Source organism: Streptomyces yokosukanensis, assembly GCF_001514035.1.
Lineage (GTDB): Bacteria > Actinomycetota > Actinomycetes > Streptomycetales > Streptomycetaceae > Streptomyces > Streptomyces yokosukanensis.
Genome location: NZ_KQ948207.1, coordinates 569,416 through 625,437 on the forward strand (window position 1 = coordinate 569,416; position 56,022 = coordinate 625,437).

At 70.2% G+C, this 56,022-nt stretch carries 53 protein-coding genes and 3 pseudogenes (2 of these 56 cut by a window edge); 31 read left to right on the forward strand and 25 right to left on the reverse strand.

Annotation, left to right across the window (positions count from 1 at the left end):
• The 3 genes from AQI95_RS05685 to AQI95_RS05695 all read right to left on the reverse strand — a co-directional run.
• Nucleotides 1–176: the start of a DedA family protein gene (locus AQI95_RS05685; RefSeq protein WP_067118228.1), read on the reverse strand. 490 nt of this gene lie to the left of the window's left edge; the window shows 176 of its 666 coding nt (coding positions 1–176); it begins with the start codon at nt 174–176; its stop codon lies beyond the left edge, outside the window.
• Nucleotides 177–266: 90 nt separating this feature from the next.
• Nucleotides 267–1,052, reverse strand: coding sequence for a polysaccharide deacetylase family protein (locus AQI95_RS05690; protein ID WP_067118231.1), 786 nt, complete (start codon nt 1,050–1,052; stop codon nt 267–269).
• Nucleotides 1,049–2,431 carry a glycosyltransferase gene (locus AQI95_RS05695; protein ID WP_079071064.1) on the reverse strand — a complete coding sequence of 461 codons (1,383 nt, stop codon included), beginning with the start codon at nt 2,429–2,431 and terminating at the stop codon, nt 1,049–1,051. Before AQI95_RS05695 ends, AQI95_RS05690 begins: the two co-directional genes overlap by 4 nt.
• A 141-nt stretch (nt 2,432–2,572) precedes the next feature.
• Here AQI95_RS05695 and AQI95_RS05700 point away from each other — a divergent pair, with 141 nt between their 5' ends.
• The 9 genes and pseudogenes from AQI95_RS05700 (at nt 2,573) to AQI95_RS05725 (ending at nt 8,076) form a co-directional block, all read left to right on the forward strand.
• Complete coding sequence (locus AQI95_RS05700; RefSeq protein WP_244188638.1) at nt 2,573–2,998, forward strand: BlaI/MecI/CopY family transcriptional regulator; 426 nt, start codon at nt 2,573–2,575, stop codon at nt 2,996–2,998.
• A 5-nt stretch (nt 2,999–3,003) separates the two neighbouring features.
• Nucleotides 3,004–4,014, forward strand: coding sequence for a M56 family metallopeptidase (locus AQI95_RS05705; protein WP_067118234.1), 1,011 nt, complete (start codon nt 3,004–3,006; stop codon nt 4,012–4,014).
• A gap of 210 nt (nt 4,015–4,224) precedes the next feature.
• Complete coding sequence (locus AQI95_RS05710; RefSeq protein ID WP_079071065.1) at nt 4,225–5,001, forward strand: SAM-dependent methyltransferase; 777 nt, start codon at nt 4,225–4,227, stop codon at nt 4,999–5,001.
• A gap of 145 nt (nt 5,002–5,146) precedes the next feature.
• Entirely contained in the window at nt 5,147–6,076 is a 930-nt protein-coding gene (locus AQI95_RS05715) for an NmrA family NAD(P)-binding protein (protein WP_067118237.1), read from the forward strand.
• A gap of 15 nt (nt 6,077–6,091) precedes the next feature.
• A complete protein-coding gene (locus AQI95_RS48740) occupies nt 6,092–6,322 on the forward strand; it encodes a hypothetical protein (protein WP_244188639.1) in 231 nt (76 codons plus the stop codon).
• Nucleotides 6,323–6,362: 40 nt separating this feature from the next.
• On the forward strand, nt 6,363–6,599 hold the full coding sequence (locus AQI95_RS50075; protein ID WP_341849455.1) for a MarR family transcriptional regulator: 237 nt from the start codon (nt 6,363–6,365) through the stop codon (nt 6,597–6,599).
• A 198-nt stretch (nt 6,600–6,797) separates the two neighbouring features.
• Nucleotides 6,798–7,067 (forward strand): annotated as a pseudogene (locus tag AQI95_RS50080) (ROK family protein); the annotation flags it as partial.
• 130 nt (nt 7,068–7,197) lie between these two features.
• Nucleotides 7,198–7,482, forward strand: a complete 285-nt coding sequence (locus tag AQI95_RS50085; protein ID WP_341849460.1) for a hypothetical protein — start codon at nt 7,198–7,200, stop codon at nt 7,480–7,482.
• 105 nt (nt 7,483–7,587) lie between these two features.
• Complete coding sequence (locus AQI95_RS05725; protein ID WP_067118240.1) at nt 7,588–8,076, forward strand: carboxymuconolactone decarboxylase family protein; 489 nt, start codon at nt 7,588–7,590, stop codon at nt 8,074–8,076.
• Nucleotides 8,077–8,150: 74 nt separating this feature from the next.
• Here the strand turns inward: AQI95_RS05725 and AQI95_RS05730 are convergent, their stop codons facing one another.
• From AQI95_RS05730 to AQI95_RS05740, 3 genes are all read right to left on the reverse strand, one after another.
• Entirely contained in the window at nt 8,151–9,191 is a 1,041-nt protein-coding gene (locus tag AQI95_RS05730) for a vWA domain-containing protein (RefSeq protein ID WP_067118242.1), read from the reverse strand.
• Between the two features lie 152 nt (nt 9,192–9,343).
• A complete protein-coding gene (locus AQI95_RS05735; protein ID WP_067118245.1) occupies nt 9,344–10,237 on the reverse strand; it encodes an LLM class F420-dependent oxidoreductase in 894 nt (297 codons plus the stop codon).
• Nucleotides 10,238–10,499: 262 nt separating this feature from the next.
• Nucleotides 10,500–13,337, reverse strand: a complete 2,838-nt coding sequence (locus AQI95_RS05740; protein ID WP_244188640.1) for a lectin — start codon at nt 13,335–13,337, stop codon at nt 10,500–10,502.
• 383 nt (nt 13,338–13,720) lie between these two features.
• On the opposite strand from AQI95_RS05740, the gene AQI95_RS05745 reads away from it, so the two are divergent.
• From AQI95_RS05745 to AQI95_RS05760, 4 genes and pseudogenes are all read left to right on the forward strand, one after another.
• On the forward strand, nt 13,721–14,317 hold the full coding sequence (locus tag AQI95_RS05745) for a Type-2Aa cytolytic delta-endotoxin (RefSeq protein WP_279616995.1): 597 nt from the start codon (nt 13,721–13,723) through the stop codon (nt 14,315–14,317).
• A gap of 304 nt (nt 14,318–14,621) precedes the next feature.
• Complete coding sequence (locus AQI95_RS05750) at nt 14,622–15,905, forward strand: ATP-binding protein (RefSeq protein ID WP_208614075.1); 1,284 nt, start codon at nt 14,622–14,624, stop codon at nt 15,903–15,905.
• Between the two features lie 16 nt (nt 15,906–15,921).
• A pseudogene (locus AQI95_RS05755) lies at nt 15,922–16,364 on the forward strand (Chromate resistance protein ChrB).
• 337 nt (nt 16,365–16,701) lie between these two features.
• A complete protein-coding gene (locus AQI95_RS05760; protein ID WP_244188643.1) occupies nt 16,702–17,427 on the forward strand; it encodes an MFS transporter in 726 nt (241 codons plus the stop codon).
• A gap of 36 nt (nt 17,428–17,463) precedes the next feature.
• On the opposite strand, the gene AQI95_RS05765 is transcribed toward AQI95_RS05760, so the two are convergent.
• The 3 genes from AQI95_RS05765 to AQI95_RS05775 all read right to left on the reverse strand — a co-directional run bounded on the left by AQI95_RS05765 (nt 17,464) and on the right by AQI95_RS05775 (nt 20,331).
• Nucleotides 17,464–18,258 (reverse strand): SAM-dependent methyltransferase, encoded by a 795-nt coding sequence (locus AQI95_RS05765; protein ID WP_067118251.1) that lies wholly within the window; start codon nt 18,256–18,258, stop codon nt 17,464–17,466.
• 134 nt (nt 18,259–18,392) lie between these two features.
• Nucleotides 18,393–19,199, reverse strand: a complete 807-nt coding sequence (locus tag AQI95_RS05770) for a DUF817 domain-containing protein (protein ID WP_208614076.1) — start codon at nt 19,197–19,199, stop codon at nt 18,393–18,395.
• Nucleotides 19,200–19,413: 214 nt separating this feature from the next.
• Nucleotides 19,414–20,331 carry a hypothetical protein gene (locus AQI95_RS05775; protein ID WP_067118254.1) on the reverse strand — a complete coding sequence of 306 codons (918 nt, stop codon included), beginning with the start codon at nt 20,329–20,331 and terminating at the stop codon, nt 19,414–19,416.
• Between the two features lie 125 nt (nt 20,332–20,456).
• On the opposite strand from AQI95_RS05775, the gene AQI95_RS05780 reads away from it, so the two are divergent.
• Together AQI95_RS05780 and AQI95_RS05785 are read left to right on the forward strand one after the other, a co-directional pair.
• Nucleotides 20,457–20,921, forward strand: coding sequence for a hypothetical protein (locus tag AQI95_RS05780; RefSeq protein WP_208614077.1), 465 nt, complete (start codon nt 20,457–20,459; stop codon nt 20,919–20,921).
• A gap of 198 nt (nt 20,922–21,119) precedes the next feature.
• Entirely contained in the window at nt 21,120–21,581 is a 462-nt protein-coding gene (locus AQI95_RS05785; protein WP_067118260.1) for a hypothetical protein, read from the forward strand.
• A 163-nt stretch (nt 21,582–21,744) separates the two neighbouring features.
• On the opposite strand, the gene AQI95_RS05790 is transcribed toward AQI95_RS05785, so the two are convergent.
• Nucleotides 21,745–22,683 (reverse strand): RNA polymerase sigma-70 factor, encoded by a 939-nt coding sequence (locus AQI95_RS05790; protein WP_067118263.1) that lies wholly within the window; start codon nt 22,681–22,683, stop codon nt 21,745–21,747.
• A gap of 164 nt (nt 22,684–22,847) precedes the next feature.
• Here AQI95_RS05790 and AQI95_RS05795 point away from each other — a divergent pair, with 164 nt between their 5' ends.
• On the forward strand, nt 22,848–23,333 hold the full coding sequence (locus AQI95_RS05795; RefSeq protein ID WP_067118266.1) for a carboxymuconolactone decarboxylase family protein: 486 nt from the start codon (nt 22,848–22,850) through the stop codon (nt 23,331–23,333).
• Nucleotides 23,334–23,575: 242 nt separating this feature from the next.
• Here the strand turns inward: AQI95_RS05795 and AQI95_RS05800 are convergent, their stop codons facing one another.
• A complete protein-coding gene (locus AQI95_RS05800; RefSeq protein WP_244188644.1) occupies nt 23,576–25,981 on the reverse strand; it encodes a ricin-type beta-trefoil lectin domain protein in 2,406 nt (801 codons plus the stop codon).
• 14 nt (nt 25,982–25,995) lie between these two features.
• Nucleotides 25,996–27,738 (reverse strand): alpha-L-fucosidase, encoded by a 1,743-nt coding sequence (locus AQI95_RS05805; protein WP_067118273.1) that lies wholly within the window; start codon nt 27,736–27,738, stop codon nt 25,996–25,998.
• Nucleotides 27,739–28,035: 297 nt separating this feature from the next.
• Between AQI95_RS05805 and AQI95_RS05810 the strand changes: the two genes are divergently transcribed.
• A complete protein-coding gene (locus tag AQI95_RS05810; RefSeq protein ID WP_067118276.1) occupies nt 28,036–28,842 on the forward strand; it encodes a YqjF family protein in 807 nt (268 codons plus the stop codon).
• Nucleotides 28,843–28,868: 26 nt separating this feature from the next.
• Here the strand turns inward: AQI95_RS05810 and AQI95_RS05815 are convergent, their stop codons facing one another.
• Entirely contained in the window at nt 28,869–29,447 is a 579-nt protein-coding gene (locus AQI95_RS05815) for a TetR/AcrR family transcriptional regulator (protein WP_067118279.1), read from the reverse strand.
• Between the two features lie 162 nt (nt 29,448–29,609).
• On the opposite strand from AQI95_RS05815, the gene AQI95_RS05820 reads away from it, so the two are divergent.
• From AQI95_RS05820 to AQI95_RS05830, 3 genes are all read left to right on the forward strand, one after another.
• Nucleotides 29,610–30,572: a zinc-binding dehydrogenase gene (locus tag AQI95_RS05820; protein WP_067118283.1), complete on the forward strand. Its 963-nt coding sequence runs from the start codon at nt 29,610–29,612 to the stop codon at nt 30,570–30,572.
• A gap of 158 nt (nt 30,573–30,730) precedes the next feature.
• Nucleotides 30,731–31,930 (forward strand): serine hydrolase domain-containing protein, encoded by a 1,200-nt coding sequence (locus AQI95_RS05825; RefSeq protein WP_067118287.1) that lies wholly within the window; start codon nt 30,731–30,733, stop codon nt 31,928–31,930.
• A 128-nt stretch (nt 31,931–32,058) separates the two neighbouring features.
• Nucleotides 32,059–32,886, forward strand: coding sequence for a maleylpyruvate isomerase family mycothiol-dependent enzyme (locus AQI95_RS05830; RefSeq protein WP_067118290.1), 828 nt, complete (start codon nt 32,059–32,061; stop codon nt 32,884–32,886).
• A 47-nt stretch (nt 32,887–32,933) separates the two neighbouring features.
• Here the strand turns inward: AQI95_RS05830 and AQI95_RS05835 are convergent, their stop codons facing one another.
• Nucleotides 32,934–33,908 carry an AMP-binding protein gene (locus tag AQI95_RS05835; RefSeq protein WP_067118294.1) on the reverse strand — a complete coding sequence of 325 codons (975 nt, stop codon included), beginning with the start codon at nt 33,906–33,908 and terminating at the stop codon, nt 32,934–32,936.
• A 179-nt stretch (nt 33,909–34,087) separates the two neighbouring features.
• On the reverse strand, nt 34,088–35,551 hold the full coding sequence (locus AQI95_RS05840; protein WP_244188645.1) for a membrane-associated oxidoreductase: 1,464 nt from the start codon (nt 35,549–35,551) through the stop codon (nt 34,088–34,090).
• Nucleotides 35,552–35,745: 194 nt separating this feature from the next.
• Here AQI95_RS05840 and AQI95_RS05845 point away from each other — a divergent pair, with 194 nt between their 5' ends.
• Nucleotides 35,746–37,197: an amidase gene (locus AQI95_RS05845; protein ID WP_067118301.1), complete on the forward strand. Its 1,452-nt coding sequence runs from the start codon at nt 35,746–35,748 to the stop codon at nt 37,195–37,197.
• Nucleotides 37,198–37,342: 145 nt separating this feature from the next.
• On the opposite strand, the gene AQI95_RS44485 is transcribed toward AQI95_RS05845, so the two are convergent.
• Nucleotides 37,343–37,804, reverse strand: coding sequence for a GNAT family N-acetyltransferase (locus AQI95_RS44485; RefSeq protein ID WP_079071068.1), 462 nt, complete (start codon nt 37,802–37,804; stop codon nt 37,343–37,345).
• A 648-nt stretch (nt 37,805–38,452) separates the two neighbouring features.
• Here AQI95_RS44485 and AQI95_RS47180 point away from each other — a divergent pair.
• On the forward strand, nt 38,453–38,959 hold the full coding sequence (locus tag AQI95_RS47180; RefSeq protein ID WP_067118308.1) for a hypothetical protein: 507 nt from the start codon (nt 38,453–38,455) through the stop codon (nt 38,957–38,959).
• Between the two features lie 29 nt (nt 38,960–38,988).
• On the opposite strand, the pseudogene AQI95_RS48745 reads toward AQI95_RS47180, so the two are convergent.
• Nucleotides 38,989–39,135: pseudogene (locus AQI95_RS48745) on the reverse strand (IS5/IS1182 family transposase); the annotation flags it as partial.
• Nucleotides 39,136–40,827: 1,692 nt separating this feature from the next.
• Between AQI95_RS48745 and atpF the strand changes: the two are divergent.
• Nucleotides 40,828–41,349: a F0F1 ATP synthase subunit B gene (gene atpF / locus AQI95_RS05860; protein WP_067118311.1), complete on the forward strand. Its 522-nt coding sequence runs from the start codon at nt 40,828–40,830 to the stop codon at nt 41,347–41,349.
• Between the two features lie 162 nt (nt 41,350–41,511).
• On the opposite strand, the gene AQI95_RS05865 is transcribed toward atpF, so the two are convergent.
• Nucleotides 41,512–42,348: a MerR family transcriptional regulator gene (locus AQI95_RS05865; RefSeq protein ID WP_067118314.1), complete on the reverse strand. Its 837-nt coding sequence runs from the start codon at nt 42,346–42,348 to the stop codon at nt 41,512–41,514.
• A gap of 140 nt (nt 42,349–42,488) precedes the next feature.
• On the opposite strand from AQI95_RS05865, the gene AQI95_RS05870 reads away from it, so the two are divergent.
• Nucleotides 42,489–42,893, forward strand: a complete 405-nt coding sequence (locus AQI95_RS05870) for a nuclear transport factor 2 family protein (protein ID WP_067118319.1) — start codon at nt 42,489–42,491, stop codon at nt 42,891–42,893.
• A gap of 123 nt (nt 42,894–43,016) precedes the next feature.
• On the opposite strand, the gene AQI95_RS47185 is transcribed toward AQI95_RS05870, so the two are convergent.
• Nucleotides 43,017–43,652, reverse strand: coding sequence for a hypothetical protein (locus tag AQI95_RS47185; RefSeq protein ID WP_159056460.1), 636 nt, complete (start codon nt 43,650–43,652; stop codon nt 43,017–43,019).
• Nucleotides 43,653–44,152: 500 nt separating this feature from the next.
• Nucleotides 44,153–44,596, reverse strand: coding sequence for a MarR family winged helix-turn-helix transcriptional regulator (locus AQI95_RS05880; RefSeq protein ID WP_067118325.1), 444 nt, complete (start codon nt 44,594–44,596; stop codon nt 44,153–44,155).
• Between the two features lie 116 nt (nt 44,597–44,712).
• Between AQI95_RS05880 and AQI95_RS05885 the strand changes: the two genes are divergently transcribed.
• The 6 genes from AQI95_RS05885 (at nt 44,713) to AQI95_RS05910 (ending at nt 50,780) form a co-directional block, all read left to right on the forward strand.
• Nucleotides 44,713–45,117, forward strand: a complete 405-nt coding sequence (locus AQI95_RS05885; RefSeq protein WP_067118328.1) for a nuclear transport factor 2 family protein — start codon at nt 44,713–44,715, stop codon at nt 45,115–45,117.
• A gap of 242 nt (nt 45,118–45,359) precedes the next feature.
• Nucleotides 45,360–45,584, forward strand: coding sequence for a hypothetical protein (locus AQI95_RS05890; RefSeq protein ID WP_067118331.1), 225 nt, complete (start codon nt 45,360–45,362; stop codon nt 45,582–45,584).
• A 444-nt stretch (nt 45,585–46,028) separates the two neighbouring features.
• Nucleotides 46,029–47,525, forward strand: a complete 1,497-nt coding sequence (locus tag AQI95_RS05895; protein WP_079071070.1) for an MFS transporter — start codon at nt 46,029–46,031, stop codon at nt 47,523–47,525.
• A 54-nt stretch (nt 47,526–47,579) separates the two neighbouring features.
• Complete coding sequence (locus tag AQI95_RS05900; RefSeq protein ID WP_067118339.1) at nt 47,580–48,020, forward strand: SRPBCC family protein; 441 nt, start codon at nt 47,580–47,582, stop codon at nt 48,018–48,020.
• An 82-nt stretch (nt 48,021–48,102) separates the two neighbouring features.
• Entirely contained in the window at nt 48,103–49,467 is a 1,365-nt protein-coding gene (locus AQI95_RS05905; RefSeq protein ID WP_067118342.1) for a carotenoid oxygenase family protein, read from the forward strand.
• Between the two features lie 83 nt (nt 49,468–49,550).
• Nucleotides 49,551–50,780, forward strand: coding sequence for an alpha/beta hydrolase family protein (locus AQI95_RS05910; protein WP_067118345.1), 1,230 nt, complete (start codon nt 49,551–49,553; stop codon nt 50,778–50,780).
• A 110-nt stretch (nt 50,781–50,890) separates the two neighbouring features.
• Here the strand turns inward: AQI95_RS05910 and AQI95_RS05915 are convergent, their stop codons facing one another.
• From AQI95_RS05915 to AQI95_RS05935, 5 genes are all read right to left on the reverse strand, one after another.
• Nucleotides 50,891–51,160, reverse strand: a complete 270-nt coding sequence (locus tag AQI95_RS05915; RefSeq protein ID WP_067118348.1) for a GMC oxidoreductase — start codon at nt 51,158–51,160, stop codon at nt 50,891–50,893.
• 126 nt (nt 51,161–51,286) lie between these two features.
• Complete coding sequence (locus AQI95_RS05920) at nt 51,287–52,021, reverse strand: S1 family peptidase (protein WP_067118351.1); 735 nt, start codon at nt 52,019–52,021, stop codon at nt 51,287–51,289.
• Between the two features lie 184 nt (nt 52,022–52,205).
• The gene (locus AQI95_RS05925) at nt 52,206–53,096 is read right to left on the reverse strand and encodes an SIR2 family NAD-dependent protein deacylase (RefSeq protein WP_067118354.1); all 891 of its coding nucleotides are present in this window, start codon (nt 53,094–53,096) and stop codon (nt 52,206–52,208) included.
• Entirely contained in the window at nt 53,093–54,028 is a 936-nt protein-coding gene (locus AQI95_RS05930; protein ID WP_067118357.1) for a protein-ADP-ribose hydrolase, read from the reverse strand. The genes AQI95_RS05925 and AQI95_RS05930 overlap by 4 nt, the downstream gene beginning before the upstream one ends.
• Nucleotides 54,029–54,205: 177 nt before the next feature.
• Nucleotides 54,206–54,967: a nuclear transport factor 2 family protein gene (locus tag AQI95_RS05935; protein WP_067118360.1), complete on the reverse strand. Its 762-nt coding sequence runs from the start codon at nt 54,965–54,967 to the stop codon at nt 54,206–54,208.
• Nucleotides 54,968–55,315: 348 nt separating this feature from the next.
• On the opposite strand from AQI95_RS05935, the gene AQI95_RS05940 reads away from it, so the two are divergent.
• Nucleotides 55,316–56,022, forward strand: partial view of a helix-turn-helix transcriptional regulator gene (locus AQI95_RS05940; protein ID WP_067118363.1) — the 5' portion only. 190 nt of this gene lie beyond the right edge of the window; the window shows 707 of its 897 coding nt (coding positions 1–707); it begins with the start codon at nt 55,316–55,318; its stop codon lies off the right edge, out of view.

Sequence of the window (56,022 nt, forward strand, 5' to 3'; positions counted from 1 at the left end):
GTGCACAGGAGGCCGGCCGTGAACAGCAGGGAATCGCCTGGCAGGAAGAACCCGATCAGCAGTCCCGTCTCGGCGAACAGCACCACGCCGACGCCCAGCACGCCGAAGGCGGCCAGCAGCGACTGGGCGTCGAGCACGTTCACGGCGAGTTGGGACGTGAAGTGCAGTGGAGGCATACGAGCCAGGCCCTTCTCGAGGACGATCTCTGCGGACGATGTGGCGTCGGGAAGCGGACGGGAATGATCGACTACAGCGAAGCCCACCGTCTACCGAACTGTAGACGATGATGCTGTGAGGGACTCTTCCCTCGGGTCCGATTCCGGCTGGAGCCATCCGTGGTCGCGTAGCCGACCGACCGAGTGGCCCCGCTCCTCGCACGTGTCGAGAATCCGGGGGAGGGCGCCGAGGGCCGAGCGCCAGGCCCCGGGGGCGGAGGTGCAGTCGGAGTCGTGGAGGAGGATCGTGCCGCCACCGGCCAGATCGGCGGTGACGGTGCGGTGCACGGACTCCGGGGTGGCGCGTGCGGTCCAGTCCTCGCCCCAGCAGGTCCACAGCACAGGAGTGAGGCCGAGGCGACGGGCCGCCAGATGGGCGGCGGTGGACATGACGCCGTACGGGGGCCGGAAGAGCCTGGGCCGCCGCCCGGTGAGGTCGGCGACGAGATCGCGGGCTCGGGCGAAGTCGTCCATGGTGGCGCGCGGGCCGCGCAGGAGGAGGGGCCGGTGCGCCCAGCCGTGGATGCCGATCTCGTGGCCGGCCGCGGCGATCTCGCCCACCAGGCCGGGGGAGCGGCGCGCCTCGCTGCCGAGCAGGAAGAACGTGGCGTGCACCCGGCGCTCGGCGAGCAGCCGCAAGAAGTGCGGGGTGGAGAGGGGATCGGGCCCGTCGTCGAAGGTCAGGGCCACGTGGTCGGGGCGGCCCTGGCCCGACAGACGGGGCATGAGACGGTTGCGCAGCGGCCCGAACGTGGAGATCACGGGGGCCGCGTGGGCGGCGGCGAGAGCGGGCAGCGCCACGAGGGCGGCCGAGCGCAGGGTCCGGGCCGTGCTCACGAGTGGTGACCCCCCTGCGGGCGGTGTCCGATGAAGCTGTCCAGGTCGAGGCCGTGTCCGATGGAGTGCATGAGCCGCGGGCCGTCGTACGTCGTCGCCATCCCCGTGCCGACGGCGCAGGCCCACACGGCGGAGGCGATCGCGGCGGTGGCGGCGAGCCGGCGCACGGCGCGCCGCCGTGGCGGTGGGGGCTTCCGATTCCCGTCCTGGGCGCCCGCCCGGTGAACGCGTGCTATCTCGGCGGCCGGGCCGTCGTCCGGGGTCCGGGCGAACAGGGCGAGTCCGGCCTCGCGCTGTCGCGCCCCGAGCGGACCGTCGATCAGGTCGCACAGCACCGCTTCGAGATCGGCCGGGTCACGAATCCATACGGCTGCGCCGGCCTCGTCCAGGGCGGCCGCGTTGGTCAGCCCGTGCCCCGGTATGCAGCGGTAGCTGGCCACGGGCAGGCCCGACGCCAACGCCTCCAGGGAGGTGAGTCCGCCGGCGTTCTGCACGAGGACGTCCGCGGCGTGCATCAGGCCGGGCATGTCGTCGACCCAGCCGTGCACGTGCTCGATGCCGTCCGCGCGCAGCTGCTCGGCGAGGGCCTCGTTCCGTCCGCACACGACGACCGGGACGACGGCGCCGCAGTCGCGCAGTTCCCGGGCCACCTCGCGAACCGGTCCGACGCCCCAGGAACCGGCGACCAGCAGAGCGAGCGGAGCCCGCCCCGGCAGGCCGAACGCCGTCCGGGCGAGGGCCCGTTGCTCCGCGTCGCAGGGGCGGAACCGAGGGTCGGCGACCGGGCCGCACACCCTTACGTCACGTGCTCCCGCGGCCCGCGCCTGCGCGGCGGGTATGGCGTGGGCAGCCAGGTGGACGTCGACGCCGTCCGCCACCCACAGCGGATGCACCGAGAAGTCCGTCAGATAGGTCAGCACGGGAACGGCCAGGCGCCCCTTCAGGCGCAGATTGCCCAGGACTCGGCTGGCGCCCGGGTAGGTGGAGACGACCGCTCCGGTGCCCGGAGGAAGGGCGCGCAGTACCCGGTCCTCGGCGGTGCGCAGCAGCGCCCGTGCGATCGGGCCGCCGCCCCCGGCGCGCTCGGTGCTGGAGTAGATCCGCTGGTAGGCCCATGGGGCGCGGACGAGCATCCGGTGATAGCCCTCCTGCACGGCGCGGCCCAGGTGAGCCGGCAGCAGATCCAGCAGATCGAACCGGTCCACCGCGAAGCCATCGGCTGTAAGACGGCGGGTGAGTTCGGCGGCCGCGCCGTCGTGACCGGCTCCGACGCTCGCGGAGACGACCACGATCCGGCCCGCGCGGTGCGGCGTGGCGCGCTGCTGCGGAATCAAGCCCGCAAGGGCGAGTCCGGGCGCCGTGCTTCCGGCGTGGGGCATGGGCTTTCCTCCGCAGATGAAGGGAGCAACAGAACTCTACGAGATGTAGTAGTCCGAGGTTTGAAGTCCGGAGCATACCTCCTACATGTAGTAGTTGAACGCCGGGTAGCCTGTAGGGACGCTAAGGAAGGAAGACGCACGGTGGAGGACGAACGGCACGGGACCCGAGGGGTGGCCGGCAGGCGGGCGCGCGGGGAGCTGGAGAGCGATGTGCTCGCCGCGCTCTGGGCCGCCGACGGACCTCTGGCCGCCCGTCAGGTCCGCGAGCAGCTGCCGGGCGACCTGGCCTACACGACCGTGTTGACCATCCTGACCCGACTGCACGAGAAGGGCATGCTCGTACGGCACCGCGAGGGCCGCGGATACGCCTACGAGCCGGCCCGCGACGAGGCGTCCCACACCGCCCATCGCATGCACTCGCTGCTCGAAGGGGGCTCCGACCGCGAGGCGGTGCTGGCCCGCTTCGTGTCGGAGCTGTCGGCCCACGACGAGCACCTGCTGCACCAACTGCTGTCCGGGCACGACGAGACACCCGCCGAGGGTGAGCGCTCCCGCGGGATGCGGTGAGCCCGATGCTGGTCAGCGTCTACGTCCCGTTCGCCGTCACGGCCGTGCTCGCCGTGCTCGGACCACGGCTGGCCCGCAGGCTGCCCCCGCGCCCCGCCGCCTGGGCTCTGGCCTGTGCCGCGCTCGTGACAGCCGTGGGCTGGGCGGGGGCGCTCGCGCTGCTGGCCTTCACCGGACTGGCTCAGGTTCCGCTGGTCGCCGCCGAGGGCCGGTGGTCGGTGGCCGCGCTGCGCGCCGAGGATCCCGTCTACCGCATCGTCGCGGCGGCGAGCGCCCTGGTGCTGGTCGTCGGTGCCGTCTCGCTGGTCGTGGCCGCCGTACGGCAGGTCCGCCACCTCGTGCGGGCGCGCCAGGAGTGCGCACGGCTTCCCGGAGACACGGAACTGGCGGTCGTGGACGACGACGCCCCACTCGCCTTCGCGCTGCCGGGTGCGCCGGGCCGCATCGTGGTCTCCCGGGGGATGCTGCGCTGTCTCGGCGACGGTGAGCGCGAGGCCCTGCTCGCGCACGAGCGGGCGCATCTGCGTGGCCGGCACCACCTCTTCCAGAGCGTGTGGCGGCTCACGGCGGCATTGAACCCGCTGCTGCGACCGCTGGCCGTCGCGGGCGGTTTCGTCCTGGAACGCTGGGCCGACGAGGAGGCCGCCGAGCACGTCGGCGACCGCAAGGTCGTCGCTCACGCCGTCGGGCGCGCGGCTCTGGCGGCGGCCAGGGCGCCGCGCCCCCTCGCCTTGGCGGTGACCGGCGGTGCGGTACCGCAGCGGGTGCGGGCCCTGCTGGACCCGCCTCCCGCACGCCGGAGCCTGCCCTTCGTGGCGGGCGGGCTGCTGATGGCTGTGTGCTGTGCCAGCCTGGCCAACGCCGCATCCGACAGCGATCACATGGTGGACAGCGCGCAGTGGGCACAGTGCGCGGTGCACGCCGGTACGGCCGGCGCACCGTCGAAGCATCGGCACACGCCCGGCTCCTGCTGTGCCGGCCATGAGCGTCACGCGAACAGGGAGCACCGACCGTGACCCCGCCCCGGACGTACGACGGCGCCGCGGGCGTGCCGCACTGCGGCCCTCGCGCAGAGGTACGGCCGTAGCACCGCCTGCACCGTCCACAGACACCGTGGCGGGACCTTCCTCGGCGGGGGGCGACACAGCCGTCGGCCACCCGACCTGGCGACACGCACCGGAAAACCGGTGTCGCCGACGGCCGGGCCGTGTCTACCGTTCGCTTTCATGGACGACACCACCGCCCCGCCACGGCTGACCCGACTCACCTTCCACGGCCCTCTCTCCGATGACCGGGCCGCAAGGATGATCCGCCGGCTCACTGCGCACGTCACCCCGACCGCTCCGACGTCCGTGCTGGACATCGGGTGCGGTTGGGGAGAACTCATGCTCCGCATCCTCGAGGTGACGCCTGGCGCGACCGGTGTCGGCATCGACCTCAATGAGGACGATCTCGCACGCGGGCGCGCCAACGCCGAGGAGCGAGGCCTGGCGGACCGCGTCCGCTTCGTCCAGGAGTCCGCCGTCGGCACCGCCCGGGGCCCCGCCGACGTCGTGCTCTGCCTGAGCGCCGGCCACGCCCTCAGCGACGCCCAGCCACCCGAGCACATCACAGCGGCCCTGCACGCCCTGCGCCGCCTGGTCACCCCGGGCGGCCGTGTCGTTCTCGGCGAGGGATTCTGGCAACGCACACCCACGCCGGGGGAGTTGTCGGCGATGTGGCCGGACGCCTCCCCCTCCGAGTTCCACGACCTCGCCGGCCTCGTCGACATCGCCGTTGCCGCCGGCTTCCGGCCCCTCTGGATCGAGACCGCGAACGGCGACGAATGGGAGGACTTCGAGTCCGCCTACCAGTCCGACGTCGAGGAATGGCTCGCCGCACACCCCGATCACCCTCTGGCGAAGGAGACCCGCGACCGCGTCGACCGCCACCGCGGCATGTGGCTCCGGGGCTATCGCGACGTCATGGGCCTGGCCTACCTGACCCTCGTTCCCGTGAACTGAGGAGCGAGCAGTTCCAGGGCGAGGCCGACGAACAGAAGCGGTCCTCCGGCCCTCGTACGGCGGGCGGAACGCGGGCGCTCCTCGTCACCGGAAAACCGGCAACGCCCCGGTTGCGCGGCGGCGCAGCGCACCGCAGGCTGCTCCCATGGACCGCACCTCGGGAAACGGCCTGCAGCCCATTCTGGTGACGGGCGCGGCGGGCAGCGTCGGCGCCATCGGACGGTCAGTGGTCGAGGGCCTGCGTCAACGGGGCCTGCCCGTACGGGCCATGGTGCGGCGTGACGACGAGCGGGCACAGGCGCTGCGCGCGACCGGCGCCGAGGTGGTCGTCGGCGATCTGACGCGCACGAACGATGTCGTCGACGCGGTGGCCGGCTGCGGGCGCATGTACTTCGGCATGAGCGTGTCGGCGCAGTATCTGCAGGCCGGTGTGACGGCGGCGGCGGTCGCGCGTGCGTACGGGCGCCTGGAGGTGTTCGTGAACATGTCGCAGCTGACGGTCTCCGAGGTGGACCTCACCAGCACCTTCGAGTCTGTGCAGCAGCGGCAGCAGTGGCTGGTCGAGCAGGTCCTCGGCTGGTCGGGCCTGCCCGTCGTCCAGGTCAGGCCCACCGTGTTCATGGAGAACCCGCTCTTCCGTGTCGGCTTCTCCTCGATCGCGAAGTACGGAACCATCAGACTGCCCTTCGGCCGGGCGAAGACCTCCCCCGTGGCGGCAGGGGACGTCGCCGCGGTGGTGGAGGAGATCCTGGCGGCCCCGGCCCCGCACATCGGCCGAATCTACGAGCTGACCGGCCCGCGCTCGCACGACGTCGACGCCATGGCGGCGGAGGTTTCCGCGGCATTGGGCCGACAGGTGAGCTACACCGACGTCCCCCTGGAGGAATGGATCGACGACGATCTCAGGCCGCTGGGGCTGCCGGAGCACACCTTCCAGCACATCTCCACCATGGCCCGCCTTCATGCGGAGAATCGGTACGACCGCAAGGCGGAAGGGGTCGAGCAGGTCACCGGGCGGCCTCCAGCGGGGGTGGCCGACTACGTCCGTGAGAACCCCAGCCTGTTCGATCGGTGAAGCCGCGTCCTCGCCGTGCGTCGCCCAGGCGCCGGGGACGAACAGCGCCGGCGCAGGACATCCGGCGTCGCCGAGCGTGTCGAAACGCGACTCGGCGGCGCCCAGGCCCGTCACACCCCGTCGTCCCCGGACACGATGTCGTCGGCGTCGGAACTCGTCAGGGAGCCGGGCGCTCACGAGCACATCGTCAGCGCCGCGCCCGCCCCGCTGCCGGTCGCCGAGGCCGCCGCGGGGGCCGGCGCGTGACCGTCCCTCCTCCGACCTCGGCGTATGCGGCCGGAACTGTGTGAAAGCGCTGGCAGCGACCGCGCTGGACATCCTGCTGGCGCACGGGCCCCTGTCCCGGTCCCAACTCGCCGAGCTGAGCGGGCTGTCCAAGCCGACTGCCACCCACATGCTGACGCGGCTCGAAGCGCGGCCGGCCTGGTCTGCGAGAGCGGCACCAGCGAAGGGCAGCGCGGTCCCGGCGCCCAGCTCTACGGGGTCAATCCCGCAGCCGGCTGCGCGGTGGGCGTCGACGTGACTCCCTCGCTGGTCCGGGCGTCCGTCGCCGACGTCACCGGCCGGGTCCTCGCCACCCACACCGCCGAGGACCCGGCGGCCCCGCGGCGCCGATGCCGTCGCGCAGGTCAGGGAGCCCGTCGCGGGAGCCCTCGAAGGCGCCGGCGTCGACGGCGCGGTGGTGCTCAAGGTCATGGTCGGCGCCCCCGGGGCGTTCGACATGCGGACCGGTGTGCTGCGCTACGCCACCCATCTGCCCGGCTGGCAGTCGCCCACCCTCGTGTCCGACCTGGCGGCGGCCTCGCCCTGGCCGCTCGTCTACGACAACGACGTCAACCTGGTCGCCACGGCGGAGCAGCGGGCCGGGGCGGCCAGAGGCCTGACCGACTTCTTCCTGCTGTGGAACGAGGAGGGCATCGGGGGCGCGATGATGCTGGGCGGCCGTATGCGCCGGGGCGAGTCCGGCGGGGCGGGCGAGGTCGGCCTGATGCCGGTGCCCGGCACTGCGCTGGTACGGCCGGTCAAGCGGGCCGGCACCGGCGGCTTCCAGCAACTGACCTGCTATCAGGCGGTGTTGCGGCTGGCGGGCGAACTCGGCATCGACGCCCCGGGCGAGCTGGATGAACTCGACCCGGTCCGGGCGTCGGCGCCGCCCAAGCGGCTTCGCCATCGGGCTCGTCACGATCTCCTCCGTACTGGATCCCGGTGTGGTGGTGCTCGCCGGCGACCTGGTCCATGCCGGCGGCGAGCCGCTGCTGCGGCTGCTGGAGGCCGAGATGGAAGAACTCGCCGCGGTGGACACGAGCCTCGCCCCGGCCCAGATCGTCAGCCAACCGGTGCTCCGCGGAGCCCTGGAGGGCGCGCTTGCGGCCGCGCGACACGGCCTGTTCACCATGTCCCGATGACCCTCCGCGGCCGCGGCTGAGTCCTCGGGATCCTGTCACATTCTGCTGCGCCGACCCGTCAGTGCTGTGAAGTCGTCGACCAGCAGGATGCGAAGGAGCACAGTCATGACGAACGTCTCGATCTCTCGGATGCCGAACCCGGCCGAGTTCGTGCCCGAGTTGAACGACATCAGCGCGGCTCTCTTCCGGGCCACGGGCAACCGCTCGGTGCCGCGGACCACGATGAGCCTTGTCCACCTGCGCGCCGGGCAGATCGTCGGCAACACCTACCTGACAGTCCTGAACACGAGCTTCCTGCGTAAGGCCGGGGTGTCGGAGGAGCGCATCACGGCCGTCTCCTCCTGGCAGGACGCCCCGTACTTCAGCGACGCCGAACGTGCCGCCCTTGCGCTGGTGGAAGCCACTCTCCAGCCCGCCCCGCACGGCAAGGAGCGGGTTTCCGACGAGCTGTACGCCGAGGTGGCAAAGCACTACGACGAGAAGGCGCTGGCCACTCTCACCATCGCGATCGGGCAGATCAACTTCTTCATCGCCCTGGCCGTCATCGGCAAGCCGCAGCCGGTCGGCTCGCTCGCCGACGAGCAGTGGGACTGAGCCGAACGGTCCGCCGGGCAGCCGACCGTACCCACCACGCCCGCCCGCAGCGCCCTGGCGGGACTTCCGAGGCGTCAGAGCATCAGCAGCAGCCGCGTGTTCGCGACGAGCTTCCGGTTCACACTGGTGCTCTGCACGAAGATCGTGAAGTCGTCGTTGTGGTCCGGCTTGACTCGCACGTCCACGTCCGGCAGGCCGAGCAGGGCGCGGGCCTCGGGCCCCGAGTAGACGCGGTCCGTCTTCTTCTCCACCACCGCGATCTGCTTGCGCGGCTGTATCTTCTCCGACTTGCTCAGCTGGTAGAAGGCACCACCGGTACGGTAGGTGTGCCCGCATTCGACGACCCAGTCCCGGATCGCCGCGTCACGGGCCACCGGGATCAGCTCGTACTGCGACGGGTCCACCGGGGTGAGGCCGGCCGCCTCGATGGTGTCCTTGTTGACCGCCTCGGCACCCGTGGAGAACACCGCCCGCGATCCCCGGATGCCTTGGGAGCGACCCACCATGAACTTCTCGGTGGCCTGCTGGATGACCTGCCCGGCCTCCTCCAGCCCCTGTGTGCTCGTGGCGTCCCAGATGGCGATGTTGTCCTTCGGGAAACCGCACCGCATGGCCTCGCGCTTGCCCATCTGATCCGGCACCAGGACGGCCAGCGTCCAGTTGACCTCCTGTGTCTCGATCATCTCGGCAACGGCCTGGACCAGTTCACGCGGATCCTGTGCCGGGGCATCCGGGCAGCGATGACTCACGTTCTCCTGCCCGTCGGTGAGTACGAACGTCAGGAAGCTGTGGTCGCCGTACAGTTGGGCCGTCTGCGCCAGCTCCCGCTGTGACTTCAGCGCGGCCGCCAGCAGAGCCGTCATTCCACCGACCTGGTACAGCTGCTTCAGCGACGGCATCCGCAGCACGTCCTTGTCGTAGATGACGCACTCCACCTTGTCGGCGAAGACGTACACCGTGACCCGGGTCTCCTGGTCCAGTTCCCTCGACCGGCGGGCGAGATAGGCGATCTGCTGGTCGGCGACCTCGACGACCTTGCGGCTCAGGTGCGACATCGACGAACTGGCATCCAGCACGAGAGCAACGTGATTGATGTAGTTCTGGCTTCCGGACATGACGGCTCCCCCTCTTTCACTTTCCGACTTGATGCTCCTACCGTCTCACGCACCACTGACAATCGATCTTGGCTGCCGCCGACAGGCAGCCGTCGCCGCGTCACCACGGCAGTTGGGCGGGTGGCGAGACATAGGAGGCGGGTGGCGAGACTTTAGAGACAGGGACCGGTGGACCCGAGCCAGCGTCGGGCCAGACCCGCGACCCACCGTCCGGCTTCGTCCGGTGTCGCGGGTGGTGCCCCGACGACGACGATCTCGGTCACCCCGACGCGGGCCAGTTCCGGCAGGTCCTCCGGGGTCGCGTCGGTGAGCGCCACCGCCACGACGGGCTGCTCCACCGCGCGGTTCGGGTTGGCGTGGTGCTCAGCCAGGCCGTGCTCGACGAGGGCGGAAACACACTCCGCAGCCTCTGCGACCGACAGGTTGAAGCCGTACCACCCGTCGGCGATCTTCGCGGCCCTGCGCAGCGCCACGGCGCCGTTGCCGCCCATGACGACCGGGATCCCTCGCTCGCGCACCGGTTTGGGGTTGACGCGCACGCCGTGGAAACGCGTGAAGTCCCCCTCGAAGGTGGCCACGTCGTCGCGCCACAGTGTCCGCATGGCGGCGAGGTACTCCTCGGTCCGGCGACCGCGTGCGGTGAACGGAACGCCGAGCGCGGCGAATTCGTCGGCGGACCAGCCGATGCCGACGCCGAGGGTGAGCCGCCCGGCCGACAGGACGTCCAGCGTCGCCGCCTGTTTGGCCACCACCACGGGGTTGTGCTCCGGCAGCAGCAGAACTCCGGTGGCGAGCCCGATCTCTCTCGTCACGGCCGCCGCAAAACTCAGTGCCAGCAGTGGGTCGAGCCAGTCGGCGTCGGCCGGGACGGCGATTCGGCCGTCGTCGGAGTAGGGATACCGCGAGGCGGGGGCGTCGACCAGGACGACGTGCTCGCCCGCCCAGAGCCGGCTGAATCCATGAGCCTCGGCCGCCTGGGCCACCGCCCGGATGACCTCCGGACGGGCACCGTCCCCGATGCCCAGGGCATGCAGACCGACCCGCATACTCCGCCTCCTGAAACCATGCGGGTGCTGTGCCGGCCATCCGGTCAGGACGTACGGCCCGGCAGAACCATATACAGGAGGCCGACCGTAACAGTGGCCTGCGGATCCGGCCGCGCGCCGTGCCGAGCCGATGGCCTGCGGCGACCGAACTGGTCGTCGGCCCGAGGTCCCCGCTGCTCCGAACGGGGGAAAGCCCGCCCCCGGGCCCGCGGAGCGCGGCCGAAGGGGGCGGGCAGGTACGAGGCGCCGTGTGCGTGTGTCGTCAGGGCGACGGTGGCAGGGTCCACCGCTGTGCCGCTGTGCCGTTGCATGTGTAGATCTGCAATTGAGTGCCGTCCGACGTGGACGACTGGGGATCATCCAGGCAGAGCCCGGAGTGGGGGTTCGTCAGGGAGCCGTCGGCAGCCAGTGTCCATGTCTGCGCCCCGGTGCCGTTGCAGGTGTACAGCTGTACGAGCGTGCCGTTGGACGTTCCGCTGTTGGACACGTCGAGGCACTTTCCGAGAACGCGCACGGTGCCGTCGGCGGCGAACGTCCAGTCTTGGGCGTAGGTGCCGTTGCAGGTCCACAGCCTGATCGCGGTGTGGTCGGCGGTGCCCGAGTTCGCGTCGTCGACGCATTGCGCGGAGTTCACCCCCGACTCGACCGGCCCCACCCGCGGCTTCGCCGGAGCGGACGTGTCACCGGGATAGGAGGGCGGTGCGGCAGAAGCGTCCGCGGCCCAGCCGGTGTTCGCGCCGGTACCGAGCGCGAACCTGAGGGTTCCTCCGGCGGTGATCGCGTTCGTCGGCGCGTACGCGTTGTTCCAGGAGGTCCCGTTGAACGTCGCGGACTGTACGTACGGCGCGTCGTCCGCGGCACCGTCGCCGTAGACCGTCAGCGTGTTGCCGGACGGCAGGGTGATCACGGCCTGGGTGAACAACGGTGAGCCCAGCGCGAGGTCCGAGGTTCCGGGCGTCATGGGGAACATGCCGAGCGCCGACCACACGTACCAGGCGCTCATCGCGCCCAGGTCGTCGTTGCCGTCGGCGAGGCCCGCGGGGGCGTCGGACCAGATCTGGTCCTGGATCGAACGCACCGTCGCCTGGGTCCGGTAGGGCCGGCCGATGTAGTCGTACTCCCACGGCAGTTCGATGCTCGGCTCGTTTCCGACCCACGCGTAGCCGTTGGCTCCGGTGTAGCTGCGCAGCACGGTGTCCAGGTAGTGGGCCATCACCGTGTCGCCGCCCTTGGCGGCCGCGAGCCCGGCGACGTCGAAGGGCACCATGCCCGTGTAGATCCAGGAGTCGGCCTCCACCATGTCGGTGCCGCTGGTGGGATCGAACCCCCCGGTCCACGCACCGTTCGCGTTGCGGGGCTGGACGAAGCCGGAGGCCGGGTCGAGGACATTGCGCCAGTCCTGGGCACGATGGGCGTACGTCTGCCGACTCTGGTTGTCGCCCAGTGCGCCGGCGAAGGCGGAGAGGGCGAAGTCCGCGGTGTCGTACTCGAGGGTCGTGGCCACCGGCCCGTAGAAGTTGCAGCAGCCGTAACTGCCGTCGTGGGGTTCGTAGCCGGGGCTGTCCAGGTAGTTCAGGCCCGGTCGGTCGTCGTTGGCCGTGCTCGCCTGTTTCAGCAGGCCGGCCAGAGCCTTGGAGGTGTCGAAGTTCCTCGCGCCGAAGGCGTGGTAGTCGGCGATGATCGACGCGGCAGGGTCGCCGACCATGACGTACGACTCGCCGTTGTTCTCGGACCACTTGGGGAAGACGCCGGTCTGGACGTAGTCGTCGACCATGGACTGCGCGGTGTCCGAGGCGGTCTGCGGACTCACCAGCGCTTCGAGCTGCGCCTGCGAGCGGTAGATGTCCCAGCCGGAGTAGTTGGCGTAGACGGCCTTGTGCCCCGCGTCGACGGTGTGGGTCTTCCCGTCGAAGCCGTAGTACTGGCCGTTGGTGTCACTGATGACGTTCGGGTGCAGCAGCGAGTGGTACAGCGCGGTGTAGAAGATCCTCTGCTGGTCCGGCGTTCCGCCGCCGATCCGCACCTTGCCGAGCGCGTCGTCCCAGGCGCTGTGGGCCGCGGAGCGCACGGCGTCGAAGTCCCACCCGGTGTTCTCGGCCGTGCGATTGGCAGCCGCGTTCGCCACGGAGACATAGGAGATGCCGACCTTGGCCTGCACGACGTGGTTCGTGCTGGTGTCGAAGGTCACGTGTGCGTTGGACGCGGCGGTCTGCGGCGCCGCGCCCGAGTGGCGCGGTACGGCGGTTCCGGGCGGGTGCTGCGGCAGTGCGCCGTGCAGGCGCGGCTTGTTGGGCTTGTCGGGTGTGTTGACGCCGGCCGGAGCGGACGGGCCGCGAAGGCGCGTCGCGTGTGCGAGGGTGCTTCCGCTGGACTGGAAGGGGCGGTCGAAGAGCATGTCGAAGTACACGGTGTAGGTGTTGCCCGCACCACAGAACCGGCCGCTGGTGACCTGGCCGCTGACCTCCGTGTTCGAGAGGACGTTGAACTGCGTCGAGGAGCCGCCGTTCTGGCTGCCCGTCAGCTTGAGGACGAGGTTGGCCTGAGAGGTCGACGGGAAGGTGAAGCGCGCCATGCCGCTGCGGGTGGTGGTGGTCAGCTCGGTGGTCACCTTGTTGTCGAGGGCGACTTTGTACGATCCCGCGGAAGCGGATTCGGCGCCGTGCGAGAACGAGTCCGACGCGGAGTTGTCGACGGCGCCCACCGTGGGCAGCACGGGAATGTCGCCGGCGGCCCCGCAGCCGGGCCCCGCGATATGGGTGAGGCTGAATCCCGTGATCGAGGAGTCGTCGTACTCGTATCCGCCACCTGGAGGCCGTGACGAGGTGTCGGGACTCCACTGCACCATGCCGAAGGGCACGTCCGCGCCGGGAAAGTCATTGGCGTCGTTGGAGGTGCCGATGAACGGGTTGACCAGGTCCGCGGGTGACGAGACGAGTTGCGCCGCTCGCGCGGGCACCGCCCAGGCCGTGGGAGCCGGGAGCGCGTACGCACCCAGCAGCAGGGCGCCGACGGCGGCACCCAGGGCCGTGCGCGAACGGCGGCCGTGGGGTGCCTGTCTGTCTGGACCGGGTGGACGACCACCGGCCGAAGTCATGGGCATCGCGATCTGCCTCCTTGGGGCATGCGTGGCGGAGCGCACCGATCCGGGGAGGGGCGATTGCCGGGGTGCGGTGCGTCCGCCCCGGCGGGCAAGCGAGGTGGGACGCTGGTGGGCAGGGGGAGTTGGGCCGGGGCGAGAAGGCAACGTTGTCTACGAAGGATCTTGACAACGTTGTCTCGCTACGGCCGAACCCTCGTCGGCACCGTAATGAAAGGGCATGTACGCGTCAATACAAAGGGGATCCCCTTCTCTCGTCGGTGAAGGAAGTGCCCTGCTCCGGTCGCGATTGAGCCGACGTCACGCGGGGCGCCTGTCGCACCAGCGCCCCGCGGGTCGACGTGCCGCACCGCTACGGCATACTGACGCCTCGCCAGTGCAACAAAATGTTTAAGGAGGGGACGTTGGCAGCCTGTTTCAGGACAGTCACCGAGGTGGGAGAGGCTCATCTGCCCCAAGCGGAGGCCTTGGGGCGCGCCTTCCAGGAGGCGATCGCGCCCGCCACCGTCAACTACGACTTCGGTCGGATTCGGGATGCCGCCGCCGCGCTTCCCGACAGCGAGATCGTCAAGATGGTCCGCGGTTGGGGGCTCCAGGAGGAGGGGCCGATCCTGGTGATGGCGCTCTCCCTCAAGGAGGCGGTCCGCCAGGCGCTCCCGCCCGAGTCGGCTCAGGCGTCGTTCTGGGGCACCATCGAACGCGACCTCATGGACGCCTTCACCGATCTCGCCGCGCAGGAGGGTGCACCGGGACTGGCCTACTACGAGGAGACTGCGGACCGCACGAGTTACTACCGCGATCTGTTCTTCGCCCTGCAGGACGAGGAAGCCGGCGCGTACCTGTACGCCGTCGCCTTCTGCGCCGACGTCACCGTCGGCCTCGACAAGGCCCGTGCGGGAACCCTGGGCCTCACCGACACCGCGCCGTTCGCGGTCCGGCTCAACGCGATCGTCGTGCGCCAGAAGCTCGCGAACGTGGCCTGATCCCGGCCGTGTCCCGCCGCTTCACTTCGGGGTCGTCGGGCGTACGTTCTGCGCCTGCCTGGTGCCTCGTAGGCCCCCACGGCCAGTCACGGCCCGCCGTCCCGGGCCGCGAAACCGCGCACTGCTGTGCGGGGGTGGCGGTCGCCTCGTGGAAGTGCCGTACGCGGTCTTGGGACCGGGGGGCGCCTGGTGCAAGCAGCACACGGGCACCGGTCGATCACGGTGAGTGCCCTGCCGCTCGGCCTGGGTCGTCACCCTGCACTCCCGCGCGGACAATGGGACCACCGCACAGGGTGAGGCGGTGATGACGGTGCCCGCATGGCATCTGCGTGACTATCACGACGACGATCTCGACCAGGCCATCCAGATCTGGGACCAGAGCCGCCTGGCCGATGAGAACCGCGTGTTCGCGGTCTCCGAGGTGATGGCCGCGGCCGAAGCGGGTCAGCCGGCCGTGGTCGCTGTGGTCGGCGACGAACTGGTCGGCATGGCCGTGGCACAGGCGTACGGCAAGCGGGGGTGGATCCTCCTGGTGGCACTCGCCTCCCGCTGGCGCGAGCGGGGGATCGGCAGCACTCTCCTCGCCGAGCTGGAACGGCGGCTACGGTCACTGGGGGTGCGCCACATCAGCGCGCTGCTGCCCGCCGGCGCCGCAGGCACGAAGGCTCTGGAGAACTCCGGATACCAGGTCCGAGACGACCTCGCCTACTACGAGAAGCTCGAACCACCGGGAACCGCCGACGCCGAGGTCCTCGCGGCCCTGGGCGGCCGCATGCTGCCCGAGGGCCTGTGGGACGACATGGCCGGCATGGAGCGGGAGAAGCAGGTCATCGAGCGCCGGATCGTGCTCCCGCTGACCGAGCCGACGCTGGCCGACCGCTACGGCGTCGTCCCGCCCAAGGCGGTCATGCTGTTCGGCCCGCCCGGAACCGGAAAGACCAGCTTCGCCAAGGCGGTGGCCTCGCGGCTCGGCTGGCCGTTCGTGGAACTCTTCCCCTCCCGGCTCGCGGCCGACACCAGCGAGGGACTGGCCGCAGCCCTGCGGGAGGCCTTCGCGGACCTGGCCGAACTGGACTCGGTCGTCCTCTTCATCGACGAGGTCGAGGAGATCGCCGGCGTGCGCTCCGGCAAGGCGGTCGATCCCGGGCACGGGGTGACCAACGAGTTGCTCAAGCTCATCCCTGTCTTCCGCGAACACGACGCGCGCCTGCTGGCCTGCGCCACCAACTCGGTCCGCTCCCTCGACGCGGCTTTCCTGCGGCCGGGCCGGTTCGACTACGTCATCCCCGTCGGCCCGCCGGATCCGACCGCCCGAGCCGCGATCTGGGCCCGTTATCTCAGGGCCTGCGCCGACTCGGTGGACCTCGCCCAACTGGTCGAGGCCAGCGAACTGTTCACCCCGGCCGACATCGAATTCGCGGCCCGCAAGGGGGCCCAGGCGGCGTTCGAACGTGAAGTCACCCACCACCAGGGCCGCCCGGCCGCCACCGAGGACTTCCTGGCCGCCATCGCCGACACCCGGCCCACGCTCACCGCGCGGGCGATCGAGGAGTTCACCGAAGACATCGACAAGCACAGTCGGCTCTGAGACCCGATGAGGACGCGTGGTCGGAGCCGCTCACGCGGCCCTTCGCAATCGTGTTGCTGTCTGGCGAGAACTGCGCAGGATCGGAGCGCTCTCGCTCGGCCAGGGGATCTGGGCCGTGCCGGACGTGCCGGTCTTCGCCGAGGGCATCGATCGGGCGGTCACACCGACCCAGCAGGCCGGCGGCCAGGTCGTGACGCTGACCGCCTCCGCGCGCGGCCCGCAGGACACCACCCGTCTTCAGGAGATGTTCGGTGCCGCCCGGTCGGCGGACTGGAAGAAGAGGAGCAGTCGCTGGAGCGGCTGCGGCGCCGGCACCGGGACCTGACGGCACGCGATGCGTTCGGGTCACCGGAGGCGGCCGACGCCGGCGAACGACTCAAGCGATGCGCGGCCGTCCGCGAGGACTACGCCGCAGGTCTCTTCGCCGCCCCGCACCAGACCCCGGAGAGGGAACAGTGAGCACGGCATCGGAGAGGCAGGCGGCACCGGCCCACCAGATGTGGCCGCTGTACGCCGCCGGGTTCACCACCGCCTTCGCCGCGCACGGGATCGCCGCCAACCTCGGCGGCCACGCCACGGGCGCGGTCACCCTCGCTGCTGGTGCTCGGCGGGTTCGTCGCCTTCGCCGCCGCCTCCGCCCTGTACGTCGTCGCGGACAGCCCCGGCCGGCTGTGGGCCGCCCGCCTCGCCAGGGTGCCGCGGCCTCGGCGTTCAAGCCGTCGGCCTCCGCGCTGGTCGCCCGCCTCAACCCGGCCGCCAAACACGGGGCTACCCCCTGGGCCCGCTGCTGGGCGGGGTGCTGGTGTGGGCCGGCGGGCTGCGGCTGCTGTTCGCCGTCCTGGCCGTGCTCGGCGCGGGGGTCGCCCTGCGGATCGCGCCCGCCGTTCCCGTCGTACCGCCCCTGCCCAAGCCTTGGCAGACGGTCCTGGATCTGGCCCGACGGCTGGCCGACCCCGCCTTCCTCTTTCCGGCCTCGGCGCTGGCTGCGGCGACCGCGGCATTGTCGGTCGGCGTGGGCTTCCTGCCGGTCTCGGGCCGGGCGGCCGGACTGGGCACGGTGGCCACCGGTGCCGCCGTCTCGGTGCTGGCCGCCTGCGCGGCGATCGTCCAGCCGAACGCCGGGCGGGCGCTGGACCGCGGGCGGCTCACGACCCGTAACGGCAGCACAGTGGGACTGCTGCTCGCTGCCGCCGGAATGGGGTGCGCCATGCTGCCGGGGCTCACCGGAGTCCTCCTGGGCGCCGCACTGATCGGCACCGGAATCGGCCTGGTCACGCCGCTCGGCTTCGCCGCCCTCGCCGCGAGCACTCCCACGGAGCGCCTCGGGCAGACCATGGGAGCGGCGGAACTCGGCCGCGAACTCGGCGATGCGGGGGGCCCGTTGCTCGTCGCGCTGTCGCCTCTCTCACCACCCTCACCCACGGCTACGCGGCTCTCGGTGCCGTCCTCGCCTTGGGAGCGGCACACGGCGTACGAGTTCGTGAGGAGGGACGCCGACCTGAGACCGGCGGCTTCCGTGTGAGGCCACATCGCCGCGTCGGAACTGTCGGAACTGGGGCTACGGTTTACGGGCCACGCCACCGAAGTTGTCGACTTCGGTGGGTTCTTCGGAGCCGTTCGACTCGGGCCGCCACCGAGGCGTCGAGACCACGCCGGGCACCAGCAGCTCAAGACCGTCGAAGAAGCGGGCGAGTTCCTGCGGGCTCCGGTTGACTCGGGGGTTGTCGCTCGCCTGGTTCCATTGCTCGACCATGGCGCGCTGCTGATCGGGGTGGATGACCTCGGTGCTGTCGCAGAGCACGAGGTGGCTGCCGGACGGCAGGGCGTCGACCAGGCGGTCCACGATGTCGTAGACGGAGTCGTCGGTGACGTGCGCGGCGATGCCCAGCAGGATCAACGCCACAGGCTGGGTGAAGTCCAGTGTGGTGGCGGCCTGTTCGAGGATCGCCTCGGGGTCGCGCAGATCGGCGTCGATGTAGTCCGTCGCGCCCTCGGGTGTGCTGGTGAGCAGAGCCTCGGCGTGCACGAGGACGACCGGGTCGTGGTCGACGTAGACGATCCGCGCCTCGGGCAGCAGCCGCTGGGCGACCTCGTGGGTGTTGTCGGCGGTCGGCAGCCCGGTACCCACGTCCAGGAACTGCCGGATGCCGACGTCACGGACGAGGTGCTGGACCGCTCGGACGAGGAACGCTCGCTGCGCGCGGGCGGTGTCGCGGATGGCAGGGTTGGCCGCGGCGATCTCGTCACCGACCTTGCGGTCGATCTCGTAGCAGTCCTTACCGCCCAGCCAGTAGTTCCAGATTCGGGCGGAGTGCGGCACGCCGCTGTTGACGGGTGGGTGTTCCATGGACATGAGGGCTCCCCGAATCGACCAGGTGTCATTCCACAACTTAGAGGCACGAGGTGCCTTCCGCGTGCGAAGAGTGGATCTTCGGACGTGATGTGGCCATGTCGGCCGTCGATACCTGTGGACGTGCGGGTGCCATGTCACCCGGGGGAGTCCGCCCGCGCCCCCGGAGTCCTCGACCGCCCGAGTGCCGCGAGTACGAACGTGACGCTGATGAGCAGGGCCCAGGCGCCGAACTTGCCGACGCCGACGGGCTGCCAGCCGTGGAGCTGGTACGGGTAGCGCCAGGCGCCCACATAGGTGGCGAGGTTCTCCGCCACCCACAGGAAGAACCCGATCAGGACGAACGACAGCGCCAATGGCATGCTCCGCCGCACCTCGCGCACGGTGAAGCGTACGGAGGTGCCCGCGGTGACGGCCACGAGGAGGGCCGCGAGGAGCCAGCGGGCGTCGGGCAGCCAGTAGTGGCTGAAGAAGTTGACGTAGACGCCGGTGGCCACCAGCGCCGTCGCCCGTGGCCGGTAGCGGCGCAGTTCCAGGTCGAACAGGTGCCAGGCCCGGCAGATGTAGCTGCCCACGGCCGCGTAGAGGAAGCCCCCGTACAGGGGAACGCCCGCGAACTTCAGCACGGCCGGCTCCGGGTAGACCCATGAGCCCTGCGCGACCTTCACCAGCTCGAACGCGAGGCCGATGACGTGGCAGGCGCCGATGACGGCGACGTCCCGTCCGCTCTCCCAGCCGCGCCGCCAGAACAGCAGCGTGAGCAGCACGCCGTAGCCGACGAGCAGGTCGTAGCGGGCCACCGGTAGCCGTGGCAGCAGTGTCGACGCCGCCACTCCGGACAGCAGGGCGATGGCGAAGGCGCAGGCCCGGGTCTGGGTCCAGGTGAAGTCGAGCAGTTGTCCGATCAGGGAGGCCGGGAGACCGGCCGGTTTTGTAGTGACCATGTTGCCAAGAGGGACGGTGCGCGGCCCGCTCGCGGTTGCCGCGACAGCGGTTCGGCCGGGTTTGCCGGCGGATGATCTCGGTGGGCCTGCACCTCGTCCGGCGATGACAACCATGCCTCCGGCAGCTCGTCGCCCACGTCGAGCCCGTCCCGCACGGCGGCCGATCCCTCTGAGCCAGGAACACTCCGACGCTTCCCCCCCGGCAGGGGATGGCTCAGACTCCGTGGTCGATCTTCTTCTCGCGCATCAGCTCTGCCAGCTCTGTGTCCGACAGCGGGTGCAGGGTGTCCAGGAGATGGCGTAGTCCGGATTCGTCGAGGGTCTGGCTGGTGACCTCGACCTCCACGTTCCGGTAGCGGCGGACAAGGGTGACCTCGCGGGGGAGGCGGCGGACCGTGCGCATCCCACCGTGCGCGTCCACCGTGCAGGTCACGCCCTTGTCCGCAGGTTCAGGGCATCGGGGTGCCGGGGTGAGCGGCGAGCGCACGACGAGGCCTACGTACCCGAGCTCGTACCCCTCCCGGACAGGGCGGTAGTCGACGCTGAAGGAGGCAGGGCCGACCACGGCATGGGAGACCTGCATGCCAGGCGGCGCAGCGCCCAGGTCCAGCAGCTCCGGCTTCTCCCGGTATCGCGCGACGTCCGCTTCGTGCCGACGCTGCTGTGCCTGTGCCGGGCCGACGAAGCCTCCGTAGGCCACGGCGGCCGCCAGGGCGGCCAGCGCCCCCAGCCGCACCCATCGGCTCGGTACGAAGAGCGCCGCGGCCACGGCGTACGGTGCCCCGGTCAGCGCGATCCGGGTACCGGCGCTCCCCAGGTCGACGTCTCCGCCGTAGGCGGCCAGGCCCGCCAGGACGCCGAGCGTGCCGAGGAGGAAGATCAGTACCGCCCAGCCCAGCCGCCGCGGCGCCGAGCCGCACAGTGGCACCACGGTCCGCGCCGGAATGCCCGCGATGGCCAGCAGGCCCACCAGCAGCGGTACACCCAACGCGAGGACCGGCACCGCCGCACCGGTCCCACCGCCCCAGGCCGTCAGCACCAGTCCGTAGCCGAGCGCCGGCACCACGGCCGCCGTCGTCGCCCAGACCAGGAAGAGATGTAGGGCCGTCAGCGCCCCTCTGCCACTTTTCATGTCGCGGAGCCTGTCAGCGGGCGTCGTGGCACACATGAGTACACGTACTCAGCGCAGGGTGATTGCCGCGGTCAGCCTGTCCGTGCTTGGCCATCGGCGTTCGAGGACGGGCTAGGGTGACAACCATGCGATGGGGGAATCGTCCGGTATGGGTCCGGCGCACGGCGGTGGTGTACGTGGTCGGATTTCTCGAAGGGGCGGGAGCGCACGGATACTTCCTGGTGACGGGCGGGCTGCACGCCTACAGCTACGCACCGGTGCTCCTTCAACTGCTCTTCCACGCGCTCTTGTTGCTGGACCCGCTGGTAGCGCTACTGATCATCCGCGCCCGCCCCGGTGGGCCGCTGCTCGCCGCTGGGGTCATGCTCGCGGACGCCGTCGGCAACTGGAGCGTCGCGTGGAGCGGCGTCATGACGCATCCGGCCGCGTTCCTGCGTCCAGTAGGGCTCTTGCCGATCACGCTCTTCGGTATCTTCGTCCTGCTCACCGCGATCCCGCTGCACCGGGCGCTGAGCAGCGCCGAGCAGTTCCGCCACCGCGAGTCGCAGAACCACCTCGCTCCCCACCCCGATGCGCCGCCCCGCCTCTGACCCGTGCGGGAGGACGGGGCTCGGCTTGTTCACCACTCGTGGAACGCACCGCGCCGATTTCCCCTCTTGCCATGTGACATCCGATATCCGACATACGGTATGCCTCGTGTTTCGTTCCACGCTTCAAGCACAGCCCGCAGTAAGGCATTTCCCGCACAAAGAACACAGACATGCCGAGCCGACGAACGGGGAACAGCGATGACACATAGTGAGAAGGCACAGGAAGCCGGTTTCGCGACGAAGGGGAGCCGCGGTCGCCGGGGCGCCCGTCTGGCCACCGTGGGCGCCTTGGGCGTGGCCGCCGCCGTACTGGCGGTGACCCCGGCGTTCGCCAAGGGCAGCGCCACCCTCAGCGCCTCGCCCGGCACGGTGAAGCTGGGCCAGAAGGTGCACGTCAAGGGCCAGGGCGACAGCGACGCCGTCCGGTACGCCAAGTTCTGCGCCCAGCAGCGCGTCGGCACGCACGGCGCCTGGCACACGGTCAAGTGCGGCCGCATCGTGGAGATCGCCACCGGTGACGCCCGGGTCGATGCGATGGCCAAGGCCACGCACCGGGGCGTCCTCCAGTTCCGCGGCGTGCTCTACGGCGTCGACGGCCCGCGTGGAGGACACCCGCACGTGGACCGCACCACGGACGTCAAGACCGTCCGCGTGCGCTGACCGGTCCCCCCCCGGGTCGGCCACGAGCCGTCGGGCGTGGTGCTCCCGCTCTGCGAGCGAGCCGCCGGCCGTGAGCCCACGCGTGCCTGCGGACCACCTGGCCGGCCTGGGGGAACAGCAGTGCGTCGACGCTGCAGGACGAGTACGTCGCGAGGGGCGCGGTTCAGCGGCGCAGTTCCGTCTTGCGCTGCAGACGCGACAACTTGTGGGGGTTGCGCACGGAGTAGAGCCCGGTGACGAGGCCGTCGTCGATGTGTACCGCCAGCACGGTGTCGATCTGTCCGTCGAAGCGAAGGATCAGCGCGGGATAGCCGTTGACCTGCGCCGACTCCAGTGATCTCGTGGCGAGGTTGCCCAGCCCGGCGGCCAGCGCGGCGGCGACCGCGGCGGCCCCGACGACGGGTGCGAGCGCGGCCCGCGCGACACCGCCGCCGTCACCGAGGAACACGACATCGGGCGCGAGGATGTCGAGCAGGGGTTGCAGGTCGCCGGTGTCGACCGCGCGTCGGAACGCCTCGACGGCGTTTCGGGTGTCGGCCGCAGACACGGCCCCGCGCGGCCGGCGTGCCGCGACGTGGGCCCTCGCCCGGTAGGCGAGCTGGCGGACCGCGGTCGGGGTTCTGTCGACGGCCTCGGCGATCTCCTCGTAGTCCAGCTCGAAGACCTCGCGCAGGACGAACACCGCCCGCTCGACCGGCGCGAGTGTCTCCAGCACCAGCAGCATGGCCATCGAGACGTGTTCGGCCAGTTCGACATCGACGGCCACGTCGGGCGCGGTGAGCAGCGGTTCGGGCAGCCAGGGGCCGACATAGGACTCCTTGCGCCGACCGAGCGCGCGCAGGCGGTCGAGTGCCTGGCGGGTGGTGATGCGGACCAGATAGGCGCGCTGATCCTGCACGGTGTCGAGATCGACGGTGGTCCAGCGCAACCAGGTCTCCTGCAGCACGTCCTCGGCGTCGGCTGCCGAGCCGAGCATCTCGTAGGCGACCGTGAACAGCAGGTTGCGGTGGGCGACGTACGCTTCGGTGGCGGTGGCCGAGCGACTGGACCGGTTCCCGCCGACGCCGCGATCGTCGGGTGTGCTCTGCGCCGATCCGGTCATGTGTCTCCTGCCTTCTCTCGACTGTGTCACCCACCCGACGCCGGATCCCGCCGTTTCGTCACACCGAACCGAAGTGTTTCACCTCACATCGCAGCACTGTTATGCCGGACCGGGTGCCGTCGTCTTGTGGTCGTTCGTTCACCACCGCGAGTGAGGACCACATCATGGAACCCCGTTTCGACCTGAACACCAACGGCGTCGGCGCGAAGATCGGCAAGCGGTTCGCCAATACCAGCGTGGCGATCATGCAGTCGGGTCTGCCGAAGTCGCTGATGGAGCTGGTGGAGTTGCGTGCCAGCCAGATCAACGGCTGCGGATACTGCGTCGACGCGCACAGCAAGGAGCTGGCGGCCGCCGGTGAACCCGCGGTCCGTATCAACCTGGTAGCCGCCTGGCGCGAGTCCACCGTGTTCAGTGAGGCCGAGCAGGCCGCACTGGCGTTGGCCGAGGAGGGCACCCGCATGGCCGACGCCGATCACGGTGTGTCCGACGCGACCTGGGCTCTGGTGCGCAAGCACTATGACGACGACCAGATCGCCGCGCTGGTCTACCTGGTCGCCATGATCAACGCCGCCAACCGGCTGTTGGTGATCACCAAGACCAAGGGCGGCTCTTACCAGGCCGGTACGTTCGACACGATGGCGAATTGACCGGCTGGCGACGCTGCCCGTGGTGGGCGGCGTCGCCGTGAGGGGCCCGGTGAGGAGGGCTTGGGCGAGGGCGTGGCTGCCGTCGGGGCGGGGGTCGATGCGCCAGAAGGCGTCCGGGGCCGGGCCGTTGGCACGGGTCAAGGGCTCGTCGGCGAAGTCGGCGAAGTCGGCGAGCGCGACCGATTTCTCTGCCCGCCGACCTCCCAGTCGCAGCCGAGTGCGGGCACGAAGGACGAAGGCGGTCAGGGCAGTGTCCACTTCTGGTTGGCGCCGCCGTTGCAGTCCCAGATCTCCAGTTGCGTGCCGTTGACCGTGGAGAACCCCGGATCGTCGAGGCACTTGCCCGATTCCGCGCTCACCAGTGAGCCGTTCGGTTGTGGCGCCCACTTCTGGTTGTTGCCGCCGTTGCAGTCCCACACCTCGACGAGCGTGCCATTGGCGGTGCCATGACCGGTGACATCCATGCATGTGCCGTTGGTGTTCAGCGTCTGGTTCGTGTACGTCCACTGCTGCGCGGCGGATCCGCTGCAGTCCCACATCTGCACAGAGGTGCCGTTGACCGCGCTGCCCGCGTTGTCGTCGACGCACTTGCCGGGCAGTGCCGAGGTGATCGGGCCGGCAGGGGCGCTGCTCCCGGAGCCGGGGGTGATCGTCAGGTCGGAGAACTGGTCGGCGGCGTAGCCGACGACGCCGAGGCCGGCCTGGCCGTTGGTCCATGTGCGGTCCTGGACGGAGCCGACGGTCGTGCCGTCGACGGCGGCCGAGAGGCTCGGGCCCTGGAGGGTGAACGCGAGGTGGTGCCAGCGGCCGGTGCCGAGTGAGGCGGTGGTGCCGTGGGCGAGCGTGGTGTAGACGCCCGTGGTGTCGCTCCTGACGATCGACCAGGCGCCGGTGTCGGAGACCCGGAACCAGTAGCCGGCCTGGTCGGCCTGTGGGCGCGACTGGTAGTTGGCGCGGCCGAGCAGTTCCACCGTGCCGGGCCGGGCGAGGTCCACGTCGGCCGAGACCGTGTAGTTGCCCCAGCCCACGTCTCCGACGACGGAGAAGGCGTCCGAGTCGTCCTGCCACTCGATGGGCTTCACCGGCGCCATCTGCTGAAGGCACGTGCCGGTGCGGCCGTCAGCGCAGGGCTGGACTTCGTACGAGCCCTGCATGTCCGACAGGTACCTGGCTTCGGAACCCACCCGGTAGGAGCTGAAGTCGTCGGAGTACGGCAGGGTCAGCGGCCCGTGGGCCGGGGCGGTGGCGGTGCCCTTGCCCTGGCCGGTGGTCGTGGTCAGCGTGTAGATGTGGTTCGGCTGCAAGGTGATCGAGTATGTGCCGCCGGCCGGGGTGATGTCCGCGTCGCGGACGAACTGGCGCGTGGGGTCCGAGGAACTCAGGTCGGTGGACCACACATGTACAGCCGCGGTGGACAGCCCGCCGGTGACGGTGACGTTCGCGGTCTGCGCGGACGTCGCCGTGGTCGTCTCGATGATCGTCGAGTAGTCGGCGCCGGAGTGCAGAGTGATGTAGCCGCCGTTGGCCCGCGCCCCGCCCAGATAGCCTGACGCCGAGTCGATGAACCGCCAGCCGGGCTGGGTGAACTGGGTGACCTGAGCGGTGCCCCAGGTTTCGGTGCCGACCCGGTAGAAGCCGGACCAGGGTTCGGGTGCGACGGCGAGGCCCACGGTCGGGTAGGGCAGGTTCGGGGTGATCGCCGCAAGCACTGGCCAGTTCAGGGTCGCGGTGATCCGGCCGTCGAGATAGCCGCGCACGATCGAGCGGATCTGCGGTGCGGCGCCGGAGTGGATGTCCTGCGAGCCGTTCTCGCCGGCCCACAGCGGCTTGCCGGTCGCCAGTGCGTTGGGTGTGGACGGACAGGTCAGCGCGTCGCCGCCGTCCCCGCCGCTGCACGGGTAGTGGGCGCCGACGACGTCGACCGCCGCGGCGAAGGCCGGGTCGGTGACCATGGTGTCGGCCGTGCTCCAGTCGGTGTCGTCGCCGACGACCTTCGTCGCATAGCCCTTCGCGCGCAGCGTGGCGTGGAGGTTCTCGTACCAGGCGGCCTGGTGGCCCCGCTCGTTCCAGCCGCCCAGGAAATCGATCTTCAGGTGGTGCGTCTTGGCGCAGCCCAGCCATGTCATCAAGTAGTCGATGGTGTCCTGCGACCAGAAGTTGCCCGAGCCGCCGTCGATCCAGCCGGGGGCGGTCCAGGCCAGACCGTACAACTCGATGTTCGGGTTGCGCACTTTGGCCTGCTCGGCGAGCCAGAACTCGTATCCGGCGTCGCAGTTCACGACACCCTTGCTGTGCTCCACGGACGGCTCGGAGCCGTCGGTGGAGTTGGCGTCGCCGCCGATCTCCAGTTTGAGGACCTGGAGCGAGGCGCCGTAGCCGGGTTTGAACAGATAGTCCAGGATCTGGCTGCGCTGGGGCTCCGGGTAGTCGATGAGCAGGCGCGAATTGCCTCCTCCTCCGCTGATCGCGCCGATGCCGTCGAAGACGCGGCCGGGCTTGGTGCCGTCCACGGTGATGGAGGTGGTGACGGCGGTGCGGGGGGAGGTGGACGCGGACGCTGGCGGCGGGACGAACAGGCCCAGCACCGCGACCAGGGCGGCGACGGCGAGCCGCCGGACCGGTCGGCGGCCTCGGGTACGTCGGAACACGGCCTTTTCCTCTCTCATGGCAGGTTCCACTGCTGATGGGTGCCACCGTTGCAGTCCCGCAGGTCCGGCAGGGTGAGGTTGGCGGTGCCCGCGTTCGTGGCGTCGACGCACGTGCCGCCGTTCTCCGAGGCGATCGTGCCGGTGACGCCGCGGCTGGAGGGCGGACGCAGATGGAGGCCGAACGCGGCGATCGCCGGGGCGGCTCGTGATCCGGTGATGCGCAGCCGGATCCGGGAGGCGGTGACCGGGGTGTTCAGGCGGATCAGTCTTCTGGCGCCGACGGTGGTGTCCGTGGCGATCTGGACCCAGGTGCCGCTGGTGCGGGCGTCGACCGCGAAGGACTCGACGCGCTGGCCGACACGGAGGTCTTCCTGGACGGACAGGACGTCGAAGGTCCGTGCCGACGGGAGGGTGAGCACCAGGGAGCCGGTTCTCGCCCTGGGCTGCCAGGAGGTGTCCAGGCTCGCGTCCACCGCTGCCGCCGGGGCGTGTCCGCGGGTGTTGGCCGTACCGGGGCCGTTCGCGCTGCCGGCGCCGGCGGCGAGGTCGGCGCCGAAGGTCTGGGACAGCGCGGTGCCGAAGGTGTTGAGCGCGGTCACGGCCGACGGATCGAACACGCCTTGCTGGTTCGGTCCGACGTCCAGCAGCAGGTTGCAGTTGCGGCCGACCGACCTGTAGTAGAGGTTCTCCAGATCCGCCTCGGACCTCCAGGTGTCTCCCGGGTGCCAGAACCAGTTGTGATGCGCCGACAGCGTCGTGTCGCACTCGGCCGGCGCCCACCGGATCAGGTTCCACGCACTGTTCCCGTCGGCCGCGCGCTGTCCGAGGACGTCGTCACCGGCGATGTCGTCGGCCGAGTTGTTCGGCTGGACCGTCAGGATGGTGTCGGCGGCGGTCGCCGGATCGCCGGTGTAGGGCACGGCGGACCACTCGGAGGTGCGCGCCGAGCCGTCCTCGTTGCCGACCCAGCGCACGTCCGGGCCGCCGTCGTTGAAGATCACCGCGTGCGGCTGGAGCGTGCGGACCATTTTGATCCAGTCGGGGAAGTCGTACGGCTGGTTCCGGCCGGTCGGGTTGGCTCCGTCCCACCACACCTCGTCGATCTCGCCGTACCTGGTGAGCAGTTCGTACAGGGTGTTCTCGTAGTAGGTGTTGTAGTCGTCGGAGGTGAAGTGGAAGGTGACGCCGTCGGCGATCTCCGACGGGTCGGAGGGGATGGTCACCGGGACCGCCGGGCTGCCGTTCGCGAACCGTCCGCCGGGCCGGGCCTCGTGGAGGTCGGCCGGCGACAGGTAGATCCCCGCCTTCAGCCCGGCCTTGTGCAGGGAGTCGGTGAAGCTCTGGACGACGTCGCCGTGGCCGGCCTGCCAGGACGACGACGCCACCGAGTGCGTCGAGTACGCCGAGGGGAAGAGCAGGAAGCCGTCGTGGTGCTTCGCTGTCAGGATCCCCTCCTTGAAGCCGTTCCGCTTCAAAGTGGTGGCCCACTGGTCGGTGTTCAGCCCGGTCGGCCGGAAGATGTCCGGGTCCTCGGTGCCGGTTCCCCACTCGTTGCCGGTGTAGGTGTTGACGCCGAAGTGCATGAACGCGGTCCGCTCCATGCGCTGCCAGGCCAGCTGCCGCGCCGAAGGGACGACGTCGGCGGCCTTCGCGATGACCTGAGCGGCGCTGTCGCCGGGATCGACGGCGACGACCTCGGAGGGTGTCGCGGCGGCCGCGCTGCCCGTGGCGACGATCAGCGCGGCGACGGCGGCCAAGCACGTCAGTGATCTTCGTACACGGGACGGAATTCCTCGTACACGGGACGGACCCGTCGGAAGGCTCCATGCGTGTGTGCGCCGCGGGGGCATCAGAACTCCAGCTTCGTCGGATAGATCGGATGTCTGCGCGAAGATGGTGGGCGGATTTCGGCATTGCCTCGATGGTTCAGGCGTTTCTGGGATTGCTTGAGGGGAACGTAGGGATACATCCGATGAGAGTCAACGGGTCTGATGAGTAAGCCGGCCATCGGTGCCGGTGTGCCGCAGCGGCCATTCGCCTGTCATGCTTCAGCGATGCAGAAGCCCGCCCGCGACGCTCCCCGCTTCCCTGACACGGCTGTCTCCCCGGACGCTCCTGCCGACATACGCTTTCCGCTGCTCACCCAGCAGTGGTTGGATCTGACGTTCCTCCACTGGGCCGTCGAACCGGCCACGGTGGCACCGCTGCTGCCGACCGGGACCGTGCCCGACGTCCATGACGGAAGCACTTATGTCGGGTTGGTCGCCTTCCGCATGCACAAGGTCGGCTGGTTCCGGCTGCCCGGGGTGCCCTACCTGGGCTCGTTCCCGGAGACCAACGTCCGCCTGTACTCGGTGGACGCGCACGGCCGCCGCGGCGTCGTCTTCCGCTCGATGGACGCCTCACGCCTGATCCCCGTGGTGATGGGACGCATCGGCTTTCGGCTTCCCTACCTGTGGTCGCGCATGGCCGTGCGTTCCGACGGCGACACCGTCACCTATACCAGCTCGCGCCGTTGGCCGGGCGGGCGCGGCGGCGCGCGCAGTCGCGTCGTCGTACGTCCTGGTGAACGCATCGACGAACCGACCGAGTTGGAGCACTTCCTCACCGCCCGCTGGGGTATGCACAACCCCTTCGCCGGCGGGGCGGCGTACCTGCCCAACCAGCACCCGCGCTGGCCCCTGCACCGCGCCGAGCTGATCACCTGCGAAGAGAACCTGCTCACCGCGGCGGGCCTGCCCGCGCCGGGCACCGCCCCGGCCAGCGTCCTGTATTCACCGGGGGTCCCGGTCCGCCTCGGCCGCCCCGTCCGTCGGCCGAACCTGCGGCAGGAAAGCCTCCGTGCCGAGCCGAACGGCTAGGACGAGCCAAGTCGGGTCGGGCCGGTTCAGCCCGGTACGGCGCGGAACGCCTCGATCACGTAGGCGGCGAAGCGGCGGGAGGCGAGGAACCGGGCGGCAGGCGGTACGTCTTGGACGCCCCGGTGGGCCATGAGCATCAGGACCAGGTCGTCGACCACGAAGTCGGGGCGCAGCCGGCCGGCCCGCTGGGCGCGGCGGGCCAGCTCGGTGACCGCGCGGAGCATGCGTTCTCGGTCGGCGACGAAGTCCATGGCCTCGGGGAAGGCCGTCATGAAGGCGTCCGGGAATCCCCGGCTGCGGGCGTGGAGTTCGCAGATCTGCTCGACCAGGTTCCGGAATCCGTGCCACGGGTCCGAGTCCGCGAGTGCGTCGCGGACGACGGCGTGGCAGGCCCGTCGCTGCTCGGCGAAGGTCTCCACGATCAGGGCCCGTTTGGTCGGGAAGTGCCGGTACAACGTGGCGGGTCCGATACCTGCGTGCCGGGCGACCTCGCGCACGGGTGCGCTCAGGCCCTCCTCGCCGAACACCGTGCAGGCGGCGTCCAGGATGCGGGCCCGGTTCTCGCGGGCGTCGGAGCGCGCAGTGTGAGGCAAATGGCGGGTCATCGCTTCTCACTTTAGTCAAGCGGACGCGTGCGTCCGTTACGGTCCGATGGCGGTGGTGCTGCCCGTCCCGGCGCTCCACCGGTGCCGCCTCGGCCGTCCGGCTTGTCTCGTCCACGGCCGTCGCAGCGGTGCCCCGTCCGTGCACAGGCCCGAGGAGCCGAGATGAAAGCCGTCGTGATCAGGACGTTCGGACACCCTGATGGCCTGGACGTCGTCGACTTGCCCGCGCCCGTTCCCGCACCAGGACAGGTGCGGATCGCCACGGAGGCGATCGGGGTGGGTGGCGTGGACGCCGTGATCCGCCGGGGAACGCTCGCCGGCCACGGCTTCCGGGCGGGCCATCTCCTCGGCAGCGAGGTCGCCGGAAGCGTCACCGCGGTGGGAGAGGGCGTGGACGCCTCGTGGACAGGGCGTCGGGTGTGGGCGTTCACCGGCCTGTCCGGTGGGTACGCCGAACAGGTCGTCGCCGCGGTCGAGGACATCGTTCCCCTGCCCGACGGCCTGACCGGCGTCGACGCGGTGACCCTCGGCGGCTCCGGCGTGGTCGCCCACTTCGCGCTGGACCGTGCCCGTTTCGCCCCCGGCGAGGCGGTCCTCGTGCGCGGGGCGGCGGGCAGCATCGGGATCACGGCGGTCCAGCTCGCGGCGAGGGGTGGCGCCGGCGCGGTGGCGGTCACCACCTCATCGGCGGAGCGCGGCGCCCGCCTGCGAGACCTGGGCGCGACCCATGTCCTCGACCGCTCCGGCGCGGGCGGCCCGGACGCGCCATCGGGGTTCGACGTGGTGATCGATGTCGTAGGAGGTGACCAACTGCCGTTGTTTCTGGACAGGTTGAACCCCAATGGGCGGTTCGTCGCTGTCGGCGTGGTCGGCGGACAGCCGCCGGCGGACTTCGGCATGCGGCTGATGAGCGCCTTCCGCAAGTCCCTGTCGTTCGCCACCTTCAGCTCCGACACCGTGCCCGGCCCCGAGAGGCAGGCCGTGCGCTCGGCGCAGTTCGCCGACGCCGCACGCGGAGACCTGCGCACGGTGGTGCACGAGGTGCTGCCGCTGGACCAGGCGGCGCTGGCTCACCGCCGGATGGACGCGGGCGAGGTGTTCGGGAGGGTTGTGCTGGCACCCTGAGCGAGGCGGGACGGCGTTCGCGGCGACCAGGCCTGTGTTGCGGGGTGGGGGCAGCCCCACCTGGGGCCCGGGTGGCAGCTCCATCGATGGGGAGGGCTGCGGCGTGTTGACTGAGACAGGTCGGGAGAGGGTTCGGCCGAGTACGGGGTGTCAGCGTGATGGGGAAGCGTACGGCAGTGGTGGCGTGTGTTGCGGCGCTCATGGCTTGCGGGGCGGGCGAGGTGCCTGCCGGGGCGCGCGTGGCCGGCGGGGGCTACTCGGCGGGCGACTTGAGGCGGGATCTCGCGGCGGTACGGGCTGCCGGCGGCGGCGGTGTGAACGTGGTGGCCCGGGTGGACGGACCGGGCGGCACGGTGCTGCGGGCACGACAGGGGACTGCGGGTGTGGGCTCGACCGCGCCCGTGCCGTGGGACCCGGAGTTCCGGGTGGCGAGCACCAGCAAGACGTTCACGGCGGTGGTGGTGCTCCAACTGGTCGCGGAGGGACGGCTCTCGCTGGACGACACGGTGGAACGGTGGCTGCCCGGAGTGGTGCACGGAAACGGCAACGACGGCTCGCGGATCACCGTACGCGACCTCCTTCAACACACCAGCGGGATCTACGACTACATCACCGACCCCGGGATACAGGACAAGCTGCTGAACCATTTCGACGAGTACCGCTACGACGCCACCCCGCCGTCCCGGCTCGTCGCGATCGCGATGCGGCACGCCCCGCTCTTCACACCGCCGCCCAAGGGTTCGCCGCGCCGGTGGGCCTACTCGAACACCAACTACCTGCTGGCCGCCATGATCGCGGAGAAGGCGGGCGGCGTGGGCTGGCGGGAGCTGGTCGAGAACCGGATCATCGCACCGCTCGGCCTGCGGCGCACCTACATCCCCGGCGAGAACCCGTATCTGATCGGCCCGCACGAGCGGGTGACCATCGACGGGCCCGGAGGCGAACCGGTGGACCTGACCGAGGAGAGCTTCCAGCACACCGCGGACTCCGGAGTGGTGAGCACCCCGTCGGACCTCGACACGTTCTTCCGCGCCCTGGCCTCCGGGCGGCTGCTGCCCGCCGCGCAATGGGCGCTGATGCGGCAGACGGTCGCCTACGACGACCTGCCGGTGCCGCCGGCCGGCAAGCGGGGCGGATACGGACTCGGGCTGCGGATCGTACCCCTGACCTGCGGGGGTGTCTACTACATGCACGAGGGCGATGGCTTCGGGGTGTACGGACGGCCTGCGGTCGATGCGGCCGGTGGGCGGGCGGTGACCGTGTCGGTGACGTCCACCACCGCGCTCGTCGACGAGGCCCGGCTCGACAAGGCGGTGCAGACCCTCACCGACCATGCGCTGTGCGGGGTCCGGCGCTGAGACGTCGAGCGGCCGGTGGACCGATGCGGGGGCGCGCGGGGACTTGCCGCGCGCCCTGCCGTCTGGTTGGGTACCAGCGCCGCAGGCTCGTCGGGCTTGCCGGGCGGGTGGGGAGTGGAGCAGGCAACGTGGACACGAGGATACGGCGGGACGGCTCATGCCCCTTGCCCGACGGACTGGGGCAGGCGATCCGGGGCACTGCCGAGGAGATCGCCACGCTGGTGCGGAGCGCGAGCGACACCGCGCTTGCCGTGCCGGGGTCGGCGTGGACCGTGGGTGAGGCCGCCGCCCACCTGGCCCTGGCCAACGAACTGATGGCCGACCTGGCAGCAGGGCGGGAACGCCCCTACGGCGACGGAACGCCCCAGAGCCTCGCCCGTGCCAACGCGGAGTCCCTGGCCGTCTTCGGGGAGCGCCGGGCGGAGCCCCTCGCGACGATGATCACCGAGCAGGCCGAGGCGTTCCTGGACGCTCTGGCGCACCCCGTGGCCGACGGGTCGGCACCCCTCACCCCCCTGGGCCTGATGGACCGATCCGTTCTCGCTTCGTACCTGCTCACGCACATGCTCGGCCACGGATACGACCTGGCTCGCGCCCTGAAGCGACCGCACATGGTCGACCGCGCACGGGTAGGCTTGTGCATGCCGTTCATGTTCTCGGTCATGCCGCGTGTCACGGACCCCGTGGCCACGGCCGGGCTCACGGCCCGATACCGGATCAGGCTGCGTGGGGGCGAAGCGTTCGGTGTGTCCCTGGCCGACGGCGCCGTGCAGGTGACGCCGGGGGCAGCAGTGCAGCGCGCGGACTGCACCATCCTGCTCGATCCCGTCGCCTTCCTGCTCATCGCGCTGGGCCGGCTCAATCCCTGGCGGGCCATCGCCCAGGGGCGGGTTCTCGCCTGGGGCTCCAGGCCATGGCTGGCCTCCCGCTTCCCGACCTTGTTCACCGCACCTTGAACCGTCTCCCGGGCGGTCGCGAGCTTGTCCGCCCGGGGCTTCGCGGGCTACGCGGCGAGTGCCGCGCGGTCCAGTTTGCCGTGCGGGGTCACCGGCAGCCGCTCCAGGTAGTGCACGTGCTGCGGGACCATGTGGGAGGGCAGCCGCACCGCCAGCTCCGTGCGGACCGTGGACGCCGGCAGCTCCGTGCGGTCCGCCACCAGGTACGCGGTGAGCGACTGTTCGCCGTGGGCATCCGCCGTCACCAGGCATGCCGCGCCCGAGACGCCGGGCAGAGCCCGCAACGCCGCCTCGATCTCGCCCAGTTCGATACGGAAGCCGCGCAGTTTGACCTGCCCGTCCTGGCGTCCTGCGTAGAACAGGCCGCCCTCCGCGTCCGCCACCGCCCAGTCGCCGCTGCGGTAGTGCCGTCCCGAACCGTCCGCCGGGTCGACGAAACGTCCCGCCGTCAGCTCCGGCCGGTCCAGGTAGCCATGGGTGACGCCGGCGCCGGCGACCCAGATCTCACCGGGCTCGCCCGCGGCCACCGGATCGCCCTGGGCGTCCCGCAGCGACACCGTCAGGTGCGGCAGCGGACGGCCGATGGGCGTGCGGCCCGGCGCCGCCTGCTCCAGCACGGCCGGGCTCAGCGGGCACCAGGTGACGTGCACCGTGGTCTCGGTGATGCCGTACATGTTGACCAGCTGCGCGTCCGGCGCGATGCCCTGCGCCCACCAGCGGCGCACGTCCGCCGGCACCAGAGCCTCCCCGCCGAAGACGACCCGGCGCAGCGCGGGCAGCCGTATCCCTTCGTCGGCGGCCTCGGTGACCAGGTTGCCGAACGCGGACGGCACCTGGTTGAGGACGGTGACCCGCCGTGCCACCAGCAGCCGGGCGAACTCCAGCGGATCCGTGGCCGCGTCCCGGTCCACGACGACGAGCCGGCCGCCGTACAGCAGCGGGCCCCACAGCTCCCAGACGCTGAAGTCGAAACTCAGCGAGTGGAACAGCGTCCACACGTCCTGCGGACCGGTGCCGAGCAACGGTGTCGCAGCGTCTCAGGACCCGCAGGGGATCGTAGGGGTGAGTGACGACCTCGATGCGAGCCGGCCGGGCCCCGAGATCCTGGGCACCCGACTGTCGCAGGACGCCACCAGGGCGGACGCGGAGCTGTGGAGCCCCGTGGAGCGGACTGCGCTCTGACCAGGCTTCCCCGCAGGGGTCATTGGCGGCTGACCGTACGGGTCACGCCCGTGACGATCGTTGTCGCCAGAATCCAGCCGGTGATGATCAGGACGTACGACAGCCACTGGTACCAGCCCTCAGGGGCGAACGCCGACCCCTGGCCGAAGTCGACGATCGGCAGGAGCAGGTCAAGGGTGTAGAAGACAGGGTTGAAGTCAGGGGCCTCGCCCGCCTTGACGGGGCGGGGGTGGTGCAGGCCGTACGCGATCGATCCCATGGCCATGAGGGACAGCAGCCAGCCGGCCGCACGCAAGGGGCGGAAGCCGTAGCCGACGGTGGCGTCCTGAACATGCCCCCACAGCCGCCCGTACCAGACGAGTGTGGTACGTCGGCGGCGTTGCTTGGCGAGCTGAACCAGCCGGGCCGCGTCGTCGTCGCCGACGTGGCGATACGCCGCCATCAACTGCTCGTAGGAATGGGGTTCGTACTGGCCGCCGTCCTGTTCCAGCATCGGCAGGCGGCGCTCGGCGGGCTCGTGCGGGCTGAGTACCGTGTACCTGAGATTGCTGAGATGCACCTGCTCGGGGAGCATCTCCGGTTCAAGGGTCAGGATTTCTATGTGAGAACGCCGCAGATTCAGGGCGCCCTCGATGCGGTCACCACCACGCAGCCACAGTTCACCGATGACACAACTGCTTGCCCGCAGTGCCGTGTCGCCCGGATGCGACAGGTGCGCGTGGAGCAGGTCGAGACGGCCCGATATGCGCGAACCTCGGAGTTCGACCCGCCCCCGCGTACGTACGCACCGCGCCCGTATGTGGGCTCCGACAATGAGGTTCTGCGCGTCCAGCGCGATGCCGCCGGGGTTGTCGAACTCGCCGTCCTGAACGTTGATTCGCCCGGCGACCGAGGCGCCGGTGAGCCGTACCTGTCCGTGCGCGCGAATCTCCGGCGCCCATAGGTCGTCGCCGACTGTCGCCTGGTTGAGCTGCAACACCGGCTCGGAGTCGTCCAGCGCCGTGAACCGAGCCCGCTCCATGAACAGTGCCCCGGAGATCTGCGCCCCGCCGAGCCGTACCGGCCCCCGCATCCGGCAGTCCGTCATTCGCAGCACCCCCTCGACCCGCAAGGTCGCCGAAGCAAGGCCCGGCAGCACGGAGTTGCTCAGATCGAGCTGGCGCAGCTTGGCACCGTAGAGGTCGGGAACGCTGTCGAAGCGGCAGTGGTTCAACTGGACGGCGGCGTCGATCGTGGCGTACTTCAGGTCGAGTACGCCCGTGATCCGCGCCCCGGTGACCTTGAGCGCGGCGATCTCGCCCTCTTCCTGCGGAGCCTTGAGCAACAACGTCCGCAGCACACTTGCCCGTACGGTCCGCTCGGCGCATCGTGCCTCGTCGAGTGCTGGATCCTCGTCCTCGGCGCTGAAGTCCACGGACTCGCCTCGCGGAAAGGCCCGCCATACGCGCGTCTCGGCCGGCGTCAGCTCGTTGGTCTCGCTCACGCCGGGACTCTGACGTGCCATGTTCGAGCTGTCAACTGCGAAACGGAGCACTCCACGCCGTTCAAGTTCGTCGGTACGACCCAGCCCGCTTCCGTGGCCGGACAGGAACATGATGGGTATCGGCACATCCATCCCAATCCTGTTGTGCTCAACGGTATTTCGTGACTTGTTCCAGGGGCCGATACGGTCGATTCATGGATTGGAACTTTCGGACGGCCGAAGAACTCGCGACAGCCTTGCGTGCCGGAGACGTGACCTCCGTGGAACTGACCGACGAGGCGATCGCCGCTATCGAGCGGGACGACGAGGCGATCAACGCGATCTGCGTGCCGGACTTCGACCGCGCACGGGCCGCCGCACGCGATGCCGACCAGGCGCGCGCCCGCGGTGAGGACCGGCCACTGCTCGGCATTCCGGTGACGGTCAAGGAGTCCTACAACATCGCTGGGCTGCCCACGACCTGGGCAATGCCGCAGCAGCGGGACTACATGCCGGCCGAGGACGCGGTGCAGGTGTCCCGGCTCAGGGCCGCAGGCGCGGTGATGCTCGGTAAGACCAACGTGCCCTTGGGGCTGCAGGATGTGCAGAGCTTCAACGAGATCTACGGCACCACCAACAACCCGTGGGATCACGGTCGCACGGCGGGTGGATCCTCCGGCGGATCGGCGGCGGCCCTGGCGTCCGGATTCGGCGCGCTGTCCATCGGCTCCGACATCGCCGGTTCCCTGCGCACCCCCGCACATTTCTGCGGTGTCTACGCACACAAGCCGACACTCGGGCTGGCGGCGAGCCGCGGTATGGTCCCGCCGCCCGGTCCGGCATTGCCGGCCGAAGCCGACCTCGCCGTCGCCGGTCCGATGGCGCGCAGCGCCCGTGACCTCACGCTCCTGCTCGACGTCATGGCGGGACCGGACCCGCTGACGCTCGGTGTGGCGTACGACTTGAGGCTGCCGCCCGCGCGCCACGAGCGGCTCGGCGACTTCCGCGTCCTGGTCCTCGAACAGCATCCGCTCATCCCGTCCGGGGCCGATGTGCGGGCGGGCGTGAACCGGGTGGCCGACGCACTTGTCGACGGCGGGGCCCGCGTCGAACGGCACAGTCCACTGCTGCCGGATCTGACCGAAGCCGCGATGCTCTACACGCAGTTGCTGTTCTCGAGCCAGGTCGCACGTTTCCCCGTCGAAGCGTACGAGCAGCTCCGGACCCGTGCCGCCGGACTGAGCGCGGACGACCAGAGTCTCGATGCGGAGCGGCTGCGCGCCATGGTGTTCAGCCATCGCGACTGGATCGAGGCCAACAACCGTCGCGAGCTGCACCGACACGGCTGGCGGCAGTTCTTCGCCGCGTTCGACGCCGTGGTGTGTCCCATCACGCCCACTCCCGCGTTCCCGCACGACCACGACCCCGATTTGAGGGCACGCCGGATCGACATCGACGGCGTCGAGTACCCGTACTTCGACCAGCTCGTCTGGGCCGGACTGGCCACCATGCCCGGCCTGCCCGCCACCGCCGTACCAACGGGCCGGTCCGCTGAGGGGCTGCCGGTGGGAGTGCAACTCATCGGCCCGATGTACGAGGACCGCACCCCGCTGCGGCTGGCCGAACTCCTCGAGGAGAAGATCGGCGGCTTTGAGGCGCCGAAGTAGGGCAGCCGAGATCATCCAGGGGGTGGTCGTCGCGGTCTCGCCGTGTCCGCGCTTCGATCCTCCGGGCACTCCGGGAACCTGCATTCCGGTCGACGAGTTCGTCGAATTCGCGTCCTTTCGACAACAACGGCTGTGAGCAGCCACGTCACGATGCCGCCGCGTAACAGTGGATGGTCACTGTCTGGGACGGGCTCCATCGTTGCTCGACGGTGGCCAGCAGTTCCCAGCCCAGCCGCTCGTACAGGGCCGCTGCGGCCCTGTCGGATGCCACGACGTCGAGCACTGGATGCAGTCCGCGACGTCGTGCTTCCGCCACGGCCTGACCGATCAGCACTGCACCGATCCCGTGCCCCCTTGCTTGCGGAGCGACGAAGAGACGGCTGACCACAGCGGTCAGGTCCTTGCTCGTCCCGCTCTGCTCGCTCCACAAGCCGGGGGCCAGGTCTCCCTCGCCGCCGCGGGACAGACCGACATGGCCGACGAGACGGCCGCTATGTTCGGCGACCCAGGCCCCCAGTGGAGAAGCCTGTGACAACCACGCGTCAGGCTGGTCGGGCCAGTTCACCGGGTAGCCGTCACATCGATGGACTTCGGCGAGAACCCTCACACAGTTTTCGACATCGCCTTCAGCCCTCGGCCGAACACAGGGACCCGACCTTTCCACGACAGCGCCGAAGCTTTCGTTGTTCACTCTGGAATGGAAACACAGGCTCCGGAGTCACAACCAGCCACCTTCGACATGCGCCCTACGGGGCCTGAAGAGGGCTGACCGGTTGACACGGGCTTGCCTTGAGGATCCGTTCCTCCGCCGGGCACGGCCTTCGGACGGCCGAGCGACTCCGCCCATCGGACACCGACTGGAACGGTGTCCCCGACTTTCCCGCACATGTTCGAGTGATGCCGCTCTAGGCGTGCTTCATCCGTCGAGACTGCTGCGGTTGAGTGACAGAGTACGGCTCCCCGAGGATGTTCACGGTGTGATGAGTTGATTTCTCTTAACTTCATCTGAGATTCGGATGTGTCACCCAGCAGGCGGTCGCCTGTGTCCGCCATCCATGGAGGTCATCGGATGAATCATCGTGCCTGGGTTGCAGCGCCACTGGCGGGTGCGGCCATCGCTCTCGTGTCTCCATCGGCCGGCGTCGCTGCGGAGGCGTCTGCACGGCACGCGTCGAGCTCCCTGTGGCTCAAAAAGGGCGGCGGGCACCACGGTCACCGCAATCCCTGGCGCAACTGCCACAGCCACCGTCGAGTCGTGCTCATCGACAAGGACCTGAGGGCGATTCTGATCAATGACCGACATGGGCCTGAGGCTCTCGTCGTCGCGGGAGACCCGGGAGCCCCGGCCTCGTCGCCGGCGGCACCGTGGGACAGCTTTACCGTCGCGACCTATCTGGACGTGGGCGAGCCGACCAACACCTCCGGCCTGTACGCGTTTGAGATTCGTGACTTCTTCAGGGTGCATCCGCGCTTCTTGGTGAAGGCCTTCGACCGCCACGAGCGCTCCTTTCCCTTCCCGGCCACCCACTGCGTCGACCGCGAGGACGACGACGACCGTGAGGACAGTGCTGGTCCGCACGGCGGTACAACTGGCTTGTCCGGCTCCCCGTCGCCCCGGGCCGTTGCGGGTGACAGCTCGGCTGCCAGCTGGAGCGACAGCCTTCTGAGCACGAAGTACATCCTGATCGCGGCCGGCGGTTTGCTGATGACTCTAGGAGGCCTGGCTATGGCCTGGCTGCGCCGACGTCGTTCTGCCGAGTGACAGTCGGCCGGAAGGGAGTGCCGGGTCCATCCCAGTTCAGCCCGCTGTTTGACGCGACGTCTGATGGTGCGGTCGGAGCATCCAGGGGCGGAGACGCCCTCGTAGCTTGAGCCGTGGAACAGCGCGAGCGCGACGTGCTCGAAGACCGTCCGGTCGGCGATCCGACGCCGGTTGCAGTGCTGACACGGCCGTCCTTCGTGATCACTGAGCTGACTGTGACACCTCTCTCCGCTGACAGGAGTTGGCCACCCGGCGCACCTGTCGGTCGGTCGCATGCCCCCAACTACCTTCACTGAGCGTTCATTTGACTACGACGAGTGAACGTAGAGTGCGGATGCGTCCGACGCCCATGTGCCGACTGGCGGCCCTCGCCTCGACGGGCCTGCTGCTCGCCCGTCCTGGAAGATCCACGCGACACCCCCGTCTCCCGCCTGCGGACACGAGCACTGGCCGTCGGGCTGGCGCTGGCGGCGTGCACGCCTGTGCTCTCGGGCTCTGCCGGCGCGGCCGACCAGTACGAGTGGGCCGCGCTGGGCGACCAGACCGACATCGTCACCATCGGCGTCGGCGGCAACAGCCTGCCGTTCGGCGGCATGCTCCTCAAGTGCCTCGAACACGGTGCGAGCGGCAAGTCCTGCCGCGACTACTGGGCCACGACGCCTGCCAGCCCGCAGGCACCAAGTGGGTCGAGGGAATCTGCGGCGGCGCCGCGGACTACTGGCCCGCCAAGGTCCCCGGCACGCTGCGACTCCGGAGCCACGGCACCCGCACGGAAACGCTGCTGAGTCTTCGGCGAGACGGGGCGGTGCGGTACACGTGTGGACCCGCAAGGAGTTCGCGCAGGTATCCGGTCCCCGGCATCTGGATGTGCGGTTCGCAGAAGACTCGCCGCGCGCCCTGCCCGGCTATCGCCATCCGGTACCGGACGGGCCGACCCCGATGGGGAGGTCGGGGCGAGAGCCCAGCAGGTCTTCTCCGCTCGGCGGCAGCTGCGGATCGACCGCCACCGGCGAGTGCGCACCATTGCTGCTACTGCTCGCCGAAGGTCTCTCGGCGGGACTGGCCACAAGGTACTGCTGCTCCCGGTGGTGGCCGAGGGGGCCGGATGTGGCCGTGTGGCTGGGCTTGGCCGAGTGCTTGGGCCTGGCCAAACGGCTGTGTGTGGCCGAGGAACTGCTGCTTTCGGTGGCTGGAGGCGCACCTGAGGGACTTGATGTGTCCGACGGGCTGGATGTGGCTGAGGGGCTCGGGCGGGGATCGTGGCGGCAGAGGTGATCGTGTTTGAATCCGTAGCTCAGGCCCCACTCCCTGTCGCAGCCGCCCCAGTACTTCCGCACCCAGCCACAGTAGGGGCCTCCGTAGTTGTCACAGCGGCCATCTCGTTCCTGCGGGCCCGGATTCGCAAAGGGCGCCTGGGGTGATTCGCCTTTGCCCCGGGGGAGGCCGGGGGCGTTGACCATGCGGACCTGCGTGGCACCGGAACTCTGGGGCATCCAGTCCGTGAAGAAGAGGGGCAGGCCGATGGCTGAGGCGGAAGCCGCCACTGTTGCAGCAGCGAGAGCGCAGCGGATCAGGCGCATGACAGTTCCTCTCGGCATGGTGGTCTGTGGCAGGTGTGGACGAACTCTGGGCACGGCGCCGCCGCTGTGCGCGCTGGAGCTGAACGTATGGTTTGAAGACCGTCACAACAACTAGCGAACCGCCAGTCAGGTGGCCTTGCTTCGATCTTTCACTCGAAGGGCCGGGCCGCGTCCGAGTGCCCCTGGCCGATAGAGGCACTGTTGACCATTCGGGCGGGTGCCGGATTGGGAGCGAACTCTTACCCGCAGCGCTCTGTAATGTTTTGGTCAAGTCCGTAAGATCTTGGCATGGACATTTTGACACCTGGGCTGGCGCCGACGCTCATATGCGTGGTGACCTTCGCCGCGGTCTTCGTCCCACTGGCGACGGTGCTTCTACCGCGCATCAACAGGGTTCTCGCGGAGCGGCGAGACGCTATCGAGGGCGAGATCGAGCGGGCGGAGCGGATGAAGGGGGAGGCCGACGATGTCCTCGCCAAGTACCGCGATGAACTTGCCGAGGCCCGGCACGAGGCGGCTCACATACGGCAGCAGGCGTTGGAAGAGGGCGCACGGCTGCTTGCCGAGATCCGTGCCGAAGGCCTGCGCGAACGCGAGACGATGATCACTGAGGCACAGGCACGGCTCGCCGCCGACCGGATCATCGCGGAGACCGAGTTGCGCGGGGATGTCGTGTCGTTGGCCGCGGAACTGGCCAGCAGGGTCGTCGGCGAGCCCGTCCATGGGATGGCCGGTGACAGCAGTGTCGTGGACCGCTTCCCCTCAAGCCTCGATTCCCGAGAGGACGGGCCGGCGAGGGGGGCTTCGTAGCTTTCTCGACGGATCAGCCGCAGGGGGTGAGCCGACGGGGCATGACGGTCATGCGTGACCAGGACGCAGGCGGCTCGGCCTTCCAACGGTGCGGAAGGACGACCGAACTGACGGCATCCGAGAAGTGAGTGCACGTGTGTGGTGCCGGACAGGTTCATCACGCTATACGGGGTCGGTGACGCCGGTGCGGAAGACCGGCCAGCCGATCTCGGTCCGCCACAATGCGCTGTCCGGGCAGTGGCGTCGGCTGACCAGGTAGTACTCGCGGATCGGGCCGTCTACGGCGAGTGCGTGGCGTGCGACGTAGGTGGCCAATGTGCCGTAGGCGCGGTCGACTTCGGAAGGCGGCCCGCAGTGCTCGATCACGGCGAGCTCGGCCGGCGGCACGAGCACTGGTTCGACCCGTCCGACCGGGCGGACGGGTCCGTCGCACGGCACGAATACGGTCGCGCGCCCCCGGTGCAGGGTGAACAGCTCGTCCGCGTACACGCCGCCGGCATGGCCGGTCTCCGGAAGTTCCTGGCTCGCCAGGGTCGCGAACAGTTCGCCGAGGGCGCCCTGGAACCAGGCACCGACGTCCTGTGCCTCGACCGTCGCCGTGATCGCCGCGGCCTGGACCGCGCCGACACTGCGCAACTCGATCCCGGGTGAGTCCCTGTAGGCGGGCGGCGACAGCAGGTCGCGCAGTGCCGAGACCGCGCGCTGGGTGCGGCCCAGTTCCTCCTCCAGTCGCTGCAGGTGCGCGCTGATGTGCCGATTACGGGTGGGGACGTCGGAGGAGGCCAGGACGGTCCTGATCTCCTCCAGGGGCATCCCGAGGTCGCGGAAGCGGCGTACGACCTGGGCCGTGGGGATCTGCTCGGTCGAGTAGCGCCGGTAACCGGTCTGCGGATCGACGTCGACCGGTTCCAGCAGTCCGACGTCGTGGTAGTGGCGCAGGGTCTTGACGGTCATATGGGTGGCCCGGGAGAAGTCGCCGATTGACAGGTGGCTCGTCACACATCCATTGTGCGGCCTCCCGCAGGGGGAGAGTTCGGCGGAGCCGTTGCCTTGACTCTCCCGCGGCGGCCGCCGCGAGCCTGGTGTCCGCGGCCGGAGCAGGCCGACGATCACGCACCGAGCAAGGGAGCTGACCCCGCATGTCGCAGACCACCATCCCCGACGTCGACCAGATCGTGCATCGCTACCTCGCCGTGTGGAGCGAACCGGACGCCACCGCACGCGAGCGTGCCGTCGCCGAGCTGTGGGCCGTGGACGGCGTCGAGTTCGTCGAGGGCACCCGGTTCCACGGCCACGACGCACTGGTCGACCGGGTCGCGGAGGCGTACGGACTGTTCGTCGCTTCCGGCGAGTACCACATCACCCACGACCAACACGTCACCGTGCACGACGACATCGTCATGTTCACCATTCAGTTGACCTACGCCACGGGCCCCAGGGTCGACGAAGTGGCCTGGGCCGCCCGGGTCTTCCTCGCGCTCGACGACGACGGCCGAATCCTGCAGGACTACCACCTGACCGTCCAGCCGCTGCCGGAGACTTAAGACCGGGCACATCCTGCCGCCGGACGGCGAGGCGACACGGCCCCCTGCGCACCCGAACCCTCGCGATCGAGCTCGGCGGTTGGCTCACCGCGACCGCTTCCCTGGACCGGCCAGTTCCTCGATTCAGCCGATGGCGAGGTCCATGTTGGTCACGTACCAGGGGCCGCCGATCTTGGTGGCATCGAACTTCACGTTCACCTGACCGGGCTTCAGTCCGGTGGAGTGGGACAAGATGATCGCGTCGAGGGTCTGTCCGTCGACAGTGATCTTGTCGGAGGGAACGACCGCCTTGCCGCCGGTCCGGGAGACTTGGGCGACTTTCACCTGCGGGTCTTTTGAGGGCTTCTTGGGGGTGAACGAGATGCGGAGCCTCTTGATCATGTCGCCCATCTGTCGCACCTCGGGCGAGTCGCTGCCACACATCGACTCGGTGCCGGCTTTCGCGGGCGTCGACCCGGTGGCAGGCGTCCCGCTCACCAAACACGCTTGTTTGGTGTCGCCCTTGATGATCGCGGTGACCAGTGTGGCAACCACTGCCTCAGGTGTGGACTGGTCGCCGACTCCCGTCTGTGGTGTTTTCGTACCACCCACTGCCGTATCACGCGGACCCGGGTGAGAAGAGGCCGAGCCGTGTGCGCTCGGCTTGTCCGTGGCGTGCGCTTCCTTGTTGTCCGAGCACCCCGACAGAGCCGTGACCGCCGCGGTCAAAGCGACTCCGGCTATCCAACCGGTCGTGTTCGTCCGGTAGTTGACAGACATGATTCGTCGTAGCCCCTTCGGATGGACTTCCGTGCATTCGATGAAGTCTCCGACATCCCTCGTCGGAGTGCCGCATCACGTATGGAGACGGAACCGGTGGCTCATTGGTTCTCTCGTCCGGAGCGACGACACTCGTGGACAAGGGCACATCGCCCAGGCGCAGTTGGTTCGCTTGGTCGAGCACCATCTGCCAAGGGCGTCCTCGTCACGTAGGGCAGGCGACGTGGTCGCGCGTGGTCCTCGGCGCTCCATTCATCTCTGCGCGTCGATCGCGGTGACCCGCAGCTCTCGCCCGGGCCGGTCACGGGACTGACGGAGCACCTGGGAACAGTGTTCGCGGGACTGGCGGCAGACAGCGGCACCAGCGACCTCATGACCACGAACCTGGAAGGTGTCCTCAATCTTGGCCCGCACAGGCCAGGCGGCGTTGAGCCGTTCCTGGCCCACGCGGCTGCCCCGGGCCCAGGATCACCGGTGCCGGTGTCCGTGTCGGCCCAAGATCAGGTGAAGGGGCCGTCAGTGACGAAGCGCTGAAGATGGCGGGCGAAGGTTCGGGCCTCGTCCGGCGGCCAGGAGACCAGGGAAGCCTCGATGTGCGATGCCAGGCGTCGCCGGGTGGTGTCCACGGTCTGCTCTCCGGCCTCGGTCAGCGCGAGCAGGGTGGCGCGCCGGTCTCGGGGGTCGGGTTCGCGGCGCAGCAGGCCGGCGTCCTCCAGTCGGGTGGCGCGGCGAGTGACGCCGGAGCGGTCCAGGCCGATCTCGCCGGCGAGGTCCGCGGCGCTGCGAGGGCCGGTTCGGGCCAGCCCGCTGAGAACGGGATAGGTGACCTCGTCCACGGCCTCGCCCAGGCCCTCGGTCAGGCGTTGGTACAGCTGTGTCCGGGCGCTGCGCTTGAGCAGCGTTCCCAGCGCGTCGGCGATCTCGTGTCCCACATCGTTCGGCATGTCCCCAGACTAGCGTGCGCAACGCACGCAGTTTGGTGTACTGTGCAGATGCGTGCTCGACGCACGCAAAATTTCGAATCCTGGAACCTGTGTTCCCGACCTCTGTGAGGACCGCCATGACCACCTCCACTTTCCGCACCGACATCACCACCGCCCTGACCGACCTCCTCTTCACGCCGGGCCTGGCACTGTCCGAGGCCGTCGACCGGCACTTCGCCCCCGACTACCGTCAGCGCACCGACGGCCGCTGGGACGACCGGACCGAGTTCACCGCCCACATCGCCCACCTGCGCACCATGGTCGCCAGCGGTTCGATCCAGGTGCTCGACGAACTCGCGCAGGGCGACCGCTACGCGGACCGTCACGTCGTCGAGGTCACCAAGACCGACGGCTCCACCGTCCGCATGGAGGTGTACGTCTTCGCCGAGTTCGCTCCTGACGGGCGCTTCCGGCGTATCGAGGAGACCACCCTGATGCTCCAGGGCGCCGACAGCGACCGGAACATGGGCAGCGCCCGCTGACCGCCTGGCCCGGCAGGAAGGCCGAACACGGCGGCCTTCCTGCCGGTGGTCCCGGAAGCCGTCCGCTCCCCAGGTGGCGCGGGCGGCTTCGGCGCGGAGTTCCGCCGTGGCAGGCGGGGCGATGCGACTTCAGGAGGTCGGCGACATCACCCGAACTATGCGATTGCCCGGTCACATTGGTCACTCGCAGGCTGAGGCTCGTCGGGGACGCCGATGCACGGGCCGAGCGTCTCCCGGGCGTCATGCACGACATCGGTGCGCGAGCGCGCGTCGGCGACCACACGTACGGGCTGTCCAGCGTCGACCGGCGCCAGGTGCCCGTCGAGGCCTGGCTGCGGCATCTCATCACCGCCACCGACGTACCGGCCCCCTCCGGGCCGTCGGGCTTCTGGCGTACCGCGTTCGATCAGGCCGTACGCGATCAGGCCGTACGCGAACAAGCCGTACGCGACGCCCTGCCGCACTGACGCGCCTCGGCCGCCTTCGCCGTCTGCGCCCTGACGCGCACCCGCCTGGCGGCCGACTTCACCGACCCCGTCGAAGAACTGCGCGCCCTGCTGCGCCGCACCGCCGACGACCTCGCCCGTGACCCGCGGGGCGTACGCGCCCACGAGGCCCTGACGCAAGGCCACCTCTCCGGCGCGCCCACCCAGGAGGCCACACCCCGCGACGCCGGGATGATCCAAACGGCACCCCCCTAGCCCTGCCGTACGGCACCTACCGGCGCCATCTGCGCCAAGGCCTGGACCTGCGCCGCGAGAGCCTGTGGCCGCAGGAGCCGCACGGGCCCCGACAGGAGCGGTAGGCGCAGCCTCCGGCAGGACCGGGTGGACAGGTCCGGACAGGAGTGGACAGTCACCGCCCCTGCCGGGCCTGGAGAGTGGACACCGCCCCGCACCAGGCTGTGCGTCATGAACCTCCACCGCACACAGTCGGGGCGGTCGAAGCCCGCCCCTCGGCAGGCAGCCGTGCTCACGGTGCTCGCCGCAGCTCAGTTCACGGTCATGCTCGCCACCTCGATCGTGAACGTCGCACTGCCGCAGATCCGCGCCGGGGTGGGCCTGTCGGACGGCGACACCACCTGGGTGGTGAACGCCTACGGCCTGGCGTTCGGAGCGCTGCTCCTGGCGGGCGGACGGGCGGCCGACCTGCTCGGTCGCCGCCGGGTGCTGATCGCCGGCCTCGCGCTGTTCGCGGGCGCCTCGCTGGCAGCGGGACTGGCCGCCTCCCCGAGCGTGCTGATCGCGGCCCGCGTGGTTCAGGGCCTGGGCGCCGCCGCCATCGCCCCGGCCGCGCTCGCCCTGGCCATGGACCTGTTCCCGCCGGGCCCAGGGCGCGGCAGAGCACTGGGGGTGTGGGGCGCGGTCTCCGGCGCTGGCGGAGCGGGCGGTGTCCTGCTGGGCGGCGCGCTCACCCAGGCGTGGGGCTGGCCATGGATCTTCCACTCCGTCGCGCTCGGGGCGGCGCTGGTCCTGGTCGCCGTGGTGACCCTCGTTCCAGGGACGGTCAGCCGTGCGGCCGGGCGCTTCGACCTGCTGGGCACCGTCACCGTCACCCTCGCCCTGACCTGCCTGGTCTGGGGGCTGACCACCGCACGCGGCGCCGGCTGGACGGACGGTCGGGTGCTGGGCGCCCTCGGCGCCGCCGCCACGCTGCTCACGGCCTTCGCCGTGATCGAGCTGCGTCGGCCCGACGCGCTGATCCCGCCTCGGCTGTTCACCACCGGCCGGGTCGCTGCGGGAAACCTGCTGATGGCCCTGCTGGGGTCCGTGTGGATCGCCCTGTTCTTCTTCCTGCCGCTCTACCAGCAACAGGTACTCGGATCCAGCCCCCTGGCCACCGGAGCGGGCCAACTCCCGCTCGCCGCGGCCAACATGCTCGGCTCCACCCTTGCCCCGCGCGTCTCCCGGCGGCTCGGCGCCACCGCGACCGTGACCGCGGCCCTGCTCACCGAGGCAGCGGGTCTGCTGTGGCTGTCACGGATGAGCGCCGACGGGAGCTACCTCACCGACATCCTGGGTCCGAGCGTCCTGGTCGGCCTCGGCCTGAGCATCGCCTTCGTCCAGCTCACCGCATTCGCCGTGGACGGCCTCCCGCCCCAGGACGCGGGCCTGGCCGGCGGACTGGTGAACACCACCCGCCAGGTCGGCGGTGCGATCGGCCTCGCCGCCCTGGCCACCCTCGCCGGCTCCGTCACCGCCCACGCGTCCACGCACGAGCCGCACCTGGCAGCCCTCACCGCCGGCTACCGGGCCGCCTTCACGGTCTCGGCCGCCGTCCTGGCCGCAACGGCCCTCCTCGCGGTGCTCCTCACCCGCCGCACCGGCTCGCGGACCGCGACCACTCCCACGCGCCCGGCCTCCGACCAGCAGACCCCACGAATCACCCGGCTCTCCCGAACCGGCTGAACCGACGGCTCGGCGACCCCACCGACGCGTGCCCTCAAGACCGGAGACACAGCCATGATCACCATCGACGAGACGGCCCCCGTCGTCATCCGCCTGAGCACCGTGATCGACGCCCCGCTCGCGACGGTGTGGGAACTGCACACCGACATCGCAGCCTGGCCCACCTGGAACACGGACGTCGACCAGGCCGAGACCCACGGCCCGCTGGTGCCCGGCAACTCCTTCAGGTGGCGGGCCCACGGCCTGGACATCACCGCCACCGTCCGCGAACTGATCCCCGGCCGGCGGATCGTCTGGGGCGGCCCCGTGCACGGCATCGAAGGCATCCACGTCTGGACGTTCGAGGAGAACGGCGACCAGGTCACCGTCCGCACCGAGGAGTCCTGGAGCGGCGCCCCGGTCGAGGCCGCGGCCGACCACCTCGGCAAGGCCCTCCACGACTCCCTCGCGATCTGGCTCGCCCGCCTCAAGTCCCGAGCCGAGCGGACGGCCTGACACGACACCACCACGTACCCGACCACACACACATCACAGAACACCTGACAACGCAGCACACCTACCGAGAGAGGCCCCTTCCATGGCCATCGACAAGCCCTACCTGACCGGCCACTACACCCCCGTCGCCGACGAGATCACCGCCACCGAACTCACCGTCGAGGGCACCCTGCCCCCGGAGCTGACCGGCCGCCTCCTCCGCAACGGCCACAACCCCAAGCCCGGCGTCACCCCCACCCACTGGTTCAAGGGCAGCGGCATGGTCCACGGCATCCGCCTGCGCGAGGGCCGCGCCGAGTGGTACCGCAACCGCTGGGTGCACACCCCCGCCCTCGACGGCGCCCCTTACATGACCGACCACGGACCCGACCTGACCGCCAGCACCGCCGGCACCCACGTCATCGAACACGCCGGCCGGCTGCTCGCCCTGTGCGAGGCGAACCTCCCCTTCCAGCTCACCCCGGAGCTGGACACCGTCGGCGCCTTCGACTTCGACGGCAAGCTGCGCACCGCGATGACCGCGCACCCCAAGGAAGACCCGGTGACGGGGGAGCTGCACTTCTTCGGGTCCTCGCCGTTCCCGCCCTACCTGATGTACTACGTCGCCGACGCCAAGGGTGAGATCGTCCACAGCGCCGAGATACCGGGAGCGACCGCCTCGCTCAAGCACGACTTCGCCATCACCCGCCACCACGTGGTCTTCATCGAGGGCAACGTCACCTTCGACCCGAACGACCACTCCGGCATCCCCTACGGCTGGAGCGACGCCCAGACCGCCCGCATCGGCGTCATGCCGCGCGGAGAGGACGGTGACCGGCACGTCCGCTGGTTCTCCGTCGAACCGGGCAACGTGCTGCACGTCGGCAACGCCTACGAGGACGGCCAGGGCCGCATCGTCCTGGAAGGCCCCACCGTGGACCACGTGGGATTCCAGCTCTCCTGGAACTGGTGGATCGGCGCGCCCGGGCGCGGTACCGAGCCCGTCACCCGCTCCTACACCCGCCGTTGGGTGCTCGACATGGCGGCCGGCAGCGTCGACGAGCAGATCATCGACGACCTGCCGGTGGAGTTCCCGACCCTCAACGAGCAGTACCTGGGCGTCGAGAACCGCTACCAGTACGCCGTCTCCTTCCCCGACGAGACGGGCTTCGGCGGCTACGGCCTGGTCAAGTACGACCGCACCACCGGCGCCCGCCGCATCCACCAGGTCGGCGACGCCCGCATGCCCAGCGAAGCCGTCTACGTCCCCGCTGCCGGAGCCGCCCGCGAGGACGACGGCTACCTCCTCACCGTGATCTCCGACCTCAAGCAGGACGCCTCGCAACTCCTCGTCCTCGACGCCTGCGGCCTCGACCGGATCGCCACCGTCCACCTGCCCCACCGGGTGAGCGCCGGACTTCACGGCTCCTGGATCCCCGACACCGGGCTCGACGGCGCCGACGACTGAGCACCACCCACCCTGGGGGACCGGCCATGTCGGTCCCCCAGGGTGCCGGACACCCCGAAGACCCCTTGCACCGAGGAGCAAAGATGAAGCCCCTGCTGTTTTCGAACGACGTCCAGTTCTGGTACGAGACCCTGCGGTCGTTCGGCCACATCGCCTACGGCGGGGCCGACTTCGGCGAAGTCGTCTCGACGAGCGGGCGCATCGTGGAGGGCGACTACGGCAGCTGGCACGACGAGTGGCTGGCCACCGCCGACCGGGTGGCCGGCGAGGCTCGGCGGGCCCTGGAGGCGGGCCACCCGGTCAGTGCCCGGGACGGGTTCCTGCGGGCGTCGAACTACTACCGGTCGGCGGAGTTCTTCCTGCACGGCACCCCGTGCGACCCCCGCCACGACCACGCCTACGAGCGCAGCGTGGAGTGCTTCCACGCCGCGGCGGCCCTGTTCACCCCGCGCATCGAGCCGGTCCGCATCCCCTACGAGGGCGGCACCCTGCCCGGCTACCTCTACCGGGCCGACACCTCCGCGACCCCCCGGCCCACCGTCATCATGCACAACGGCTTCGACGGCACGGCGGAGGAGATGCACTACTTCGGAGCGATGGCGGGCGTGGAACGCGGCTACACCGTCCTCGCCTTCGACGGACCGGGGCAGCCGGGGCCGCTCCACCGCGACGGACTGGTCTTCCGTCCGGACTGGGAGAACGTCGTGGGCCCTGTCCTGGACTTCGCCCTGACCCTGCCGGAAGTCGACGGCGACCGGGTCGCCCTGCTCGGCAACAGCATGGGCGGGCTGCTCGCCCCGAGGGCCGCGGCCTTCGAACGCCGGCTGGCCGCGGTGATCGCCCTCGACGGCGTCTACGACCTCGGCCGGGCCGTCACCAACATCGTGCCCGGCGACCGGGGCGAGCTCGAACGGCGGCTGCGCGCGGCCTCGGACCCCGAACTCGACGCCCAACTGGACGACTTGATCGCCGCCAACCCGGTGATGCGGTGGGCGTTCAACCACGGCATGTACGTGATGGGAGCCGACACCCCCCGCGCCTTCGGCGCCGCCTATCTCGACTACCACCTGCGCGACGGCATCGCCGAGCAGATCAAGTGCCCCGCCCTGATCTGCGAGGCCGCCGAGGACCTGTTCTTCGCCGGACAGGCCCGGCAGCTCTACGACCACCTCACCTGCCCCAAGACCCTGATCGAGTTCACCTCGGAGGAAGGCGCCGACGCGCACTGCCAGGCGGGAGCCCAGCGACTCGCCCTGGCCCGCATCTACGACTGGCTGGACGACACGCTGCACCACCGGTACGCGGCCGGCTAGGAGAACGGCCCCTGACCGTCTCACCGACGTCGTGACGCCTGGCCCAGGTCTGGTTCCTCAGCAGTGAGGCCGTGCTGGGCCAGGCTGATTCTGTTCGGGCGCCGCCGCGGTCACGATCCGGCGATCAGGTCTCCGGCGATCCAACCGACCGCCATGACCGGGGCGGCTGTGTTGCCGGAGACCTGGAAGGGCAGGACGGACGCGTCCACCACGCGCAGCCCCGCAACCCCTCTGACCCGCAGGTACGAGTCGACGACATCGTCGTCCGCCGGTCCCGACGCGCACGAACCGACCGCGTGCAAGCCTGCGCTGCCGAAGCGGCGGGCGTACTCGATACCGCTGTCCTGGTCATCGCAGTCGACGGGGTGTACCCGATGCACTCGTCGTCACTCGCGTTGACGTCCGCCACCCGCGGCCACCCGACCTCGTCGGCGGCCGCGAAGACGCGGTCGGCCAGCTCGTCGTGCGGCTGACCACCCATGTCCGATGTGTGCCCGGCGGCGGCTCTAGTGCCGGGTGACGGAGTGGATCCAGGCGAGTTGCTGGGAGATCTCTCCGGCCTCGGCGATCTCCTGCCGGTCGGAGCCGTCGAAGACGCCGAGGAGGGTTTCGGTGCCGTGCGGGGCGATGCTCATCACCGGGCCCCCGGAGTCGCCGCCGGCGGGAATCCCGGACCGCTTCTCCATGCAGAAGTCCGAGCCGCCCGGCGCGGTGTAGCCGGCGCAGCGAGGGTCGTCCGGCCGTACGATCCGCAGGTCCGACTGCTTGAGCACGGGGGACTGGCAGGAGTTCTCGTCCCCGGTGCAGGTGGCGCCCCATCCGTACTGGCGCACGGTCTGGCCGGGGTGGACACCGGCCGTCGCCAAGCGTGCCGGGCGGACTTTCATGGGCGGGACCTTGATGAGCATCATGTCGGCGCGTGCGCTTCCCACGCGTCCGCCGGGTACCGGGCGGACCGTGGTGCCCTTCCGCATGTCGAGGCTGCCGACCCGGAACGAGATCCGCTTGTCGGCGATCGGCTGCCCCTGCTCGAAGAAGCAGTGCGAGGCGCTGATGATCCACCTGGCCGTGACCGCCGTGCCGGTGCACGCCGGCTTTCCGTCGACGAGCATGCGCACCGCCCACGGGCCGTAGGTGCTCCTCGATCCGCCGATGACGGCGTTGGCCGGTGCGGCCGACATCACCGAGCCCGTCACCAGCGCCAGGGCGGTCAGCAGCAGCACACGAACTCGACGTACCATCCGGAACAGCTCCTCTGTCGTCTGGGCAGGCGCTGATGGAGATGCCACACCGGGCGGAAAAGTTCCGAATGATCTGAATAAAACGGTCCAGCGAGCATCTGGCTTGCCGTCACTTCCCTCTGCCGCCTGGCTCTGTGATGACGGGCCACGACGCGGACCGCCTCCTTGCTCGTCTCCGGCTCGCTCAAGGTGCCACCGTGGGCTGGGGCGCCGAGTGCGGCACGGTGAGTGCGTCGAGCAGGTGGCGGGCGTCGGCGGCGACGGGCAGGGTTCGGCCGGCGAGGTCGGTGGGGGTTTCCGGGTGGCTGGGGTTGATACGCACGAGGCGTGCATGGGGCAGGCGGCGGGTGAGGTGTTCGCCGGGCCATCGGATCACGCCGGGGGTGTTGAATCCTGCGCCGAGCTCCAGGATGAGCAGACGGGTACCGGAGGGGGCCGTGCCCAGCCAGTCCTGGAGGCGGCGGCCGGCGGGCAGGTAGGGGGATTCGATGAACTCGGGCCCGACGCGGACGTTGATCTCGACCTCGCCGCCGCAGTTCGGGCAGCGTGGCAGGGCGTCGGGGTCGGTGACGGCACCGGAGACCGGATCGTACGCGGCGAGGAGCCGTGCGACGAGGGGCTCGCTGTCCCAGACGGCGGGCGTGCAGGGGGTGGCGCACTGGTAGCGGCCGTAGTCGCCCTGCGGGGTGAATATCCGGTCGGGAGCGAAGCCGTTGCGGGCGAAGAGGCCGTCCACGTTGGACGTCATCACCCAGTGGTCCTTGTCGCCGACCAGCGCGCGCAGCCGCTGGTAGAGGGGGTTGGGGGTGGGGGAGAAGCGGATGTCGTCGATGTGGACGGCCCAGTAGCCCCACCGCAGGTCGGGCGGCAGGGGCACGCCGACGAGGTAGCGGGAGCGCAGGCCGAGGCGGTGCAGGGCGGGGAAGAGTTCATGGAAGCGGTCTTCGTCGCCGTAGTCGTATCCGGCGGCGGCGCTGAGTCCGGCCCCGGCCGTGATCAGGATGCGGTCGGCCTCGGCGAGCCAGCGGCGTATCGTGCCGGCGGCGCCTTCCAGCTCGAAGGTGGGATGGTTCATCGGGGCTGGGTTCCTCCGGTCAGTGCACGGACGTAGGCGGCGCGGTCGTCGTCCGCGTACACGTTGAAGATCACGCGGTCGAGGCGTGCGGGGTGGCGGTCGAGCCAGTCGGCCACGGTGTCCAGGGCGGTACGGGCCGCGGGCGTCCTGGGGTAGCCGAAGACGCCGGTGCTGATGCCGCAGAACGCGACGGTGCGCAGTCCGTCCACCTCGGCGGCGAGATCGAGACAGGCGCGGTACGAGGCCGCCAGAGCTTGCTGGTGCTGCGGGAGCACGGGCCCGTCGACTATGGGGCCGACCGTGTGCAGGACGTAGCGGGCGGGCAGGTGGTAGCCCCGGGTGATCTTGGCGGTGCCGGTCGGCTCCGGGTGGCCCTGCAGGGACATGATCGTGTGGCAGTCGGCGCGCAGGCGCGGGCCGGCCCCGGCGTGGATGGCGTTGTCGATGCACGGGTGCATCGGGGCGAAGCAGCCCAGCAGATCACGGTTGGCGGCATTGACGACGGCGTCCGCGTCCAGGGTGGTGATGTCGCCCTGCCACAGCGCCGTACGGTCGGCGGCCGGGTACGTGGTGCCGGGAAGTGTGTCGCGGACAGTGGGGAGCGAGGACGCGTCGGTGGTGTCGCGCGTCAGGCGTTCACCGGCCAGGAGCGCGTCCAGCACCCGGGTGGTTTCCGTAGGCAGCGGGCCCGGTCCGCGGACGGTCAGCACGGTGCGCAGCAGTCGCCGGGCCGTGGCATCGTCGAGCCGGTCCGTGGCGCCGGGGCGCCATCCGGCGCGCACCGCCGCCGGGTCGTGGCCCAGCAGGTCCAGTGCCTCGCGGACCTGGTCGGCGAGCCGGGTGGCCGGGTCCTGCCGGGCGACGGGCCGGAAGGGTTCGTCCAGGGCGATGCCGGCGCCGTAGGCATCGAGCGGCAGCGCGGTGGTGTGCACGGAAGCCTCCGGGCGGTGCGGGACGCGCCGACGCGGCCACCCGGCGTTGCCGGGGCGGCACGGCGGCACGGCGGCGCGTCCGTGCGTTCAGGCGGTTTCGAGGAGCCGGGTGTGGAGTTCGGCGACGAGGCCGCGGCCCGCCCGTCCGGTCGCGGCTTCGGAACAGGCCGTTCGATGTCAGAACAGGCCGTTGCCGTGGGGGAGTTCGGCCGCGATCGGGGCGATGACGTCCCAGTGCTCGACGATCTTGCCGTCGGCCACGCGGAAGAGGTCGTAGTACGCGACGGGCACCCCGAACTCGCCCTCGGACTGGAGCAGGACGAACTCGCCCTCGGCGATGACCTTGTGGACGGTCTTGTAGGCGAGGTTCTTGCCCTGCTCGGCCCACTTCGCGGCGGCGATCCCGAAACCGTGCAGGCCGTCCGCGGCCTCCGGGTTGTGCTGGTGGTAGGTCTCGGTCGAGATGTAGTCCGTGAGCACCGAGTAGTCGGCGCCGACCAGGACCTTCTGCGCGAACTCGGCGACCAGGGCGCGGTTGGCCTCGGTCGTCTCCGGCGCGGTGACCTCGGCGGGTCCGTCGGTCTGCGAGCGACCGGAGACGGTGCCGTCGACCACCGGGGTCAGGGCGTCCCAGTGCTCGGCGAGCTTGCCGTCGGCATCGACGCGGAAGATGTCGAAGGCGACGAGCGGTTCGGGGCCGAAGCCGTGGTACGTGCCGTGCAGGGCCACCAGGTCGCCGTCGGCGATCACCCGGGCTCCTTCGTAACGGAAGCCCTCCGGCAGCCCGGCGACCAGCTGGCGCAGGGCTTCGGGGCCGTCGGCGGCCAGGGCGCTGTGCTGGCGGTAGTCGGCGGCGACCCAGCGGTCCACCGCACTCGGGTCCTTCTGGCCGAACAGCTCGCCGGCGGCGGACAGGACGGTGTTCTTGGCATTGCTCATGACGGGGCGTCTCCTTGCAAGGTCAGGTCACGGGTGGGGCTTGGGGATGGTTCTCGTCAGGCGCTGATCGAGTGCGGCGCTCAGGGAATCGACTGAGGAAGCCGGGCCGCCCATCCGGTCGGCGCGTGTCGCCTTCGGCGAAGGCCCGCCGGGCCGGGCCGGAGCCGTGGCACCAGGGGCGGTACGCGTCGAACGCGTACGACAGCGACGCTCGCTCCGCCGAAGGCATCACACTCCGCCCCCCTCTTCTCACTTACTGCTTTCCGACAAGATCTCGATGTCGGATGAGCCGGCACCTCCAAGCTAGAGGCGGTGAACAGGCCGAATCGGATACGCTGGCGACTCACGATGGTCAAAAAGCGACACGATGCCGATCGCGGCATCCCGGAGATCTCCTTCGCCGCGCCTGCCGGAACACCTGCGGGCGTCGAAGTGCTGTCCCTCGCCGGCCTGCGCCGCCGCGTACGCGCCGAGTGGCTCAAGGCCCCCCAGCGTCCGGACTTCCACCACCTGCTCACCCTCACCAGCGGAACCCTGTGGCACACGGTCGACTTCACCGCCTACGCCCTGGCTCCTGGCTCCTGGCTCTGGGTACGCCCCGGCCAGGTCCAGCAGTGGGGCGATCTCACCCACGCCGAAGGCACCCTGATCCTGTTCCGCCAGGACTTCCTCGATCCGGCCACCACCGACGGCGCCCGCATCGAGGACCCGCACGCCCCGATCCTGCGCCGGCCCCTTCCCGACGACGCCGCGACCCTGCGGCTGGCCGCCGACCACCTCACCGCGGAGTTCCACGCGCTCGGGCACCTGCCCCTGGAGGTCCACACCGCGGCCCTGCGCCATCTGCTGGCCGTCCTCGTACTGCGCCTGGCCCACCTCACCACGCCCGCCGGAACTCCCGCACCCGAACCCGACGCCACCTACCTGCGTTTCCGTGACGCCGTGGAGAAGGACTTCACGCGCACCCGCCAGGTCGAGGACTACGCCGAGGCGCTCGGCTACTCGGCCCGCACCCTCTCCCGCGCCACCCTCGCCGCCGCCGGCCTCGGTGCCAA

What these genes read in the sequence shown, in the direction of transcription:
- AQI95_RS05935 (WP_067118360.1), bottom strand. Translation starts at nt 54,967, where the DNA reads ATGAGCAATGCCAAGAACACCGTCCTGTCCGCCGCCGGCGAGCTGTTC.
- AQI95_RS05825 (WP_067118287.1), top strand. Translation starts at nt 30,731, where the DNA reads ATGGGGAAGCGTACGGCAGTGGTGGCGTGTGTTGCGGCGCTCATGGCT.
- AQI95_RS05810 (WP_067118276.1), top strand. Translation starts at nt 28,036, where the DNA reads ATGCAGAAGCCCGCCCGCGACGCTCCCCGCTTCCCTGACACGGCTGTC.
- AQI95_RS05910 (WP_067118345.1), top strand. Translation starts at nt 49,551, where the DNA reads ATGAAGCCCCTGCTGTTTTCGAACGACGTCCAGTTCTGGTACGAGACC.
- AQI95_RS05895 (WP_079071070.1), top strand. Translation starts at nt 46,029, where the DNA reads ATGAACCTCCACCGCACACAGTCGGGGCGGTCGAAGCCCGCCCCTCGG.
- AQI95_RS05780 (WP_208614077.1), top strand. Translation starts at nt 20,457, where the DNA reads ATGCGATGGGGGAATCGTCCGGTATGGGTCCGGCGCACGGCGGTGGTG.
- AQI95_RS05715 (WP_067118237.1), top strand. Translation starts at nt 5,147, where the DNA reads ATGGACCGCACCTCGGGAAACGGCCTGCAGCCCATTCTGGTGACGGGC.
- AQI95_RS05695 (WP_079071064.1), bottom strand. Translation starts at nt 2,431, where the DNA reads ATGCCCCACGCCGGAAGCACGGCGCCCGGACTCGCCCTTGCGGGCTTG.
- AQI95_RS05740 (WP_244188640.1), bottom strand. Translation starts at nt 13,337, where the DNA reads ATGCCCATGACTTCGGCCGGTGGTCGTCCACCCGGTCCAGACAGACAG.
- AQI95_RS05735 (WP_067118245.1), bottom strand. Translation starts at nt 10,237, where the DNA reads ATGCGGGTCGGTCTGCATGCCCTGGGCATCGGGGACGGTGCCCGTCCG.
- AQI95_RS05785 (WP_067118260.1), top strand. Translation starts at nt 21,120, where the DNA reads ATGACACATAGTGAGAAGGCACAGGAAGCCGGTTTCGCGACGAAGGGG.
- AQI95_RS05705 (WP_067118234.1), top strand. Translation starts at nt 3,004, where the DNA reads ATGCTGGTCAGCGTCTACGTCCCGTTCGCCGTCACGGCCGTGCTCGCC.
- AQI95_RS05870 (WP_067118319.1), top strand. Translation starts at nt 42,489, where the DNA reads ATGTCGCAGACCACCATCCCCGACGTCGACCAGATCGTGCATCGCTAC.
- AQI95_RS05885 (WP_067118328.1), top strand. Translation starts at nt 44,713, where the DNA reads ATGACCACCTCCACTTTCCGCACCGACATCACCACCGCCCTGACCGAC.
- AQI95_RS05925 (WP_067118354.1), bottom strand. Translation starts at nt 53,096, where the DNA reads ATGAACCATCCCACCTTCGAGCTGGAAGGCGCCGCCGGCACGATACGC.
- AQI95_RS05725 (WP_067118240.1), top strand. Translation starts at nt 7,588, where the DNA reads ATGACGAACGTCTCGATCTCTCGGATGCCGAACCCGGCCGAGTTCGTG.
- AQI95_RS05775 (WP_067118254.1), bottom strand. Translation starts at nt 20,331, where the DNA reads ATGAAAAGTGGCAGAGGGGCGCTGACGGCCCTACATCTCTTCCTGGTC.
- AQI95_RS05745 (WP_279616995.1), top strand. Translation starts at nt 13,721, where the DNA reads ATGTTTAAGGAGGGGACGTTGGCAGCCTGTTTCAGGACAGTCACCGAG.
- AQI95_RS05730 (WP_067118242.1), bottom strand. Translation starts at nt 9,191, where the DNA reads ATGTCCGGAAGCCAGAACTACATCAATCACGTTGCTCTCGTGCTGGAT.
- AQI95_RS05880 (WP_067118325.1), bottom strand. Translation starts at nt 44,596, where the DNA reads ATGCCGAACGATGTGGGACACGAGATCGCCGACGCGCTGGGAACGCTG.
- AQI95_RS05815 (WP_067118279.1), bottom strand. Translation starts at nt 29,447, where the DNA reads ATGACCCGCCATTTGCCTCACACTGCGCGCTCCGACGCCCGCGAGAAC.
- AQI95_RS05890 (WP_067118331.1), top strand. Translation starts at nt 45,360, where the DNA reads ATGCACGACATCGGTGCGCGAGCGCGCGTCGGCGACCACACGTACGGG.
- AQI95_RS05820 (WP_067118283.1), top strand. Translation starts at nt 29,610, where the DNA reads ATGAAAGCCGTCGTGATCAGGACGTTCGGACACCCTGATGGCCTGGAC.
- AQI95_RS05795 (WP_067118266.1), top strand. Translation starts at nt 22,848, where the DNA reads ATGGAACCCCGTTTCGACCTGAACACCAACGGCGTCGGCGCGAAGATC.
- AQI95_RS05845 (WP_067118301.1), top strand. Translation starts at nt 35,746, where the DNA reads ATGGATTGGAACTTTCGGACGGCCGAAGAACTCGCGACAGCCTTGCGT.
- AQI95_RS05770 (WP_208614076.1), bottom strand. Translation starts at nt 19,199, where the DNA reads ATGGTCACTACAAAACCGGCCGGTCTCCCGGCCTCCCTGATCGGACAA.
- AQI95_RS05750 (WP_208614075.1), top strand. Translation starts at nt 14,622, where the DNA reads ATGACGGTGCCCGCATGGCATCTGCGTGACTATCACGACGACGATCTC.
- AQI95_RS05920 (WP_067118351.1), bottom strand. Translation starts at nt 52,021, where the DNA reads ATGGTACGTCGAGTTCGTGTGCTGCTGCTGACCGCCCTGGCGCTGGTG.
- AQI95_RS47185 (WP_159056460.1), bottom strand. Translation starts at nt 43,652, where the DNA reads ATGTCTGTCAACTACCGGACGAACACGACCGGTTGGATAGCCGGAGTC.
- AQI95_RS05790 (WP_067118263.1), bottom strand. Translation starts at nt 22,683, where the DNA reads ATGACCGGATCGGCGCAGAGCACACCCGACGATCGCGGCGTCGGCGGG.
- AQI95_RS05900 (WP_067118339.1), top strand. Translation starts at nt 47,580, where the DNA reads ATGATCACCATCGACGAGACGGCCCCCGTCGTCATCCGCCTGAGCACC.
- AQI95_RS50085 (WP_341849460.1), top strand. Translation starts at nt 7,198, where the DNA reads ATGAACTCGACCCGGTCCGGGCGTCGGCGCCGCCCAAGCGGCTTCGCC.
- atpF (WP_067118311.1), top strand. Translation starts at nt 40,828, where the DNA reads ATGGACATTTTGACACCTGGGCTGGCGCCGACGCTCATATGCGTGGTG.
- AQI95_RS05710 (WP_079071065.1), top strand. Translation starts at nt 4,225, where the DNA reads ATGGACGACACCACCGCCCCGCCACGGCTGACCCGACTCACCTTCCAC.
- AQI95_RS05905 (WP_067118342.1), top strand. Translation starts at nt 48,103, where the DNA reads ATGGCCATCGACAAGCCCTACCTGACCGGCCACTACACCCCCGTCGCC.
- AQI95_RS05765 (WP_067118251.1), bottom strand. Translation starts at nt 18,258, where the DNA reads ATGTCCATGGAACACCCACCCGTCAACAGCGGCGTGCCGCACTCCGCC.